The sequence below is a fragment of the Acetobacter estunensis genome, assembly GCF_019083805.1.
GTDB classification, from domain to species: Bacteria; Pseudomonadota; Alphaproteobacteria; order Acetobacterales; family Acetobacteraceae; genus Acetobacter; species Acetobacter estunensis_A.
On sequence record NZ_JAHRDV010000015.1, the window covers coordinates 1 to 57,671 of the forward strand.

The following is a 57,671-nucleotide window of genomic DNA, read 5'->3' on the forward strand; positions in this document are numbered from 1 at the left end:
GGCCTGCAAGCGGATGATATAGGCGCGGGGATCGGACGGCATCGGGATACCCCCACCATCCCCGGTGGACAACCGGACGTTCAGATCGGCCCAGGCGCAGAGGTCTTCCACGGCATAGACGATCCGGCCGCCAAGCTGGCGGTAGAGCGGACCGGTACCGCAACTCCGGTGTTTTTCGAGGGTGCGGATGGACAGGCCAACGAAATTGGCCGCGTCCGGGGTGCGCAGATAGCGCGGTGGCAGTGTCGGCTGGACACGCATGAGGTCTTCCTCCTGGTGGATCGGGCCGCGTGCGGAATATCGCGGCTCATGGGAGGACGCTGCCGGAGAATGAGCTGTGGGGAGGGATGACAAAGTTCAGGCCGCCAGACTGTCACCCCCCTGCTTCAGCCCCTGAAGGAGGGCAATGTGGCCGCCGTTCTGGTAGAACGTGGCACCATCGAGATCGCGGTAGAAAGCCCGGTGCCATGAACTGGCACGCCATTCGTTGCGGGACAGGTGCAGGATGCGCTCGCCGTAGATGCCGGCTGCGATCCGGCGCGTCGCCACTCCCGTGCGCCGGCCGTCCGCGATGCAGAGCATGCGGATCTGGCGCAGTTTCTGCTGCGGACTCAGGCGCAAGATGGAGGGAAGCGGACCGGGCACCTGTCCGGCAAGCAGGCGGCCGAAGCGTGCAACGCAGGCCAGACGGGTCGCGAGGTGCCCATCATCGATGACGAACCAGGTTCCTGCCGCGTCCGGCTTCCGATCGACCACAATGACAATGCGCAGCGGACCCGCTGCGCTGTCCAGCACAAGATGGATGCCATCGGGACCGTCATGTCGTGCCCGCGCGTATGGCGCGAGGCGGGACAGGATGTCACCCCCGTCGCCACGCACGGCGACCTCCGGCGCGATGTCCGGATCCCAGAAAGCGGGGGCAAGCCAAGCGGGGAGATCAGGATCGACAGGGAAAACGCAACCCCCAGCGACGGGCAAAAGCACGCCATGCCTCGGCGTCAACCTTGCCGATCGTCATGGTTGCTGCATGATCGCGCCGGTAGGCTGGATTGTGTCGCAGCCATTCCTGGGCGAGGCCGGCTGGGTCGAGCCCGGCGAAGGCGCGACGAAGGGGCGCGGCATCCCACGGCCGGATTGTCGGCACGTCCCCCTCCCCCGATATGTCATGGATTCGACCCAGTATCCGGTGCGAAACCGGAACGGCTAGTCCCGAAGACTCAGGGAGGTGATCCCAAACATATCCGGCAAGGTCCGGGTAGTTTCGATATTGAGGGGTAATTCACGCCAGATGGGCCGGAAACTTCGGTTTCCGCGACATCCCGTGATGCCCATAGCGCATCACGGGAGAAGGCGTTTGACGTTCCGTGTATTATAATACGTAGCGCGATAATACACAAATCGTTCCTATCCTGCGGATGGACATCCGAGGACTTTTCGGCGCGAACGTGAGGCGCCTGCGACGCGACGCCGGTCTCAGCCAGGAAGCTCTGGCGGAACGGATGGGCGTGGACCGCGCCTATATCAGCTGGATCGAGACCGGGCGCCAGAACGCGACGCTGCTCTCGCTGTGGCATGCGTCGCAGGCGCTGGGCGTGCGGCCGGCGGCGTTACTGGATGAAAGCCACGTTGTCGCGACAGAAGCGGCACCGACCGGCGGGAAGCCATAACTGGCCTGAAGAAGAAAGCCCCTCCGGCGAACCGGAGGGGCCGGGGGTGGTCAGTCCCCGTTGCGCGGACGCTGACGGCTCCAGACCAGGTTGTAGGCGCCGCCTTCCTCTTCGAAGAGGCTGGCGAAGATCGGACCGGGAAGGGTCGGATCGTCCAGCTTCACGCTGAGATATTCGCGCCAGTCCGTGGTGTGTTTGATCCAGGCGGCCCCGGCTTCAAGTTTGCCGATCTGGACCCGGAAGTTGGGAACATTGTCGCTGGCCCGGTTGACTTCGGGCACGAAGCGGATACCCCGGATTTTCTGTGTCAGGGTGACGATTTCGCCTTCGTACCCCTCGCCGACCTTTTTGAATGAACCGATGATCATTGTCCTGTCTCCTGGCTTGTATCGGGCCGCGACCACCGTGGCCTCGATGGCCATCGTCAGCCCGGAGACGACCGGCGGCGCACCTGCTTGCAGGCCGGAGCAACGCGGAGGACGGCGGCACGGAACTTTCTTGCACCGCGAGGAATGACGGCGCAGCCGACAGGGGAAGAAAGTTGCGGGTCACCGTTGCGCCAGAGCCGGGCGAGGCGAAGCCGGTCTTCGGGCAGATCGGCCATATCGAGAGGCCATGGTGTGCGGCGCCGTCAGCTACAGGGGACATGGCAGTCCGTCGTGTTCCGTGACAGGGACGCAGGGTGTCGGGGGGATGTCCATTTCCAGACAGAATCAGGTCGAACCGTATCCGTCGCCGGGAGAACCCGTTGGCCGGCACCACGTTCTCTGCCCTTCCTGCTCGACAGACGGGAGGTTGACGCCGGGCGGCCAGTCACGCCAGCAGAACGGCATGCGCTTTCGCACTGAAGCTGACCGACGCTTCACTCCGGTTGGGTTTGTACCGGGCTTTTCTCGTAGCAGGAAAGGCGCTGCCCTATCTTGCCTCCTGAGCCACCCGTGCCCGCGCAACGGGGACTGACCGCCCCACGCTGACCTTTTGGACCCGGCCGGATCAGGTATTCTGACACCGGGAATTACGCGAGCTGGATGACGCAAAGCCGTGTCCATGCCGCTCCACCGACGCACAGCGCGCCGAACGTCGCGAAAAGGTATGCCGGAATAGTGCCCATATCGCCCATGCCGCAGAAACCCAGCGTCGTGCCGAACCCCGCCAGCGCGGCTGGCAGAGCGAGCAGCGCTGACACCGCAACCCGCAGGGCGGGATCGCGCGAGGAGGCGAGGATCGCCTGACCCAATGCAAGCACCATGATCCCGGCGGCAATGCCAGCGAGAATGGCATGGGCGCCGGACAGCAGGCCATGGTCATAGAGCATGGTGCAGGCCATCGCCGCCACAAACAGGGGTGCGGCATAGACCGCGCATAGAAACAGCAGCCAGCACAGAAAGCCTATACTGGCGAACCCAAGGACAATACCGAGACCAAGCAACATGGACCATGTCCTTTCCACCAGTGGGAAGACCACACACATGCCGCGACGGTTCAGAAATATCCATGAAATAGAAGAGGGTTTTCTGGGTCTGTTTTCACGATCAGGACAGCGCGTGGAGCGCGCCGGACTGTGACCGAGCCGCCCCCTGTTGGCGCCTTCCGCACGCGCCGGGCGATGGCGCGTCTCTGCCGCCGGTCCGTCGGGACCGGCGCGATTTTCTGGCCGTCCGGTGAGGTAAAGAAGGGGACGGCTTACGCCGCCGCCCTCCCCGTCCCGTGCCAGGCCAGGCCAGGCCAGGCCAGTCGGCGGGATGCCGTGGCTGCGTGGTCCGGGTCCAGTTCCATGCCCAGCCAGTTGCGCCCCACATGCTGCGCCGCGACCAGAGACGAACCCGAACCGGCGAATGGGTCCAGAACCAGACCACCCACCGGGCAGAAGGTTTCCACCAGAGGCAGAAGTGCGGCCACCGGCTTTTGCGCCGGGTGCAGTTTGTTGCCCGAATAGGGCATGTCGAGCACGTCCGGGATGGGCTTCGCCGGTGGTGTCACATTCCCTTTGGCCAGCAGGTAGGCGCTTTCGTGTTCATACCGGAGAAACCGGGAAGAGGACGAATAGGACTTGCGAAAGACGATATGCCCGACCATGCGGAACCCCGCCGCCTTCCAGGCTTCCGCGAATAAATCAATCCGGTTCCATCCGTAAAAGCTGACAGCGAACCCGCCCCATTTCAGGATACGGTGCATCTGGTTGAAGGCGGGCCGGAGCCAGCGCGCATTGTCGTCATTGCGAACCTTCCGCCCGTCCCTGCCCTGATAATTCACCAGGTAAGGCGGGTCGGTCAGGATGAAATCCACCGCATTGCGGGGGAGTGCGCGCATAAGCTGCACGCTGTCACCGTTGAGGATGGTATTGCGGCAATCGGTTGCCGTGGTGATATTGCCGGTCATGGTCTTTGCCCTTTGTTCCGCGAGGAACAGCCCCCGCTGTTCCTCTGCCTCGCGGCGAGCAGCGGGGGTGCAAACGGCGTGACGGCTTCGCGGGGAACCGGCTGCACGAAGCGCAGCGAAGGAAGCTGGGCGGAAGGCGTTACGAAGTGCGCTGGGGGCAGCGCCCCAAGTTTTCTTTCTAATATCGCAACAATAAAATTCTTCGAACTCATGCGAATATTAGTAATAATTTACAATTATCAATTTAAATACTAAAGAAATTCTTAAACATCATAGTGTTTGAAATTATTTTTTCGTTATTATTCCAATTTATAAAAAGAATATATTGATGATAACGGATAAGATGCAGAGACGAACGTCAGCGGTCAATCATTGTTTCCACTTTCAAGTGCGCCCTCCTTACCGACAGAGGTAAACTATGACAGTTCGCAACCCTGTTTGTACCGATCGTATCAATAACCCATTGGATGTCGCGGTCTTGAACACGCATACGTGCTATTGTGAGCGCATTATAAACTGCGTCCGAAATATTAGGCCCAAGGTTCGCGAGAACGCTTTCATGTCTAAAAAGGTCTATAGTGGTTATCACTGGGACCGAGGGGAAGCGAGCATTGCAGAATGCTGTTCCCTTTTTCTCGTCAATCACTGCAACTCCACCATGGGCAACTGCCCACGCAATTGTAGCAGCTTCACCGTCATCCAATGTTGAAGCTCCAGATCCCGAAACCATTGTCAGAAAATTTTCTTCGCATTCCGCTGTAAGAGAAACCGACTGCGCTCGTCCAGAGTTGAAAAGGAATGAGATCAAATCCCCATCGGTTCGTCCCTTTACCCTTCCTCCCTCTAACTCACGCGTGACTACGTCTACAATACTGATGGGGTTAGCAATTGCATCGAAAATATACGCCGCCACCCCAGTCGCGTTCAAATTAATTACGACGCTCGCATCAAGAATGAGAGGTAAAGTCGGATCAAACGAGCAGTTTGGGAGCCCCATCGGCCTCGCTCCCTTCATTTCCAAGTCCGTCAAGCAACTCACGCAATTCTACACGATCAAGGCGGAGCAACCGAGCGAGCTGGCCTTCACTCAACAATCCTCGACGCCAAACTTCATCGGCCATCATGCTCATCCGCAGCGATATGGAGCGATTTGCATCGTCTTTGTGTTCATCCTTGGGCAGATCACCTAACACCTGGATTACTTGCTCGTTGGTGATTCCGCCATTTTCTACAAACCAATCCCAACTGCCGCGTTTGATCAAACCAAGTTCTTCGAGGCGCCGAACTAATGCCTCACGTGACACACCAAAATAATTGGCAAGGACGATGACATGCCGACGGCTAAGTGACGACGCACCTGCCGTTATATCTTGAAATTTCTGTTTCACTGCACGAGCAGGCATAAGGAAAGCTCGGCCAAACGCATTCGCGTAACGTTCTTCACGCCCGGTTTCAAGCGTGGCGTCATCCAGTATATCTGCAAAGCGACGCGTAGACATAAAATGGCCGACCTCGTGTCCAGCTGTGTTTGCACGTCGATCACGCGGATGGTTTGCATTCAAAAGTATGCAGGGACCCACTGCATCATCAAACGCAAACAGCCCTGAAATACTTGGTGGCAACCTGCGCACATACACCCGCGCGCCAAGCTGCAACTCCAATATACTGACAATGTCATTGATCGGATTCAGCCCAAGACCGAGCCACTGCCGAAGATCCAGCGCGTCTTGCTCAGCCTGCATGCGGACATTGCCTGGCAAGATAGGAGTTTCCGGCGGATAAACTGTAGATCGTAAAATACCGAGCAGTTGCTCTAACTCCACCTCAGCACGCACGAGATCGTTGAGCAGATCGGCCGCTTGTGCAACACTTACCTCCTCTGAATCAGACACTTTTCTAAACTGGGCCAGGAGGTTAACTTGAACCGGTTCCTGCCGAAGTAATTCATTGATCGTCGTGCGATATATTGCCGTTAAGGTTTGGAGTTCGTCAAATCTTACTGGACGTTGCCCTTTTTCAATCGCCACAAGCGTAGTGCGTGCCATACCAGCGTCACTCGCCGCCACTGCTTGCGTGAATTTGACACTTTCCCGGGCAGCACGAAGCCGTTCGCCTACGGTTTCGGTAGAGAGAGTCTCTAAAATCGAACTCATAGCACGTTAGCCGTCCATTGACGGACGAACGAGACCGGGCCGAGGGACTCTACAAACGCGTGCCATTCGTTACGATGACGGTGAAGGAGAGAGGTAAGTTTCATTTCTGCATCTTCAACCTTGATGCCTAAAGCTCGCGCAACTTGCGCTGCATTGCGCTTTATTGTTGATTGATAGAGAGAGGAATCTGCAAGACCAGCGAGATGATCCATGTGCATAGTGCCGGCAATTGCATATTCCCTTAGCGCGGAGGTAATTTTCTGAAAATTGTGATTTGCTCCTTGCTCGAAGGTTGATGCACTCAAATTTTCCCAAACATAGTGATTGGCAGGCTCTGATAGGCCTGCCGCATGAACGCTCAATCGACGAAGCATGCAGGCTGCACAAACACCACACTGCCGCCTATGGCCATCGACCGAGACATGACGATTCTGCTGCCAGCATGAAATCGTTTTGCTCCATTCATTTCCTTCCGTCGTTTCGGCAACGAATGCTCGGAGCGTCTCACCTTTCGTGAACCAAAGACGTGGAAACGTCCATGAAACACGATAGTCAAGGAGGGCAAGAAAAAATTTCTCCATTCGCTCGGTAAATAATGGATGATTCCGATAGTCAGGATAAATCTGCGCGACGGGAATTAGCGGAGGCCCCAAGGCACCCTGGCCACTCTCGGGAATTATGATCGTATCGACATCAGAAAGATAAGCAGCAATTCCAGAGACCATAGAAAATTTAAAGCCCCGTGACCGATTGCTACTTTCAGCAAACCGCCGCTCATGTGATCTCACCTGATACGGGATATTCGTGAATGGTTGAAGACGTCCATCTTTTCTTGGTTGATCATATTTTTTTCCGCCTAAGCGAACACGTATCACTTCTGAATTCAACTTTTGAGCTGACAGAGCAGCAACGGCCCGTGAGTCCATACCGTCACTAAATGGAACAATAGCCCGCGCTCCGCTAGGCAAGGGCAGGCTAGATTGCGTCCGAGAACCCTCAACCCTCTTGCGATTTACAAACGCAATATTCCAGAAATCCCCCGTCAGGAAGCCAAGAGCTGAAAGTAGCGTCTCTTTGACCTTTTGAGACTCCCAAAGCGCCCTATCGTGAACCGGAACTTCTAAATAGATTTTGCGACGCCAGCCAAAGGTAGGGCGACGGTGCAAACGATCACAAAACTCGACTGCCGCGGCAACGACGAGCATGTCGAATACGACAGGCTTCCATTCAGAAAAACAATAGGAGAGTAATTGATTTTCAGAAAACTGAATATGATTACCAATCACGCACGAAATGCGTCCGTCCTCATGCCTGGCTTCCTCTGAAACGATGACGTCTAAGACTGGAGCGCCTTTATCTATTTCGTTGAACATCATAGACGCACCCCGTCATCAAGCCCCGTATATCGAGTGGGTGCGCGCACAACCGTCGCAGATCCGCCTTGAACGATTCTCCTGGCCAAGCCTTCCATTGACCGAATGTCGTGAATAGCTCCCAAGCGCGATTGAAAATGTGTAGCTCGCTTTGCTCTGCCTTCTCGCTGATAATGCTCAGCCATTCCTCGCAATTGGCGATTCAAAATTTCATTACCAGCTTCGCTGAAAGCAGCTATGAGCGCCCCTTCTCCAGTCTGTCCGGAATTAACGGTCTCTACCAAACAGTCCAGCAACAAATTTCCGACGGGTGTCCCGTTTGCCTGTGGCCGCAAGTATTCAATTTCACCACCTGACGGAGCGATAAGCACTCCTTGGTCAGAGATAGAAAGAACCTCACGTAGGCTCGACATCAATCTATTGGGGATTTCCCGAGAAAATTCGCCAAGAATTGCCGAATCCCGCCTCTCTCGTACTTCCGCAGCCGAGAACGATGCATTGTCCACGCATTCCGCTAACTTCTTCCAGCGCCTGCCCATTGGCAGACTACGATGAGGTCCGTCGCTCATTGAATTCTCCGATTTGACTAATGTGCGACGGAATTCGCGAAATGTCAAGAATTTTAAAAATTATTCCGACAATGTCAAAAGGTTCGCGATGACGTGGGTAGGGGCTGTCTAAATGATTGACTAACGGCGGCTCCTCTTCCAGATCTCGAAGAGATGCAGAGCAATGAAGCCGGTGATACATCGCTGGTTGCATCCGTCCTCTTTTGGCGCCGGACCGCTGGGAGGGACTTAACCGCACTGAGAGGGCGTTAGCTCACCAGGATATAGGGATACTAGATGTGCGACGAAGCTCCATCCGACAGCCCCCGGGAAGAGGCAGACGATGGTCTGGAATAAAGCTGGTTCTGGCTCGCCCTTGTGTTATGCACGAGAAAAAAGAACAAGGCTGGAAGGGTAAATGGTGAGTGCAGGCGCAGACCATAAGCAAGAAGAGGGAAGCGGCGGGTCAGGCGGTCATTCCATTGCGGGTTATGAATATCAGATCGACGTCTCGGTTTGGCTTGCGCTCGATTTAGTTCTGGCAAACAATCTGGCGCAGGAGCTGATCCTGGAGCCAGCCTCCGAAGAAGACATCGAGGCTGATCTCGCCGAGAATGAGCCTGGCCGCCTGACAAGCACGGCAGCCTTGGATGGTTATCGGCTGATCGTGCAAGCCAAGTCACGTAGTGGGGACGCCTGGACTGTCGCCGGCGTGAAAGCGCTGCTCAAGCACGGTGAAACCCGTCCTTCGGCTGCCAAGCGGCTCGAAGACGGCAAAGTTCGATACCTTCTGATTACCTCGGCAGGCCTGAACGGCGGCACGCGCGGACTTCGCGTTCGGCGAGCGGGAAGTTGGCCGAAGTCGGGCGACATGCCGGCGACAATCAAGAGCGCTCTACCTGCGGGCTCGGCGGGGCGGGTCGCGATCATCGGCAACGAGGACGAGGAGCGTCTCGCCACCGATATCAATACGCTGCTGGCGGAGAGCTTCCGCGTTCCCAATGCCAAGCTCGACGAGTGTTGCAAGGCCCTGCGCGAACAGGCGCGGGTCCGCATCGGTGGCGCGGGCGGCGGTCGCTGGACGCGCTCGCAGCTCGAGCAAGTCATTCGCCGTCATGATGGCTACATCGCCAGCTCGCCGGAGCTAGACCACTACGTCCATCCCACGAACTGGGCCGAGCTGCGTGCCGCAATGAGCGAGTGGCACGCAGTGTTGATCATTGGGCAATCCGGGACAGGCAAGACGATGGCGACGCGCAAGCTCTATGACGAGCTGCGCAACGAAATGCCCGGCCTCGCGCGGGTGCCGATCACGCTTGGGCCCGACCAGATTCGCGACGACGTGACGGACCCGCCCGTCCTCTACGACATCGAGGATCCGTGGGGGCGCTACGACTTCGACCCCAAGAGCCGGCCCTGGAACGATCAGCTCGCGCAATTCTTCGCGAAAGCTCGCCCAAACCGGATGATCGTTGCCACCTCGCGGCTGGACGTCGCACAGAGCGCAGGTGCGCTTGAAACCGTCAAACCGTGGCGCATCGAGTTGGAGGCGGAACATTACGGCCAAGCGGAGCGCCGGCGTCTGTACCGGACGCGGATCGATGCGCTGCCGCGCACGCTGCAGCGGCTCGCCAAGGAAAGTGAGGGCACAGTACTTGCCGAGCTGGCGACGCCGCTTGAAATCCAGAAGTTCTTTGATGCCCTGCCAATCCTCGACGACAAAGATCGGCGCAATCCAGCCGGGCTCGTGGCCGAGGCGATCCGGCGGGCGCATCAGGACTCGATCGAGCGCACCGTGGTCGATCAGATCGAGGAACGAGGGGACGTTCGGGCGGCCGCCGTCCTATGGGGATTGCTCAAGGCGAACGACAAGCTCTCGCTCCGCCTGCTCCGTGAGATCGAAGAGCTGCTCGCCGAGAATGGCCCGCAGTTCGAGAAGGGCGTCTCGCCACTGGTGACGTTCTTCGTGGCCGCCAGGAACCTGCGGCAGACCGAGAGCACGGTTACCTACTATCATCCCCGCGTCGAAGCCGGGATCGAGCAGGCGCTGGACCGGGACCGGTTGGTGGCTCGGCGGACTTTGCGGCTGCTCATCGACATTCTCGTGTCACCCGACGGGCCCGGTGAGATCTGGGGCATCGCCGCCTCGGCGCGCCTGCTCCTCGCCGCCGATCGCACGCCGGAGCTGAAGCCGGCGCCGTCAGCGACGGCTCAAGCCAAGATCGACGCCTGGCTTGCGAGCGAACTAGCCAATGGAGGGAAGGAGTTCGAGGACAACCTCAACCTCGCCGAGGCGGCGGGGTCGACGAACAGCAATGTCTCCGAAATCGCACGCTTTCTCCTTCACCGGCCGGATCGCACGTTCGGATGGATGCACATTTGGGGGCCGCCGGAGCATGAGGAAGCGTGGTACGCCCGGATGCGGGCTGATCCGGCCGTCAAGGCGCTCGTTGAGACCTTCATACGAGACGTGCTGCCGCGCGCTCGTGATGACTTCCGGGTGAGCTTCGTCGCCGAGGCCGAGCGGGTCGCGCCGGGACTAACGCCAGCGTTCCTTGCCGCTGCTGCGACGACCGTGCACTACGGGGTCACCAACTCCCACGAGGCAATCGCGGAAGCGGCGCTTAATGACCTTGCCGGGTTTGAGGCGGTGGTTGACACCGCTGTAGCCGTACGCACTCCAAGCGCCGCCGATCTTCAGAGCTGGGCCGAGACAAGACTGGCGATTACCAACGGTGAGTACAGCGACGACTATGCCGAGCACCTCAGCGACAATGACGATGGCTGGACCGCGGGAGAATTCTTGGAAGCCTATGTCCGGCGCGTCCGAGCGACGGTCGGCTGGCGTCATCTGGCCGAGCATCGGCATCGGGACCGGCTGTTCTACTACTGGTTCCGGGAGCTGGCGAAGGACGAGGCGCCGGACCCGACGGAAATCACCGGAGCTTTCACGGTCGGGCGTGGGAGTAAGGACGAGGACGATCTCTGGCACGTCCTGGCTAAGGCTTGGAGCCCTGCCTTCGAAGCCGCTTTAGTGGAGCGCGTCCTTGAAGGCCACGCCGAACCCCAGGTTCGTCTTGCCGCGCTGACGTGCCTCGCTGAGCAGGCGATCGAGCGCCTGCCGGCCATCTGTCAGCAACTCGCCGATGCAGGGCAAGACGGCCGGCTTGTCGAAATCGCAATTGATCTCGGCGAGATACGCCGCAAGCGGTCGGACTTCGACGGCAGCCGCCACGGTGAAGCCGCTGAGCGCGCAGCAGCAGTTCTGCCGCCGCTCCTGAAGGAGATCAGCGACGCCGCGTTCGCGCTGGAGACGAAGGCTGCGCCCATCCTTTCGGATGACGCGAGCGAACTGTTGGCGCGCGCCAGATCACCGAGCGAGAAGGTGCGCCTGTTCCGCGTCACGCTTGATGAGCACCTGCCGATGTTCGTCCCGGACGATGTGCGATGGCTGCTGGCCAATACGGACGAGGCAAGCAGCGCCGTCGAGGCGATCGAGGCCGCGATCCGACACGGCATAACGGCCGAGGTCGAGGCGGGATTATCGCACCGTTTCGCCACTGTGGTCGCACGCGCTCTCAAGGCGATCGCGACCCCTTTGACGGGACCATTGCCTAGCGGGCTGCTCGCGCTTGCCGGCCACAAGGGAAGCCCAGTGCGGAAGGCGCTCGTCGAGCTGCTCGACGCCAAGCCCCATCCAGAGCATCGTCCCGCACTACTCATTCTGGCGAAGGACGATTGGTCGCCTCGATCCTACTACCAGGGCGAGGAGGATGACTACCCCATCGCGCAGGCGGCGATCGGCGCAATGGGGAAGCTCGGGGCCCTGGAGGACGAGGTAGCCGACGAACTCTACAGGGTGGCGATCGACACACGCGACTCTGACGTCCGCTATGAGATCTTTGCTCTGCTCGTGTGTGCTGCCGATGCTCGGTTTCAAGGACAGCTGTTCGATATTGCCGTCAATCCTGGGCGGCGAACAGTGCGCGTGAATGCCGCTGGCGCCCTGTTAGCAGGTCATGGGCACGTCATGCCCGAAACGGTGAATCGGATCACACCGCAATTGCTCGCGACACGGATCGAAGGGGTTGCGTCTCGGCTGTTGCTGCTCGTCGCAGCGCGCGCAGAGATGGATCAGGTGCTCAAAGCTGCCGAGGCGCTGTCGACGATGGAGAAGCGTCGGGTCCTACTGCTTCTCGCGATATGGGTGGTTCGTAAGCGAGATGCAAGCGCGGCAGAGCGGATCGCCCGAATGCTGCCTGCCAACCATGCTGGGGTGAAATGGGCTTTGGCTGGCGCAAAGGGCAAGCTCGGCGACACGGCTTTGGATGATCTTGGCGACCCAATCAGCGTCGACCAGGTCTTATTGTTCATGGCCCCCCAAAAAAAGAAGACGCAGTAAATATGACCGGCGACACGCCGCCGGACGTGGTGACAAGGGCGGTCGCGGAGCTGTGGCGCGTGCCGCCCCCGGGTCCTGACAACCTGTTCTCCTTGCCCGAATTCATGCAGCTCAAGGAGGTTTTGCAAAGTCTTTACCCGAAGGTAGGGACACCGTTGGTCGCGCTAGGCACAGCGCTGCGGAATTTAGGTCTGCCGTGCGGGCTGCCCCAAGATCGGCAGCACTTGAGCCTTCCATCAGATGAGGCGGCATACCGCCTCAACTTTGCCGTCCAAGCAAAGCGGGCGCGTCGCTGGCATCTGGCGCCGCTGGATCTCGCCGACGATCTCCCAAGCCTGCAATTCGGGCCTGCTGCACTGCGCCGCTTCAGCGTTGATGAGCTCCGGGTGCTGGTGGATGCGCGGCGTCTGGCGCGGTTCTTTCCTACCACCTCGTTCGAAGCGGGACGGTTCTCGGAGTTTCAGTGGCTTGTCGTCGAGGAAGAAGTATCGCTCGAGCGGCCGCCGGAGGGGCGTGCGGTGCCTGTGCTATTCGCCGACCTGCAACAGGATTTCGGTCGCATCGAGCCGCACAAGGGGCGCTTTCCAGCGATTGTGGAGGACACGCTGTTCTTTCTCCTGCTCGCGCCTTGGGAGGAATGGTCACAGATGCCCGAGGTCGACTGGCGCGGGTTCCGTGTTCCTTGGGTCTACACGACCGACGAAGATCTCTTTGTTCGACCGCTGGCCGTGCCCTCACCGGCTAGCCTCAGTTGGGAGCCGCAGGCGCTGACCGACTCTTGGGGTGACGTCGTCGAGGTCGAGCGACCAGTCGTGTTGCCACTCGAAGACGAGGCCGCAGCCGCAGTGCCAGCTTGGAACGGTCCCTATTATGAGCGAGTCACGCGGGCGCGAGCGTCCCCCTTGTTCGAAACTCCCGTCGTGCATTTCTTCATACGCGCTTATCTCAGCGACGGCGTTGATGAAGTGCTTGGGCATCTGACAGCGATTGAAGCAGCGCTTGGGCTCCAAGCCGACTATGATCGACGGCTTCGACTGAGATCGGACAAGGGACCTGGAGCGACGAAAAGGGTCGCCGCCCGGATCGCGGCGCTCCTCAATGCGCGAGGCTTTGCCGACCAATACGAGCAGCTCTTTAAGGTCCGCAGCGCCTTCCTTCACGGCCGTGCCATGGGGACGATCTCAACGGCGGAGAGGGTTATGGCGCGCAAACTGTCTCGCCAGATTGTCACCGCACTAGTCGATCGGGCGACTACAGCGCAAGGTGCGAACCGCGAAGCGGAGCTGCAGGGGCTTCTCGATCGAGGCTTACCGTTCCTGTGACCAAAGAAGGGTGGATCTTGCCGCCCGTTGCAGCCGCTGAATGATCTGCTTCCCGTGTCGGGCCCCCATAACCCGTCAGTCGGTAATCGCTCATAATCCGCCCTTCCCCTCCTGTCGTGTCGTCAGGCGCAAGTATTTGTACGACGCGCCGCTATCCGGGCTTACCCATGGCTACGATTCCGTACGCTGGAGCACGCACAAACGCGACTTTCCATATTGCGTATTTCCATTGAAATAACAGTCATCTGTCCGGATCGTGTGTCTGTTTTTCTTGCCTTGCAGTCGGAAGAGAGCAACGATGACAGACAGACCCAGCCAGTCCATTGCCCCGGCGTATCGGCCCCCCCAGCCCGAGTTGCGGCTCGTCCTGCGACCCAATGCCCCCGACCCGCGCCTGGTGGCGCTTGTCCGCCTCATGGCGCGCCGCGCGGCACGGGACTGGTTCCGGTCACAGCAACAGGAGCAGCGCCGCCGCTCCGGACCGTAAGGGATACCTCATCATGAAGGTCGCGCTCTACGCCCGCTATTCCTCCGATAACCAGCGCGACGCCTCGATCGCCGACCAGCTTCGGGTCTGCCGAACCCACGCGGAAAAACAGGGCTGGGCCATCGTCGAGGAGTATACCGACCACGCCATCTCGGGCGCGTCCCTCATGCGGCCCGGCATCCAGGCTCTGATCGCCGACGCACAGCACGGACGGTTCCAGATCGTGCTGGCCGAGGCGATGGACCGCCTGTCCCGCGACCAGGAGGACATCGCCGGAATCTTCAAGCGCATGAACTATGCCGGCGTGCAGATCGTCACTCTCTCCGAGGGCGAGGTGTCCCACCTCCACGTCGGTCTCAAGGGCACGATGAACGCCCTCTTCCTGAAAGACCTGGCCGCCAAGACCCATCGCGGTCTGCGTGGGCGCGTGGAACTGGGCAAGTCCGGCGGCGGCAACGCCTACGGCTACGACGTGGTGCGCAAACTTGACGCCAGCGGCGAGCCGATCCGGGGAGACCGGACCATCAACGTGGTGGAAGCCGAGGTGGTCCGTCGCATCTTCCGCGACTTCGCGGCCGGACTGGGACCGCGCGCCATTGCCTTCCGTCTCAACGACGAAGGCATCCCGGCACCGGGCAGCGGGGCCTGGGGCTTCTCGACCATCACCGGCAACCGGGCACGCGGCACCGGGATCCTCAACAACGAGATGTATGTGGGCAAGCTGGTGTGGAACCGCCAGCGCTTCATCAAGGATCCCGATACCGGCAAGCGCCAGGCACGGATGAACCCTGAATCCGAATGGGTGATTCAGGAGGTGCCAGACCTACGGATCGTCGATCAGGAGTTGTGGGACGCGGTCAAGGCGCGGCAGGCCAGCGTCAGCGCCAGCCGGGACACACGCGACACGTCATCGCCCGACCATTTCCGCGAGAAACGTCGTCCGCGCTATCTCTTCTCCGGCCTGAGCAAATGTGGCTGCTGCGGTGGCGGCTATTCGATGATCTCCGGCACATTGCTCGGCTGCTCGACAGCGCGCAACAAGGGCACCTGCGATAACCGGACCAATATGCGCCGCGAGGAACTGGAAAGGCGCGTTCTCAACGCGCTGCGCCAGCATCTCATGGACCCGGACCTGTTCACGGAGTTCTGCACCGCGTTCACGGACGAGATGAACCGTCTGTGCATGGAGGCGTCGGCCGACATCGGCGCGGCTGAGTCAGAACTGAAGAGGGTCGAGCGCGACATCCAGCGGCTGATGGATCTCTATCTTTCCGAAGCCATCTCGATCGAGACGGTCAAGGAGCGCGGCTCCAAGCTCGAAGCCCGCAAGGCAGAACTCAAGGAGTTCCTTGCGACCGCTGAGGCACCTCCTCCCCTGCTCCATCCCCAGATGGCGGAGTTCTACCACCGGCAACTCGCGCGCCTGCACGACATGCTGCATTCCGAACTGAACGAGAAACGTCAGGAGGCGGCCGAGGTGACCCGCTCGCTGATCGAGGCGATCATCCTCACGCCATCCGACAAGGGACTACAGATCGACGTCCGGGGCGACCTTGCCGGCATCCTGACGGTCGCGTCAGGCGGACAAACGAAAACCCCAGGCCGTTTCCGGACTGGGGTTCATGATGCGTTCGCATCGCAAGTTCAGATGGTTGCGGGGGCAGGATTTGAACCTGTGACCTTCAGGTTATGAGAAAGATTTTTTAGCCTACGCTGGCCAGCGCTCCTGCCGACAGAATAGCGCCGGACCGCGAAAACCCTTTGTTTTTCCTTGAAAAATGACCTCGTCGGGATACGTCATTCGTTCACCGACTACGCTCGGTTGCGCTCTCATCTGTTTCCTATGTGTTTCCTGCGGCGGAGGCGAGAATGGCCCGGCTCAACAAGAAAACCGTCACGGCGGCGACGCCCGAAGCAAAAGATTATTTCCTGTGGGATGACAGCATCCCGGCCTTTGCGGTCCGGGTCTGGCCATCGGGCCGCAAGGTCTACGTCATTCACTACCGCTCTGGCGGAAGGCTGCGGCGTTACACGATTGGCCAGCATGGAAGCCCGTGGACGGCGGATCTCGCCCGTGATGAAGCCATCAGGATCCTCGCGCGGGTTCATACCGGGGAAAACCCGGCGGATAAACGGTCCGATGACCGTAAGGCCATGACCGTCACAAGCTTCTCCAGGCGCTTTCTCGACGAATATGTCGATGTCCACCTGAAACCCAGAACACGGGGGGAATACAGGCGCTCGGTGGAACTGTTCATTGTCCCGAAATTCGGAAGCTGGCGGATGGCCGACCTCTCACGGGCGGAAGTCGTCGAATTCCATGGCAGCTTCCGGCATATCCCCTATCAGGCCAACCGGACACTGGGCGTGTTGTCAAAGATGTTCAGCCTTGCCGATCTATGGGGTATCCGCCAGGACGGTGTGAATCCATGCCGGGGCGTCAAACGCTACCGGGAGGAAAGACGAGAACGTTTCCTCACCCGGGATGAGTATGCACGCCTGGGAAACAGCCTCGACGAGGCCGCCGAAGATATGCCCGAAGCGGCACGGGCCATTCGCCTGCTTGCTCTCACAGGTTGTCGGTTGCGGGAAATCCAGACGCTCCAGTGGGCGCATGTCAGGCTGGATGAAGCCGAACTCCGCCTTCCGGACAGCAAAACCGGAGCGAAAACAGTCCAGTTAGGCACGGCTGCGGTTGATGTCCTGAAGGCCACCCCTCGCCTGCCCGACAATCCCTATGTCATCACCGGACGCAAGGCTGGCGAATACCTCACTGACCTGCAAAAGCCGTGGCGTCGTATCCGCAAGGCGGCAGGACTGGATGGCGTCAGGCTCCACGACCTCCGTCATTCCTTCGCATCGGATGCCCTGGAGATGGGAGCGGACCTGACAATGATCGGCCGGATGCTGGGCCACAGCGACATCAAGACCACCTCCCGGTACGCCCACCTAAAGCGGGAAAATGTCAAACGCTCGACGGATCAGGTCGCCCAGCGCATTTCATCCGCGCTCACCGATGCAAGGATACAGGCCTGAATGCCGATCATACCCGATCAGCGGCCTGTCCGTCAGCATCGACCCGCGTTTTACGTCTCGGGAACAACCAGCACATAGCTGGTGCTTCTTCCTCCTGCCGCCTCCCTGGCCAGAATATCCCGCGATACGAGATCATTGATATCTCGCAGGGCTGTATCCGGTGACGTCTTCGCCAGCTTCGCCCATTTGGATGAGGTCAGCTTGCCCTCGAACCCGTCCAGCAGACGGTTCAGCATAAGGCGTTGCCGGTCATTGATCGATTGCCCGGCTAGATTGTCCCAGAAACGGGCCTTCTGGATGACTTTTCCCAGGACCAGCTCAGCGCGATCAAAGGCGCGATCCAGAGCCCCCAGAAACCAGAGCAGCCAGGCCGTGATGTCCATATCCCCTTTTTGGGTGGCCTCAAGGATTGCATAGTAATCCTTCCGCTCCTGACGGATCTGGGCCGACAGGCTGTAAAAACGCTGGTCTGTCTGTTCCGAACGCGCCAGCATGAGGTCGCCGATGGCCCGCGCCATGCGCCCGTTTCCATCCTCAAACGGATGAATGGTGACAAACCACAAATGTGCGATGGCTGCCTTCAGCACAGGATCCAGCGCTTGCCCGGCATTGCACCAGTTGAGGAAGACCTGCATCTCTGCAGGCACCCTGCTGGCTGTCGGCGCCTCATAATGAACCTTCTCCCGTCCGACAGGGCCTGACACGACCTGCATCGGGCCGGTTCCGTCATCGCGCCACTCTCCGACCAGAATGCGTGACATGCCGTTTCGGCCAGTGGGAAACAAAGCCGCATGCCAGGCGAACAACCTTTCTTCGGTCAACGGATCGGCATAATGCCGGGTCGCATCCAGCATCATCTCCACGACACCTTCGACATCCCTATCCACCGGAGCCAGCGCGCCAATATCCATCCCCAGTCGCCGGGCAATGGAAGAACGCACCTGCTCACGATCGAGGTTTTCGCCCTCGATCTCGCTCGACTTGATGACATCTTCCGTCAGGGTCTGGAGCACGGCTTCCGACCGGAAGCCGAAGCCGAGGCTTTCCATACGGCCCAGGAAGCGTCCCTGCCGATGACGCACTGCAGCCAGTTCTTGGGAAATGGTGTCCTTATCCCACTGGAAGCCGGGCCAGTCTTCATGCTGATAAATGTATCGTGCCATATTCCCTGCACTCCTTGCAGGGAATATGGCACTTAATCACCGCAAGCCTCAAGGTTATATCCGCATAATATGCGGCGAATAAATCTTTTAATCCTGCACACACTGGCCGAGCACCTGTGACAGGAGTTCCCGCTGCCTTTACCGCCCCTCCCGAAAAGCTGTGCCGCCTTTTTATTCCGGCAACAACACCAGATCGTCCTTCACCTTTCTTCTCCACGGGAAAGGAGGACAGGAGGCGTTGATGGGGAGGCCCAATTTCAGCGATGAGTTCAAGCGTGATGCTGTGGCGCATATTACCCATCGCTCACATTCTCAGATGAATCGTCTTCAGCAGGCCAACGCTATCCGTGCTCACTCACGACATAAAACGGAACTATAGTGCTCGGTCTATATAAAGATGCGCGGTCGTTACATGCGGGACTCACCAATAAGCCCCGGAGAGCAGTCAATAGCTAAACGCGGCGGGCGCGGTGCCGCTGTCGAGCGGCACTCGCCATGACCTTGAGTTTTTCATTGTTGAACGCCGTCGTCAGACTGAAGGTAAACATGTCTTCGTGCGGCATGTTTAGAGAATATGCCTCGCGCTCGCGCGCTTCTTCTTCACGGAGATAGGCAATGAATCTCTCGACACGATTGAGCCGTAGCTGAACCCGCTCAAGTCGAATACCTTCCGTGAAATATTTATATTCCTGCCTTGCTGCCTCGACTAGATAATTACTTACTGACTCCTCGTATATGCCGGTATCGGTGCAGATGAGATCAAGATAGGTAAACTGTGATGAGAGCTCGCGCAGCATGTAGAAACCATAGTTGGTAATCTTGAGCGCATCAACTTCGTCGGTATAAAGATCAAGGCGGTTTGACGATTCGATAAAACCGTGCTTAAGTAGGATGTCGAGATTAGCAGTTAGGTCTTCGAGCATGTTAAAGGTCTCGACGAAATAGGCCTTGAGCAATGAGAGCGGCACATAACCGACCGACGAGCCGTCCATTTCCTTTGACAGCTTCCGCAATATTCGCAGCCCCGTGAAATGCGAGGAATGTCGTACGTAACGCAATTGATAAATATTGGGGATATCGCTAATCGACTCATCGTAGAAGAAGCGATTTGGAATCATCACCGGCTTGATGATCTGGTGAATCTGGAAGCTCCAACGGCCCGCGTCTAGCATCTCGTCGACATTGGTGTAGCCCGAAAGCAGAAAGCTGCGGAATAGGTCTAGCGAAAAGCGCGTGTCGCCATGCGCGCAAGCTGACAGAAACTGGTTGAGTGGAGAGCGTTCAGATGAAAATTCGCGGTTTACAATATCAAGATACTTCACACTAGCCACGATATTCGCATGCGTAGCATTGATGACCGTTGGCGCTCGGTCGGGGTTTCCCAAGATGCCGATGGTATAGGACAACCGTTTGCGAAAGACTTCGGCGGGCTTAGGCGAACTGATATGGAAGCCTGCGTTTTGGAAAGCGTCCAGAAGACCGTGGATTTTCGAATTATAAAAGCGCTCCTCGCGCATCGAAATGAGCGTGATGCAGCCCAGTTCGTCGGCAATCTCCTGCGCCGATGTGAAGCAGAAATCCTGGTTCGGACCGGAAAACTGGTCGGTGTTATCGACCACCACGATGATACCCTTTTCGCGGTCCTTCCAGTAATCGACAAGCCGCCTTGCACAATAGCTCTTATCTTCTTTCCACTGGCCGACGAGATCGTTGAGGCGGCTGTTATAGGCCTCCGACGCCTTGGCAAGCCCTGCGAGCTCTTGCCGCGAGGCTACCTCAAAGCGGTCGGCGAACAGCGTCTTGAGCAAGGTATCTCGAGTGTCTGAAAGCAGGTTTTCGGCATCGAGTTGGGCGACGAGGTTCGTCCAGATTGTATTACGGATAACTGCAGTATTCTCCGGCGCCTTCAGAAGATCGATGATCGCAATGATCGAGTGATCACGCAGCCAGCGAGGCGGCGAGTGGTGCAATAGCCGCTTGATGAAAGTCGATTTTCCGGCGCCTTTACCTCCGAACAGGACCAGTACCTCGCCCTTTCGGCCCTTTTTGATATTCTTCGTCAGGCGCCCCCCGAGACGGCCACCCTTGCCTGTGTCTTCAAGCTGCTGGACGCCGAAAGAGCTGAGGTAGGGAGTAAGGGAATCTTGAAGCAGAGCACGCATCCCTTCCAACGCCTGATGATAATCGCGCTGCGACACATAGCATCGGTCCATGAATTCAGGATCGTCATCGCCGATAACCCCGAAATAATGGTTAACCACGGGACGAAGCGCCGCGGCGAGCCTGTTCGCATTAATCGTGTGCGAATAGGACGGAATGCGCGTCTTGCCGAAATAGACGGCGCGATCCTTTGGTGCTGCGCTCGTCAGCAGCGCCGAGAGCGCGCTATTGTCGGTAATCGCAATGTAGGAAAAGCTGTTATAAGCCTTAGTATAGTCGTCGCGAAAAAAGTCGAGTTTACGAATAACGAAGGCACGGAGCGAATCCCATCGTTTGCCGCGCTCGAACGTCTTGAAGAAAATCCACTCATGCCCATTGGTGATCGCGGCAAACTCGCATCCAGTATCGGTGCAATATGTTCGCACCTGCTGCATGGCATTCTTAATATTGGCGTCGGACATGAGGTACTGGATGCCGATATAAGCAAAGCGTTCGTGCTCGTTGTGCGCGATCGGCAGCGTGAAGAAAATACCCGATCGCTTCGCCTCTATAAAAAGAAGGTCGTCGCCATTTGATTTCTTGAGCACGTAGTCCGCGAAGCCGGGCCGGATATGTTCTTCGACGGAGGTTCGGTTTCGCGGCCAGCCAAGAATGTCGTGCAGAACCACGTCAATAACCTTATGTCGCGTTTCAGCTTCATTCTCGGTTCTTCCGTCCAGTTCAGACGCAGATTTGAAGAGCTTCTTCAAGGCTTCGTCGGCATCGCTCAATTCATATACCCCTGATGATTCCGGTTAACTAACTCAGTGCTGTGTAACATCGCGCACCTTGCTACAATTTTCTCCGGATCTTTAAATAACCAATTTTCCATACATCTTCCGGTCTTAGTGGCCAATCCGCTTTATCCGCAAAGTTGCTTTTGTCTACAGATTTTGTCCGTCACAGCGATGCAAGGGCGATCGTAGCAGCGCTGTAAGCGTCCGGTAGGAAGCTCCTTGTAGACCGCCAGGGTCAAATATCTTCTTCTAAGCATGGACGATTTTATCGAGCATGAACACGAGACGGTCGCAGCGAGTGTCGCAGCAACTGCTCAGAAAAACCATGCGGCAATCGAGATAATGGGAGAACGCCGACGTGAACTTCCCCGTTTCTATTGAACTGAGAGGCCACATTACCCAAGTAAGCTAAAGATTCAGCTTAAATTCTCGATTCAAAACGTTAGACACTCTTTGTGCGATTGATTTTCTATAACCTCTCAGGTATCGTTGTCTTATTTATTTTTAGAATTATCTTGGCGCTGTAATTCGGCGAATTTAGCCGACATGGTTGGGTTACCCCGCGTCAGTTTCTTGACCGTGAGGTCATCGGCTTTGTCATTGGCGAGCCGAAGATTGTTGGCAGACTTATGTAGTGCCTCCTTCGTTTTTTCTAAGTCTTTTATTGCCTCATCTATGCGTTTGATCGCCTCCACAAATCCCTCAGAAGCGAGACGCCAGTTACGTCCAAAAGCAGTTTTGAATTCATCAAGTTTGGACTCAAAGTTAGTAATGTCTACGTTCTGCGCCTTAACTAACGCCAGTTCTGATTTGTATTGAAGAGAATTCATAGCGGCATTACGCAACAGAGTGATGATTGGAATAAAGAACTGAGGCCGAACGACATACATCTTTGGATAACGATGAAACATGTCAACGATACCGGAGTTATAGAGTTCGCTTTCCGGCTCAAGAAGCGAGACAAGAACAGCGTATTCACACCCCTTCTCGCGGCGATCTTTGTCAAGCTCTTTTAAAAAATCTTCATTTTTCTTTTTTGTGGCTGTTTCATCTCCTTCATTCTTCATCTCAAACATAATCGACACGATCTCGATATTAGAATCATCAATATCCTTGAAGATATAGTCACCTTTACTGCCGGTACGCACATCATTGTCTTTTTCAAAGTAAGCTCGTGGAAAAGCTGTTGCACGGAGACGATTAAACTCTGTTTCGCAATGTTGTTCCAGACTCTCACCTATCATCTTGGTCGATAATCGTGCCTTCATATCGCGTAATCGTTCGATAGTCTCATCACGATCTTTAATCTGAGTCTCGTACTTATCTTTCAGTGCGTTTTCCGCTAGTTGTTTTTCAAACACAGTTCGATCAAGGTTACTTTTCAGTTCATCACGCTCCTTTTCAACCACACTGACAGCGGTAGTAAGCGCGAGTTTTCCTTCGACCTTGGCCGCCTCCAAGGTGGTTTTTAAACGTAATATTTCCGTGTCCTTCACAGCGGCTTCCTGCTGTAAATCCCTTTGGCGTCTAGCCTCAGCCAACTCGGAGGCGGCTTTTTTCTCCTGCTCTACCCTTTCCAACGCCGCCGCCAAGGCATCGCGGTCCTTTTCTATTTTATTAAGAGCCTCATTTACGGCCAGTTTTTGTGCAATCTCACTAGCATCAAGCGTAGCCTTCAATTCCTGAATTTCGGCATTCTTGGTAGAAGTAACTTTTTGCAATTCACTGGCAATCTTGGCTTGCATGAGTTCGACGGTATTGCGCTTTTCTTGTTCCGCAATTTCCAATCGGTCATGCAACTGTTCCTCAAAATCTTTATCACGAACCTGTTTCAAAATATCTGCGTATCCAGCTTCATCAACTTTAAAGGCTTTCCCACAGTGTGGGCAAATGATTTCGTGCATATCTATTTTCCTTCTACTTTGGCTAAGATCATTTTGAGCATTTCCGGTACGGTTCCACCTGCCTCGAGCGTTGCCTTACGGTACGCGAGTTGATTTTTCGCAAGACTGATACCTGTGGCTGCCTCGATGTCATGGCAAGCATTAACCCATTCTGGCCATTGTTCTGACAAGAACGATTCAAGATGATCCGTAAAAATACTGACCTCGTCCAAGACACAGGCACATGGAAAGTCTTCTTCAGGTATACCAAAATATCGCAGAAGCTTTCGATTCTCCGTCGCATGATTGCGTCGTTCAGTATCGATAGCTTCCGGTTTTTTATTCTTTGCTTGTGCTCGAGCCTCAAACCCCGCATCTGCATCGAAGAGCGCATAAACGGGCACACCAATTGAAGTAAGAATAGCATGCGCGAGCGGTATGGATGTCTTTGACCCTACAGGAACAATAGAGATACCTTCAGACTCAAGTAAACCTTGCGATATTCTATCTCCAATACCGTATAGCACAGATGCTTCTGTTGTTCCTTCTACCAAGAGTGCTCTGTTTGCAAAAAGTGCAATAGAGAGTTGATCTGTCACATTATGATCAAGCCGTCTATCAACCACATCTGGAGCTACGATCCCGTTCAGCTTGGCTTTCACATCTGCAATGCTTGCATAATGAACTGAGACTACTGGATTTTCATCGACTGACCTTGTAAGGCGCCGAACCTGGTTGAAGTGACGTGCCTCAAGAAAGTAGGGGCTATGCGTCGCATAGGTTACTTGGATCCGCTTGTCAGGATCCTCCACGAGCGATCGTAGAACTTTTGCAAATGCCTGCGCTTGAATCGGGTGCTGAAAGAGTTCCGGCTCTTCGATTGCTAAGCAGATAACCCCTTCAGCTGAGGCGGCTCCGGACTGCGCCAAAAGTTGGAGCGCAGAGATTAGAATGGTTCGTTGAAAACCATGTCCCTGCCGCTCTACTGCAGTAGAGGTCGTACCATCGAGTACAGCCACTTCAAATGTGGTCTTCGGAGCCTTAAGCTCTACCTCGGCCGGAGAAACTGTGACAGCGCGACCAGGTGAGTAGGACGAGACGACGGCGTTGAGTTGGAACGTCATTGTCTCAAGCTGCGCATTGAACTTTTCTTCATAAACTTTTTGCTGCTGCGTTCTTGATTCCTCTACGATCTTTGCGATTTCCTCATCAGCTGCTGCACGGTCTACAGAACGTTCAAGGATACGGCCAATGATACTTGATTTTCCATCGACTGACTCTTCGCTTGCACGAAGATCTGCGGTTACTAGGACGTAATCGAAAAGACCGCTCATTTTCCCGCCGCTGTTGAAGCCAAAGAAGTTGGTTTGCAGAGACTCCGGGGCATCAGCGAGATGGCTCGTGTGAGACGATTCCCATGCAGTCATAGCCTCGTCAACGGCAGCTCCGGTTTTCGCTACAGGAAGATGAAGTTCCGGCTTACTACGCTGTAGTTGAGCGTAAAGTTCCTTCTTCGTGCTTGCAGCACTTGCAGCCTTGATCACATTGAAGTCCGGGAAGCCCTTCGCATTGGCAGACAGAACATCGGAGCCGTCAGGTGATCGTCGCCTCCATGCTGTGAACGTGGATGCGTTATCTGGCGCATATTTGCCCAGTGCATCACGATCCTTTTGAGTCAGGTCGGAAAAGGTAACTTGAACTTCGATATCTTCTTCAATTACTCCAAAAGAGCAATCTTGATCTGTTAACGTACCAAGCTTACCATTAAAGAACCAATCAAGCGCCCGGAGCACGGTTGATTTTCCAGCTCCGTTTGGTCCAATGAATGTCGTGACCGAATCAAATGGAATCGTTACGTCTTTCAGTGCTCGGAAATTTCTAATACGAACGGTTTGAATTTGCATGTCAATTTGGGCCTTACAAAATTGTTCGGTCAGTAAAATTTTAATTTAATTATATTGTCATTGTATTACATACAATATTACTCCTTCAATAAAAGATATATTTTTTTATTTTAAGTAAATAGATCGGATCGAACGGAGATACATCTTCCTCGATGACCGTTTTACACTTGGAGTGTAGGTAACGTTGCAAGATATATGTATTTCAGATATGGGAGACGGAAATCGTAGGCTTTGCTTCACGATAGACACCTTCTGACTGCGGCAGAATTACAGAAATATAAACATCACATTAGTCTAATTCGAATATTGGTAAGTTCCCATAGCTATTACGGAAAGTCCGCTCTGTGAGAAATGCATCGTCGACCTATATGTCCGCCTTAAAGACAGATGCTGCCAGTCCGCTTCATTCGCCGGCAACCATGGCCCCATAAATGATCCCATCCAGACGCGGCCTGCTATCTGGAATTGGAATATCGTGCCTCAGCCCCAATTTTATTGACAAAGATTGGCAATGTTTGTCATCCTTGAGACCGGAGGCGCCGATGGCAACAATGAACGTATCCCTGCCGGACCCCATGAAGGAATGGGTGGAGGCTCAGGCCAGAACGGGACGCTACAGCAATGCGAGCGACTATGTCCGCGACCTGATCCGGCGTGATCAGGAGGCCCGTGCGGCGCATGATGAGATTCAGGCCCACATTACGGCCGGTCTGCGCAGCGGCGTCGGGACCAGAAGCATGAAGCAGTTGCTGCAGGATGCTCGCGCGGCTACCGGGACTACGGATGCCGAGCTGTAGAAAGACACGGCTTGCCGAAGACGATATCGTCAACATCTATAAGCAGGGCGTGAGGGATTTTGGGCCATGGCAGGCCGAAATCTACCATGCATGACTGGCGGACGCGTTCGACCTTATTGCCTCACATCCGCAGCTTGCGCCGGAACGTCGCGAGTTCGACCCACCGATACGGCTCCACCGTCATCGGGCTCACCATATCCTCTATCTCATTGACGACGGGATTCCGATCGTCCGCGTGCTGCCCCGACTACGGCGCTGGGAGCGGCTTATGGAAACAGACTGACGCTGCTTGTGCTCGCCAAACCTGCTTTACCCTTCGCTGGAGACGCCTGTCGCTCCTGCCGTTGACGCAGGCTTTCTGCCCCGCCGCTGTTTCTGAAAGACCCGATCGGTCTCCATGAAACGCCTGACCATGAGCGGCACCAGCCTGGCCGCATCGGGGATGGCATCTGTCGCCTCACCTTCGTTTCCCGAGACCAGTTCAGCATACAGCAGTAGATCACGATGTATCTCCGCTGGCAGTTCGATCGTCAGCTTGACCGGCCGGCTGTCTGGAATGGCGCTGATACGAAGTTTTTTCATGGGATTACTCCTTCATGCGGATGCCAGGGTTTCAGGACCAGATCGCGATTGACGATCAGCGTGAACGGCAGGCCGGGCCGGTCGGTCAACGTGGGCTGGATATCCATGCTGCGGTCGATCAGACGGTTTCCCACCATGGAAAACCCGTTGCTGGCGCCGCTGCGGATCGCCTGAAGCAGGTTGTTCTCACCCCATGATGTCCCGGCTTCAGACCCGACGCTCAGCATGGTCGTCACCAGTGCAGCCCTGAAAAGCTGGCCCCAATGCTGGTCCACCATATCCTTGAGCCCGGCCTGGCCGATCGCATCGGCGCCCGGGATCCTGTCGAGCACAATGCTCTCACCATCGGGACGGATGAGACGGGTCCAGATCACCTGCGTGCGCTGCTGCCCGAAAGAGACGCTGCTGTTATAGGTGCCGAAAAGTGTACTGCCCTGCGGGACAAGCAGGTAGCGCCCGGTCGGGCTGTCATAGACGTTCTGCGTCACATGCCCGATCAGTTGCCCCGGCAGGTCCGAACTGACTTTCGAGTTGAGCGCGCCTGCGATGACTGTTCCCGCCTGAATAACGTATGGGGAAACAGGCTGCGTCAGGCGATCCGGGCTGATCGTGACGCGATCCGGCTGTCCTGCCAGAAAGGCACGGTTAGCGGCCTGCCGATCATTTGTGCCCGCAGACGCAGCCGGAGTGCTATTCCCAGCAGTGGGCGACGCAGGAGCAGACACGCTGTCCTGCCGCCCTGCATCCTGCGTCTGCACGAACAGCTTGCTGGCGATGGCTGCCTCGACTTCCTGTTCGGCGCGCCGGTCACCCATGCCGGAAACCGGTCCGGCCCTGCCTTCCTGCTGTGCCTTCAGAATCGGTTTGCCCAGATCACCGGGCAAAGGCGATCCCAGCCGGGGCACGCCAGTATAATCCTTTGGCAGGGCATCCAGCCCATCGACAGAAGGTCGCGCATCAGAATCCTGCACGGCGGACGTGGATCCCTGCCGGGCGGAATTCTGCAGCGCGTAGCCCAACGCCAGACCAATCCCGATCATACCCGTGCCCGCCAGCCCCCAGACAACATAGCGCGACAGACGCACGACACGCGGTCGTTCCGCTCGCAGACGCAGATCGGGCGGCGATGGCGGGACCGCAGGGGATGCGTTTTCTGTGCCGCCTTCCCCTTTTTCGTCCCGGTGTTCTTCCTGCCCGTCCGTCATGTCCGCCGTCCATCGGTGCGTACGATGCGCACCCGCTGCTCGGAGTGCTTATCGCCCAGCCGCAGTTCGGCGGCCCCGAACAGGCGATCCACGATCATCCAGTTCTGCCGCACCCGGTAATTGACCAGTTCCGGCCCACCATCGGCTCCCAGCACGAACAGAGGCGGCAGTTCCCCCTGCCCTATGCCGGCCGGAAAGGCGATGTAGACCTTGTGGCCGTCATCGAACGCCCGGCCGGGCAGCCAGGGCGGCGTGCCGCCTTTCACCGGCTGGATGACATAGCGGAAATTCAGCGCATTCAAATCCAGCCCTGCATCCACAGGGCTAGCATCATCGGCCGCACTGTCCTGCCGATGCAGGGCAATGAGATCATCCTCGGGATAATCCCACGATACCGACGCCATATAGGTCGCGGGCGTGGAGCGCAATTCCGCCAGATAGGTGCGCCGATCCGTGTTGACGATCAGATTGGTGATGAGGTCCGGCCGCGTCGGTTTGACCAGAATATGGATGCGTTTTGTCGCCCCTGCCCCGCTTTCGGTATCGCCAATGATCCAACGCACCGTATCGCCGGCGGCAACCGGTCCGGTGCCGACCAGCTTCTCGCCCTGCTGGAGCATGATGTCGGTGATCTCGCCCGGCGAGGTATAGACCTGATAAAGGGCACCCGGAGAATAAGGATAAACCTGCACCGCGTTGATGAACCCGGCCCGCGTGGGCTGAATGCGTGCCGCCAGATTGGCCTGCGTCACACGCGCTGTGGGGTCAGCGACTTCTGGGGGCGGATGGACCGCACGCCGTGAGGATAACGGCTTGAGCTGTCCCGGTAAGGGAAGCGGTTTCGGGACTTCCACCACCTGCACCGGTTTCGGCGGGTCCGGCAGACGCGTGGCCTGAACAGCGTCATCGTAGTGGATGACCGGCGGATGGTAATGCTGCCCGCATCCGGCCAGGGGCAGGATCAGCAGCGGCAGGATACGAAGAGCGCGACGGATCATTGGCCCAGCTCCTTCGACCAGTTGATGGCGGAGACAAAAATACCCAAGGGATTTTTCCGCAGGTGATCGGCATCACGCAGCGGGCTGAGCCTGACCGAGACAATCGCGGTCCAGCGCTCGGTGCCGACAAAAGCCCCGTCGCGGTAATGCCGCTCGACCCAGGCAATCCGGAAACTCGCGGGCGAGGCCCGGATGACGGACGACACGTCCAATTCGACCTGCTCATGCCCGATGCGGGCAAAGGGATCGTTCTGACGGGCATAATCGTTGAGCGCCTGGGCACCGGACGTGGTGGTGAAAGCGTAGGCGCGCAGCCAGTCCTGCCGCACCACCACGGGATCGGAGGACAGGCTGCGGACATCCTCGATGAACCGGGCCAGATACCAGGCAATCTGCGGGTCAGTCGGCACATAGGCGGCTGTCGCAGGCGCCACAACCTGCGCCTCGCCCAGACGGTCCACCTGCACGACCCATGGCGTGATGGTGCCGCGTGCGGACTGCCAGACCAGCCCGGCCCCGAGGCCTGCAGACAGGAACAGCGAACCAAACGCCATCAGCCGCCAGTTGCGGGCCTGCACGCGGGCAGAACCGATGCGTTCATCCCAGATCTGGGCGGCTTTCTGATAGGGAGTAACCGGCTCCGGCGTCGTGCCGTAGCGCACCGTGGAGCGACGGAACATCGTTCTCATTCCTTTTCCGACAGATCGATTGAGGAAGATCCGCCCCCGCCATCGGCGGAGCGGATGACATGGGCGGCCTCGGCGGCATGGGTCGCCGCCTGCCGGCGCTTCATGCGGCTTGCCCAGCGCGGAGGCTCGCTGGCGGATGATGCTGACGAGGATGACCCCGTTCCGCCTGCCGATGCCCCCGTCTCAGCGGCGCCACCACTTGAACCGGTTGTCCGGCCACCGGTAGCGGTAAAGGCCGCCTTGCCGCCCGATGAGAAACTATCTTTCATGGCGCTGGCGGCACTAGCGGCCTTATTTTTCACAGCGCCTGCAGCCGCAGACCCGGCCGCCCGGCCAATGCCGCCTACGCCAGCAGCCATCCGGGCACCGGCACTCCCGCCAGCCGCTGTCGCGGACCCGAGCGTGTAGGCTGTTGATGCAGCGCCTGCGACGGCCGCCCCTCCCCGCGCAGCTGCCGCCGTGGCGGCCAGAGCTGCCCCACCTCCAGAAACAGCCGCGCCGACGCCAGCCACGGCAGCAGCCCCCATACCAGCGACGGCCATGCCCGTGCCGACAGCGGCTCCCGCACCAAGCTGGGGCGCGCCAGCGATCAGCCCGTTGGCCAGACTGCCCCCGAAAATTGCAAGGCCCACAATGGCCAGTGAGGCAATAACCACGGACAGGGCCTGCCCGACCGTAGGCTGCACATCGCCATAGGAGGTGGTGAACTGGCCGAACAGCGTGGCGGCAATGCCGCTGATCACGGCCAGCACCATGATCTTTACGCCCGAGGAGACGACATTGCCCATGACCTTTTCGGCAAGGAAAGCCGTGCGGTTAAACAGGGCAAACGGGATCAGCACAAACCCGGCCAGTGTGGTCAGCTTGAATTCGATCAGGGCGACAAAGAGTTGCACGGCGAGAATGAAGAATGCCGCCAGCACGATCAGCCAGGACAGGCAGAGCACGAAAATCTGCGCGAAATTGGTAAAGAAAGCGACAGGGCCGAGCAGTTTATGGACTGAGTCCAGAAGAGGCTGTGCCGCATCGAACCCGGTCTGGGCCAGCCGACCGGGCCGCAGGAACTGGTCCAACGACAGCGTGCCCCCGCCCGCTTTCAGGCCAAGGGCGGCGAAACTGTCAAAGACGGTCTTCGACAGGCTAGAAAAATTGCTGATCAGGAAGGAAAAGAACCCGATATAGAGCGTCTTTTTCACCAGCCGCTGGATGACATCCTCGTCCGCCGCCCAGGCCCAGAACAAGCCCGCCAGCGCCATATCCAGCACGGATAGCGATCCAGCGAGCGAAATCATGCTCCCCTTCACCAGACCGAAGCCGGTATCGATGGTGGTGGTGAAAGTGTTCAGAAAGGTGTCGATGACGCCCACATCGTTCATGGCCATGGCGGTCAGTTCCCGCTGCTGCCGAACATGGACACCGTGCCGGGAGTGTAGGCGTCATGCTGCGCGAAATGCTGGTACTGCGCCTCGCTCTCCGCTTCCGTCGCCGCATTCCGCGCCCGCTCCAGCGCCGCAGCCCGACCGTTGGCGGCAAGCTCGGCCTGGATGTCGGACAACTGCCGGGACTGGAGGGCCATAAGCTGGTTGCCAGCCTGCGCGGCCTGCAGGGCACCTGTGGAATCCTGGCTGGCCGAGACAAGCTGGGTCATGGCGCTATTGTCGGAAGGAATGTTCCCCACCACCCGCGCCTGCAGTTTCAGGGCGTCCTCGAAGCCGCCTACGGAATTCTGCCACCTTGTCTGCGCTTGGCTGAACAGGACGCTATCGGACATGCCCGACGAGACGGATGTGTAGGCCTGCTGGTATTGCTGCTCGACGGACTGGACGCTGTAGGCGATGTTCTGCGCCTGCGCGAGCAACGCCGTGGTCTGGGAAATCGTCGATTGCAGCGATGACAATGTCGATAGCGGCAGGCTTGCCAGATTGCGCCCCTGGTTGACCAGCATCTGGGCCTGATTGGCCAATGACGTGATCTGGTTGTCGATCTGCTGGAGGGTCCGGGCCGCGATAAGAACATTCTGGACATGGTTGGCTCCGTCATAGACCGCCCACTGCGCATGGGCAGGCACGACCGGCACGACCGGCACGAGAAAAACCAGAGCGGCGCCCACAGCCGCGGCATACCCGGGACGGAAATGTTTTGCCCGGATACGGAAAGATTTTTCCGTCATGGCACGGCTCCTTCCCGCAGGAGGTCCGCCGCCCACATGACACCCCGCGCCTCGAACCAGGCCGGGAGAAAACCGACCCGCCCGTGCTCGGCCAGCACCTGATCGATCAGACGGTGATCATCCTTCCCGGATGCCGCGCACAGGGTGAGTGCGACCGGCCCGAGCCCCAGTTCGAACAGGCGATTGCCGCGCCGGGTCTGGCAGTAATATTCCCGCTTCGACGCGGCACGGGCGATGATGGCGATCTGCCGCTCGTTCAGCCCGAAATCGCGGTAAATGGCCGCGATCTGTGGTTCGATCGCCCGCTCGTTGGGCAGGAAGATCCGTGTGGGACAGCTCTCCACCACCGCAGGGGCAATGGATGAGTTGGCGATATCGGACAGGCTCTGGGTGGCAAACACCACCGAGGCGTTCTTCTTGCGCAGGGTTTTCAGCCACTCCCGGAGTTGCCCTGCGAAATCGCCGTCATCCAGCACCAGCCAGCCCTCATCGATGACCAGCAGCGTCGAACGCCCGTCCAGACGGCCTTCGATGCGATGGAAGAGATAGGACAGCACGGGAGAAGCGGCGCCGGAGCCGATCAGACCTTCGGTCTCGAACACCACGACGTCGGCATCGCCCAGCCGCTCGGTATCCGCATCCAGCAGGCGGCCATAGGGGCCACCAAGGCAATAGGGAGCCAGCGCCTGCTTGAGAGCGTTGGATTGAAGCAGCGCCACCACGCCTGACAGGGTCCGTTCATGAGCGGGCGACGACGCCAGGGAATTCAGGGCTGACCAGAGATAGGATTTTACCTCCGGTGTCTGGATGACGCCTTCCCGGACAAGGATCTGCCCCAGCCATTCCGCCGCCCAGGCCCGCTCGGTCGGATCGTCGATACGGGCCAGCGGCTGAAGCGAGACGCCGCTACCCTGTTCGTCTGCCCTATGATCTGCGGCCGCCTGTTCCGTCAGGCCTCCACCGAGATCATGCCAGTCCCCGGCCATCGCCAGTGTCGCGGCCCGCAGCGAGCCACCAAAATCGAAGGCAAACACCTGCGCGCCCGCATAGCGCCGGAACTGCAGCACCATGAGCGCCAGCAGCACGGATTTCCCCGCCCCTGTCGGTCCGGCGATCAAGGTGTGGCCGACATCGCCAACATGCAGGGAAAACCGGAAGGGCGTGGCCCCGGCTGTCTTGCCGTAAAACAATGGGGGTGCGTTGAAATGCCCGTCCTGTTCAGGCCCGGCCCAGACAGCAGAGAGCGGAATCATGTGCGCGAGGTTCAGGGTCGAAACCGGGGGCTGGCGCACATTGGCATAGACATGACCAGGTAATGATCCCAGCCACGCCTCCACCGCGTTGAGGCTTTCCGCCATGCAGGTGAAGTCACGCCCCTGGATGATCTTCTCCACCAGACGCAGCTTCTCTGCCGCGATCGAGGCAGAGCCGTCCCACACCGTGACGGTCGCAGTAATATAGGCCTGTCCGACATCGTCGGCACCCAGCGACTGCAAGGCCAGATCGGCATCAGCCGCCTTGTTGGCAGCGTCATTGTCCACCAATACCGAGGCCTCATTGGTCATGACCTCGCGTATGATGGCGACGATGGATTTCCGCTTGGCAAACCACTGGCGACGGATCTTCGTCAGCACCTTCGTCGCATCGGTCTTGTCGAGCAGGATCGCCCGGGTAGACCAGCGATAGGGAATGGCAAGACGGTTCAGGTCATCCAGAATGCCGGGAAAGGTCCGGCTGGGAAAACCCGTGATCGTCAGGGTTTTGAGGAAGGCAGTTCCCAGTTTGGGCTCCAGACCGCCTGCCAAGGGCTGATCCACCAGCAGGGCATCAAGGTGCATCGGGATTTCGGGCACCCGGACCCGCTGGGTCCGCGTCGAAATGGTGGAATGCAGGTAGGTGAGCGTCTCGCCGTCCTTCAGCCAGACGGCTTTGGGCATGAAACCATCCAGCAGCGCCAGCAGACGATCTGTCCGGTCGATAAAGCTCCTGACCAGCCCCTGCGGATCACGCCCGTCGCGCTCGATGCCTTCATAGAGCAGGCGCTCAGCACGGCCCGAGGTTTCCACGGGCGGTAGCCAGACCAGGGTCAGGAAATACAGGCTCTCGAAATGCGCGCCCTCATCCTCGAACTGCTCCCGGCGTTCCAGATCGACCATCTGGCTGGCAGCATCAGGAAAATCGCTCTCGGGATACACTGTCGCCGGGACGCGCTGCGCTTCCACGAACACGGCCCAGCCGGAGCCAAGGCGACGCAGGGCATTGTTCAGCCTTCCGGTCACGCCGACCAGTTCCGCAGGTGTGGCGCTATCCAGATCGGGACCGCGCATCTCTGCCGTGCGCTGGAAGGAACCATCCTTGTTCAGGACAACGCCTTTTCCAACCAATGCCGCCCAGGGCAGGAAGTCGGACAGGACAGCGGCACGACCGCGATATTCACCAAGGGACATCATGGCCCTGCCCTCCCCTATGCGCGAAGCCAGGCGGGGTAGCGGAGATGCCGCCGCCCCACCTCGATGAACAGCGGATCGCGCTTCGCTCCCCAGACCGCGAGGGTGTGCCCAACGATCCAGAACACCGCCCCGACCAGCCAGAGCCGCAGGCCGAGGGCTATGGCGGAGGCCAGCGTACCGTTGGCAATGGCCACGGCCCGTGGCGCACCACCCAGCAAAATCGGTTCGGTCAGGGAGCGATGCACGGGCACGAAATAACCGGGCACGGCCTCGGCTTCAGGATCGAAGAGAACCGCCATCAGATCAGCGCTCCGCCCGAGAAGGAAAAGAAGGACAGGAAGAAGCTGGACGCCGCAAAAGCGATGCTGAGTCCAAAGACGATCTGGATCAGGCGACGGAACCCGCCTGAGGTTTCGCCAAAGGCCAGGGTCAGACCGGTCACGGTGATGATGATCACCGAGATGATCTTCGCCACCGGTCCCTGCACAGATTCCAGTATCTCGTTGAGTGGTGTCTCCCACGGCATCCCCGTGCCGGACGCCCATGCCGATGATGCGAAAACAAGCGACAGCAGCATGGATGTTCCGAACACACGAAGGTCGGGCATACGACGATCAGGACGTGCACCAGCGCACACGATAGCGCGCTTGCATGAAGGCCGCATCATGATGATTCTCCATTGGCAGAGAATGATGTTTCGGAAGAAGAGAGGCTGACCGGACGGATGCGATAGGCTCCGGTCGTGGGATTGAGACCGTCAATTTCGGCCAATTCAGACAGGCACCGCGCCGTGCCGCGCCCCGATAGCACGGCGATCACGTCGATGGTTTCTGCGATCATGGCGCGCGGCACGGTAACCACCGCCTCCTGGATCAGCTGTTCCAGACGATACAGGGCAGCGAGCACCGATCCGGCATGTAGTGTACCGATGCCGCCCGGATGGCCGGTGCCCCACGCCTTGACCAGATCGAGTGCTTCGGCCCCACGCACCTCACCGATGGGAATACGGTCAGGACGCAGACGGAGACCGGACCGGACAAGGTCGGAAAGGGTAATCACACCTTCGCGGGTCCGCAGGGCTATGAGATTGGGCGCTGTGCATTGCAGTTCGCGCGTGTCCTCAATCAGCACGACACGATCGCCGGTTTTCGCCACCTCGGCCAAGAGGGCGTTGACCAGCGTGGTCTTGCCCGTCGACGTGCCGCCCGCGACCAGGATGTTCCTCCGCTCGGCGACAGCGCGGTGCAGAAACACCGCCTGCCCCTCTCTCATGATTCCGGCAGCGACATAATCATCGAGAGTAAAGACCGCGATGGCGGGCTTGCGGATGGCGAAACTCGGGGCCGTCACTACTGGTGGCAACAGCCCTTCAAACCGCTCACCGGTAGGCAGTTCCGCTGATACCCGCGGTGCCCCCGCATGCACCTCCGCACCCACATGATGCGCAACCAGACGCACGATCCGCTCGGCATCCTCTGGCGAGATCGTCTCACCCGTGTCGGCCATGCCGTCAGTCAGACGGTCGATCCATAACCGCCCGTCAGGATTGAGCATGACTTCAATAATGGACGGATCCGAAAGGTGACCGGCGATGGCTGGCCCCATCGCCGTGCGCAGCATAGCAACGCTACGAGGTCTGCCCGCCTGAGAAGAAACCTGAGACATGTTTTTGCCCCCGCACTGCTCTGCTAATGGATAAATCTCCATCAACCGCGGGACGTATTAGGAAAGGCATACTCAAGCTGATCTCAATAGTTTTTTCGACCCTGCGCGAATGAGCGTAAAAGGGCGCAAAATTATCGACCGCAACGGTCGTTTTGATCCCGATTATGATGACACCAGTTGGACATGCAGATCAGCTACGTTTGCAGAGTTGCAGTTCGAAGCTGACAAAAGCGAGCGGTAAGGTATTCTTCGACTATCAGCGATAGGAGAGCGGATATTGACCTCCCCAAGTCCCAGTTCAGCGCCGCGTTCGCCTAAGCGCCAATCACGTCTGGTCTTCTGTTTTGACGGAACATGGGATCGATTAGATTCTCAACATCCGACAAACGTGGTCCTGACGGCAGAAAGTGTTTTGCCGTTGGCCAACGATGGCGTTGCACAAGTAGTATTCTATTCTCAAGGCGTCGGAACAGGTAAATTAGACCACCTATCCGGTGGGATATTCGGCACAGGGCTATTGCAAAATATGGCTGATGCCTATCGTCAGCTCATTTTCAATTACACTCCTGGCGATGAAATTTATGTTTTTGGTTTTTCCCGAGGAGCTTATACAGCAAGATCTTTCGTTGGGCTGCTGCGCCATATAGGCATTGTCTCCCGGAGCAACGCGGCACAGGTCAATGACGCGATAAAAATCTACAGCAATCGCAAACAAAATGATCTTATGGATGGGCCAGATGTCTGCAAGGAGAGACTGAAACTCTCACCAGATATTTGTGTTAGCACCGAAGAAGACGACTGGCGGTGCAAAAATTTTCCAGGATACACATCTGGCAATGCGCCGTTACTTAAGATTAAATATCTTGGAGTGTGGGACACTGTAGGCGCACTTGGCGTTCCCAAGCGTTACCTGTTCGCGCAAAAGTTCGATCGTAAACTCGCATTCCACGATACAACGCTCACATCGATGGTCGAGTCCGCTCGGCACGCAGTTGCAATTGATGAAACACGTGAAGACTTCTTTCCGACCTTGTGGAACAACATCGACGACCTGAATCGTCAGGCAGGAAAAGAGCCTGATGCTCCCAATGCACCATATCTCCAGCAATGGTTTCCGGGAGTACACTGCGCTGTCGGTGGTGGTGGCGACCTCCGGGGGCTTTCTGACGAAACGTTAGAGTGGATATGGGACGGGGCACGCCAAGCAGGTCTAGGACTAGATACGTCTCCCTCATCCAAAATATACACCTTAAAACCAGACTGTACTGATCCACTGAACCCATTTTCAGAACAAGGAATGGGGTGGTTAGCCAGATGCAAGACATCCATAACGGATTCCATATGGAAACGAGCCCATCGTAAAGGACCGTCTCTTTTGCGAGATGTCAGTATCTTTGCACGTCGCCGCTGGAAAGCGGCGCCAGACAGCTTGCCCGAGCACCAGAATTATCGTCCGTCCACCCTTTCCGCCGTGGCCGATGCGTTGGGTTCGGCTACCGACCTTCCTCCAACGGTTCCTGAAAATTTCCATATTATTGTCGTGAAACAAGGAGATCAGCTCGACAAAATCTCGCTATCTTTGTTCGGAAATATCCAGATGGCCAAAACGATATTTCAGATGAATTTGGATAAGCTTGACGACCCGAACCATATTTACGCTGGCATGACGCTGCGCGTTCCTATTCCACCAAGCGAGCCGAAAGCAGACACAACAAAGGCGTAAGAATATTTATTACGCTATTATTTCTTTTACATAAATTCAACTTCGTTCAATCAAGATTCATCTTCCTCATTAGGCGGTAGATCCTGATGGAGACGGCGCCCGGCACTCAAATGCCGGGCCAACGTCTCGATAAACTGTTCATAACGCGCAGTCGCCTGGGCGCGGGCAGTGGCCGCAGCCGGCTCGGGCAACGGTGGCGTTGTGAGCAGCCAGAAGCGAATGAAAAGCGCCAGTGTCTCGACGTTGATCCCAAGGTCGCGCTCCATGTGACCGATCCGACGATCAAGCCGTTCCAGCCGCCGGTTTAGCGCGCCCTCACCTTTCCCGTCCTCAGGGGAAAGAAAGGCGGCAAGCGCCGTTTCGACCAGCATGGACTGGGACTGGCGACGACGGGTGGCAAGATCCCCCAAGGTCTCCGCCAGCACGGGGTCCAGATAGACCGTAATCTGCTGCTTCCTGCGCGCTCGTTTCATGGACCTTCCATCTCCATGCCGTCATCCCGATCCAATGCAGCCAGCCGTGTCATTCGCTGGAGATCCTCGAATTCCCGCCTGGCGCGCATGGCGGCATGATCGGGATCAAGGTCCGGGTTTTTCCGTTCATGCTCGTCCCGCCCCCGCTCTGCTTTCGGTGTGTGGGCTGCATCAAACTCGCGCGTCTGCTTCTGTCCTGCACCCATCGGTTCGTCAGAAGACGTTCCAGCCAATGTGTCTTCATCTTCAGGAGGCATCTGGTCTGGCGTGGGTCTGCCACTCCAGTCATCTGCGCCCGCAGCGTCCGCCGACAACCGAGGCGCAGGCGGCGGCAGAATGCGTTCCTGCAGGCGCGGATCGGCATAATAACGCGCCTTGCGGGCGCGCACTGGCGGTGTGCCGGCCGCCATGACAACCTCTTCGTTGGATGGAAGCTGCATGATTTCGCCGGGCGTCAGCAGAGGCCGGGCACTTTCCTGCCGGGAGACCATCAGATGCCCCAGCCAGGGCGACAGGCGATGCCCCGCATAATTTTTCTGTGCCCTAACCTCGGTGGCCGTGCCAAGGGCGTCAGACACACGTCGAGCTGTCCGCTCATCATTGGTCGCGAAACAGACACGGACATGGCAGTTGTCGAGAATTGAATTGTTGTGCCCGTAGGCTTTCTCGATCTGGTTGAGACTCTGGGCAATCAGAAAGGCTTTGATGCCATACCCCGCCATGAAGGCGAGCGCGCTTTCAAAGAAGTCGAGACGCCCGAGCGCCGGAAACTCATCCAGCATGAGCAGAAGGCGATGATTTTTCTTCTGGTGTTGCAGGTCTTCCGTCAGGCGACGACCGATCTGGTTGAGCACCAGGCGGATCAGCGGCTTGGTCCGGCTGATATCCGATGGCGGCACGCTGAGATAGAGTGTCGTGGGGCGGCCGCCACGCACGATGTCGGTGATCCGCCACGTGCAGCGGGATGTCACCTTGGCCACGACCGGATCACGATACAGGCCCAGAAATGACATGGCGGTAGACAACACACCGGACCGTTCGTTGGGAGACTTGTTGAGCAGTTCCCGAGCGGCCGACGCCACCACAGGGTGCGGCCCCGCCTCTCCCAGATGCTTCGTGCGCATCATGGCGCGTAATGTCGTCTCGATCGGGCGTTTTGGATCGGACAGCAGATTTGCCACGCCGCTGAGGGTCTTGTCCTTCTCCGCATACAGGACATGCAGGATGGCCCCGACCAGAAGGGAATGGCTCGTCTTTTCCCAGTGGCTGCGGCGTTCCAGCGAGCCCTCGGGATCGACCAGCACGTCAGCCACGTTCTGGGCATCCCGTACTTCCCACTCACCCTGACGGATTTCCAGCAGGGGGTTGTAGGCATCCGAGCGTGGATTGGTGGGGTCAAACAGAAGGACACGGCTGAATGTTCCCCGAAAACCTGCGGTCTCCTGCCAGTTCTCTCCCTTGATATCATGTACGATGGCCGAGCCCGGCCAGGTCAGGAGTGTCGGGATGACGAGACCCACGCCCTTGCCCGAGCGTGTGGGCGCGAAGCACAGAACGTGCTCCGGGCCATTATGCCGAAGATAGGTCTTGCGGTGACAGCCCAGCACAACGCCGTCGGGATCGAGCAATCCGGATTTCTGCAGGTCTTCGGCGCTCGCCCATCGCGCGCTGCCATAGGTAGCGGCCCGTCTGGCCTCGCGCGCACGACGCACCGACATGGCGACAGCCACGAGAAATGCCAGCACACCACCCGAACCAGCAATCCAGCCGCCCTGCGAGAAGATGTGCGGCGCGTAGGCGTCGAATTCATACCACCACCAGAAAACAAGCGGTGGCGCATAGACCGGCCAGTGATGGAACAAGGTGAACCATGGCTGGCCGAGTTCGGGCTGAAAGGCCAATTGCCAGGCCACCCATTCTGTCGCCCCCCACCAGGACAGAACAACCAGCACCAGCACGACGCATAGCTGTCCCCATAGGACACGTGCTCCTGACATCGCCGTTTCCTCCTTTTCATCAATCGAGAAAAGGCGAGAGAGACTTACAAATACCAGCGCCGGAGCCCTGTCTACGTGGCCTGGTGCATCCGGGCGTAAAATTATCGCCGCGCGCGTGGGCTCTACGTCACAATGGCGCTTGCACAGGTTTTCACGGGGACGGCCTTCCCCTGAAACGACGGCACCAGATCCACGCCGTTAACATCCGTAACGACGTTGTGAATCCTGCTGGATCGCCTGCCCTCATTTTCTGCTTAAAATTCAGGCGTTAGGCGCATCTAGGTTGTTATGACGATCGAAATCCGCCATCTGCGGTCCGCGCTCGCGGCCGCCGAACATCGCAGCCTCCGCAAGGCGGCAACTGCATCGGGCATACGTGCCGCCCTTCTTTCCAAGGACATCCGCCTGCTGGAAGACGTGATTGGCTGCACGCTCTTTATCCGCACCCCGGCGGGCGTACGGCCAACATCCCATGGCGTCGACTTCCTGCATGTGGCGCAGCAAATCGTCCATGATGTGGATATGCTGGCAAACAGTCCCGGTTCCGGTGCCCGGCAGACAGCCCGCCGCCTTACGATTGGTTATTATACATCCGTCTCGACCGGAAACCTCCGGGCAACGCTGGGGGAATTCCAGCGTAGACACCCGACCATTCCGTGGAAGTTTGTGGGCGGTAGCCGTGCATCACTGTTGCAGAAGGTCGAAACTGGACAGGTCGATATTGCAATTGTCACAGCGGGCGGACTGGAATGGCAGGATGCGCTGCTCCGGCTCTGGTCGGAACGCTGTGTGGTCGCACTGCGGTCCGATCATAAGCTCGCAGCACTGCCCGTTCTGGAATGGAGCCTTCTGCGCCATGAGCGGTTTCTCATCAGCACACAGGATCCCGGCCCGGAGATCGCGGACATCATCCGCCACTACATCTCGGTCGATGTGCGCGCGCCCAATCTCGTGACACACGATACGGAGACGCAGTTTCTCAAACCCTTCGTGGCGGAGAATGGCAGCGTCATGATCGATTATGAAAGCGCAACGGGAGACGGCCTGAGCAACATTGTCTACCGGCAGGTGCTCAACGGTCGCCAGCCTGTCGAACTGCGTTTTGTGGCCTGTTGGCGGGCCGATAATCCCAACCCATCTCTGGCTCGTTTTCTCCAGTTACTCCGGGAACGCTATCCGGATATATCCTGACAAAGACGCAAGACCTCTGCGGTTTCAAAATTAATTTGGAACTATCATTATCCAATATACGCCAACGTAGGTCACGCATGTTGCATACATCACTCTCGAATCTTGCACAGTGCGATATCACGAATTTTGCATAGGTCACCCGACGGACGTTGCAAGTGCAACCCACGTTTCTTGCAGCCGTCACCTATCGAAATTTGCAGCAGCGTTGCCCCACGACTTTGGCATCGAGACGAGGAGCAATACATTGATTTTAAATCAGGAAAATCGGTGCAGTTTCGGGCGGTAAAATTTCACCAGCTATACGAAAGATTGCCATATATGCGCTGGCCCTGCCCATAGTAGCAGGCACCGCCACCGCCCGAGCATGATGTAACATAACGCTTGTTTGTGAGGTTTGAGATCGCCAACTGCGCTTTCAAACCTTTGAGTGTTGGTGTCAGGGCAGAAAAGTCATAATGGGCTCCGACATCAAACAGAGTATAGGCAGGCGCTTTAAAAGAGTTAGCATTATCAGCATACGTATATCCGATGTAACGAACTCCAAAGTTGAGGCCAAATCCATGAAGAACTCTGACTGGCGGGGTATAGTCAATAAACATATTCACCATATTGCGCGGAAGACCTGAAATATATTTCCCTTTTTCAGAGACCTCACCCAGGACGTTGCCATAGATATCTGTGCGGTCTTCAACCGTATCGCTTTTTGCAACGCGTGTATCATTAAAACTATATGACGCAGTTAGATGTAGATCTTTCGTAATGTTCGCATGCGCAGATAGTTCAACCCCTTTCGACACAACAGTTCCCGCATCAACCTGATAGCCTGGATTGACTGTATCGGTGATGGCGTAGTGATTTTCTTTTATATGATAGGCTGCAGCCGTCAGAAAAATATCGGAATGTGGAATTAAGTATTTCAGCCCGGCTTCAAACTGATCCCCCTGGTTAGGCTTGAACAGCTTTCCATCTGCGGAAAAATATCCGACCTGCGGCATGAATGATGTTGCGTAGCTGAAATAAGGCGTCAGCCCAAAATCGAAGTTATACGTAAAGCCTGCACGCCATGTAAATGCAGAGGCAGGTTCCTTATGTTCAGTGCTTATGTGTCGTGCCACATTTGTCGCACCAATATGGCGCTGGGCATAAACGATTGAATCATAACCATACCAGTCCTGTCGTCCTCCTAAGGTCACAGTAAGCTTATGGAACTTCATCTGATCCTGAAAATATATGCCTTTCTGGTTTAATGTCTGGAACAGATCTTGATTTGTAATATGATCAGAACCTGACCAACTATAATTGGGACTCCATCCATATTGAGGCGCCCAAATGTTTATTGGCTCACCGCTTAAATCATAATAAAGGTTCTGTTCAACTTTCACTTGTCTGAAGTCCATACCTGCCACCAGCGTATGGCTTACAGGTCCAGTAGAGACATGGCTGATTAACTTGCTGTCAAGGCCGATAGTGCGGCTGGGTTGCCACGCCATGTTAGCTGTCCTCGAATAAGTAGAACCATCAGTCGATAAACTCCCGCCCGTTATAGTATTGTAATACGCTTTGGAATCTTCATACATAAACGTTTGCTGAAATTCTAAGTATTTATTAAACTTGTGCGCAAACTGATATTCAAAGCGGGCTTCTTTTGATGTCATTATTTGATTTGAGGGCTCCCCCAGAAAGCGACTTCGCGGCAAATATCCACCGGTTCCCCGTATTAATGTACCTACAAGTGGATACCCAGTCGCATACATCCCATTATCAGGTGTGTACATATAACTACCTAATAACGTAAGACTTGTCTTATTATCGATATCCCATTTTATAGAAGGAAGAACGCCAACTCTCTTATAGTTTATATAGTCAGTTTGCGTTCCCTGTGTGACACCAATCCCGGCAATACGATATTTCACGTTACCTGATTTTGTTACCTTGTCACTCACATCAAAAGTTGCCTCATATCGCCCCCAGTTACCGAACCCTACGGAAACATTCCGAATTGGCGTGTCTGTTGGCTGCTTCAAGCGCGTTGCAATGATACCACCGGGACTTGTCTGTCCGTACATGACGGACGCTGGCCCGTTCAGGGCCTCGACACGTTCCACGAAGGCTGTCTCCCCTGCAGAACGGGAATTGGACTGTATTCCATCAATATATTGGGTAGAGTTAAACCCGCGCTGCATAAAGCTACCCTTGATACCAGCATTTCCGTTGTTTCCTGTCCCTGTCTGCTCAGAAACAACGCCAGGCATATAACGCAGTGCCTCTTGTATATTTTGTGCTTGTTGGTCTTGGATTTCCTGCTTGGTAATTACGTAAACAGAGCTGGGAATTTCCCACAAGGGCGTATCGGTCTTCGTGCCTGCGTCGGTATAGGTTGCAACGTAGCCGTTCCCAGGCCCGATAGCTGCTGCATGTGCGTTAAAACTACCGCCGACGCGAACCGGACCAAGCGTGATATTCGCCGCTTTTGGTGTAGCCATAATCTGGAAAGCACTTTCTCCCAGCGTCTGATATGACAACCCACTTCCCTGCAGAAGACGTGCCAACGCTTCGCTGGATGTAAACTGCCCATGCAGCCCAGTAGTCGTATGACCGGCCAGTGTCGGTGCCTGCGACGTCACCTGAATACGGGATTGAGCACTGAACGACACAAGCGCGCTCGACAACGATCCGGCAGGAATATTGAAGCTGAATTTTGGCTGAGTCTGTGCAGTCTCTGCCCGCGCTCTGGTCGGGACAAAGGACGTCAGCGCAGTGGTGGTGGCGAGCATCAGGACCGATGCGGCTATCGGTCTCCTCAGAAATCCTGACGAATGCATGGGCGCGGCTCTTCCTGTCATCTCAGTTTTTAATGCAATTCATTTGCATCCAATGGGCATGGTAAGTGAGATGCACGGGAAGGCCGTTTTTTCGGAAAAAATTTCAGATTTTTTTATTTTTTTTGCGCGATGATCATTATCACTCTGTTTGATAAGGGTTTTTTCTTTTCCATGAGGTTGCGCATTTTTCTGACTTGAGCCCCCGCACCTCGACACATGGTCCCAGGCAGACCTGTTCTCTCGCAGAGGACATTTCCTTCGATCTGAAGCATGTCACGTCCGCTGCCGTGTATACGGGGCTGAATCGATGTCTGTGAGAACGCCTTACGAGCAACGAGAAACCAGCCCGCGAGACCGTTTCAACGCCCCGTCACGAGTGCAAACCAGGGCGTTACGGACATGACCTTCCCCCCATAGGGATGCACGATCAGTTGCAGCGACGTTTGCGGGTGATGCAGATCGTAGGAACCGCTGACCTTGCGTGCTGCCAGCGTATCATGCGTGACGATAATCCGGGTGCTTGTCCAGGGCTGGAGTGCTGCCACCATGTCAGCAATGGTATTGCCCTGTGCCACCAGCATTCCGTCACGCCAAAGCCCGATGGTCTCGGGTGCCTGGGTGTCGGATATGATCTGGGTGCCTCGGACATCAACGCGATCCCCCGCATGCAGGTCGCGCTCCAGGCCGATGCTTCCCTCTGCGGACACATGCACGGCCCCTTCCCGCACCGCCACGGACGTCTCATCACCGTCTGTCCGGGCATCGAACATAGTGCCGATATCCGTCGTCGTCACCGGTCCGGCAATTACGGTAAACGGCCGACTGGCATCATGATGCACCACGAAATAGGCTTCGCCGCGCAGCAGTTCGATCCGTCGCTCATGAGCCGTCATATGCATGGCGACTGCGGAACGCGGTGCCAGAATGACCTCACTGCCGTCGGCCAGATGGATGTCCTCCGTAACACCTGCCTGCGTGTAATGGTCCGCCCGCAGGCGCAGGGGCAGGTCGGGCACGAACACAAAGGCGGCTATACAGGCAGCCATGGCAAAGCTGGCAAATGCGGCGACATTTACCTTCCTTCTGCCAGTGCGATCGTTCGCCGGAATGCCCCAGAACCTTCTACGGGCGCCGCCCCGCCTCTTGCGCTCCGGTGGGGCCAGATCGAGTACGCCCAGCGTCTCATTGATTTCCGCCCAGGCCTGCCGGTGCAACGGGCTTTCCTGCAGCCATGCCTCGAACTGGCGGCGCAATTCGGGATCGTCCGGCTCTTCACGGAGATAGATATGCCAGCCTGCTGCTGCCTCATCGGGGCTGCGGGACTCAGTCATGCCACGCCTCCCCTGTCCTGGGACGGAAGAGACAAGCCAGGTGGAACGCAGCAGGCAGGATCGCAAGGTCATACCGATAAGATGCGCGGCATCCCCGGTTTTTCAGAAAATAATTCAAATCCACCGAGGCCTACTGCCCTTCCTTGCGTATCCGGTTGCAGGCTGCCAACCCTTCGGTGATCAGACCATGCACCATCGGAATGGATACACCCAGCACGGCGGCGACTTCCCGCAATTTCATCCCTTCAAAATGATACATACGAATGGCCTCCGCCTGTCGCTCGGGCATGGCATCAAGCGCATCCATCACACGCATCATCGTTTCACGGGCCGCTACGGTTTCTTCGGGTGATGCTGCATCATCGGGGACAGTGGCTGTAACGACATCAAAATCCGCCTCGCTTATCCGCTCGATTTTTGTCCGGCGGGCACGCGTCATCAGAAGGTTGCGAACGATGGTCCGCAGGTAGCTTCCGGGCGAGGCAATCGTGCTTACGGACTGCCGTGCGAAGAGCACCCACGCATCCTGCACGATGTCTTCCGCCAGCACGCTGTCGCCCGACAACTGTCGCGCATAGGACAGAAGGCCGGGACGGTGAGCCTCGTAAAGCTCAAGGGACGAATGTTTGGACTTCAAGACAGGTGGTTCCCGATGCCATCACAACGCCAGCATTCAGAAATTAAGAAGGATTCGCAATTGTGATGGCACAGGGTCCGACTTTCCGCAAGATTTAGCAGCAGACCGCCGGTTTCGCCGGTGTTCAGCGAGGACCTATGAACAGGACGTCTACGCTGGAAGAAAGGCCGTTTTCTGCGGGTAAGATGCAAGTCCTTCGAAAATCGCATATCACGTGTCTGTCATTTATCGCTCTTTTTTCTGAAAAAACGGCATCGCCAAGCATCCATACTCCCAGCAGGGGTTCGCCCCGTTTTCATTCCGGACGCCGTCGCCGACTGCGTGTTCCGGGCACGCAGGGAGAGTTCATATGCAGCACGGTTGCCCGCCTTTCCGCCATTCAGTTGCGATTCAGTGTTATTCTTATTCTTTCAAGGTTAACAGGCCGGCAGTATCCGTCGGCACGTTCGTGCCATGACCACCCGCACCCTACGTCGCTGGTTCGTGGTCCATAAGTGGACGAGCCTGGTCTGCACACTGTTCCTGCTGATCGTCTGCGTGACCGGCCTGCCGCTGCTGTTCTCCGAGCAGATCTGGGACACGTTCGTAGGCGACGATGACCCGCCCTATGAGGTTCTGCCCCCTGGCACGCCCAATGCCAGTCTGGATATCATCGTGGACAAGGCGCGTGCGCTCTATCCCGGCCAGATCATCACCAGCGTCAATCCGGATGACGATGAACCAGCGGTGCTGGTCTCCATGGCCCCAAGCTGGCAGGCGCTCAAGGACGACGAGAATTACCCGGACCGCCATTCCGGTCACTGGATCAAATTCGATGCCCGCACGGCGAAGGTGCTGGAACAGTCGCGCCCGGCGGATGCGCCCATGGAACCGCGCACCTGGACCGGCATCATCATGGGGATCTGCAACCGGCTGCATGTCAGTCTGTTTGCTGGACTACCCGGTCGGCTGTTTCTTGGCCTTATGGGCGGCGTGTTCGTGGCCTCGCTGGTGTCCGGCACTGTGCTGTACGGCCGGTTCATGAAGCGGCTGCCGTTCGGCTCGGTCAGACGTGACCGGGCCTCACGCCTGACCTGGCTGGACCTGCACAACCTGCTGGGGGCCGCCACACTGGTCTGGGCGATGGTCGTGGGCTTTACCGGACTGGTCAACGAACTCCAGACCCCACTCTTCGGGCTGTGGCGCGTAACCGATGTTCGCCAGATTTTGCGTCCCTATGCCAACCTGGCCGTGCCGTCGCAGGACCATCTGTCCTCCGTGCAGGCCGCGTTCGATACGGCGGCGAAAGCCGCTCCCGGCAATGAGGTGACCGGCCTGTCCTTCCCCGGCGCCTCCTTCGGCAGCCCGGTGCATTACGTGCTCTGGACGCGTGGTGCGACACCTTTACGCGCCCGACTATTTACCCCGGTGCTGGTCGATGCCCGCACGGGTGAGCTGACTGGGGCGTATCCCATGCCGTGGTACCTGCGTTTCCTCGAAGTCTCCCGCCCCCTGCATTTCGGCGATTACGGCGGCATGCCTCTGAAAATCCTGTGGGCGCTGCTCGATGTGGTGGTGATTGGCGTGCTGGTCAGCGGCCTGGTGCTATGGGCGGGCAAACGGAAGATCGCGACCGATGCCCGATTGCGGGCGCTGGGGTATGATCTGGATGACGGCGACGGCACCGCGCCTGCGGATTTCGCGCTTACCCCTGTGGAGGGCGCGCGATGAACGCCGTCTCTCCCGAAATCCCCGTGCCATCCCAACCAGTTTCGGCATCACGTCACGCCGTCGCCGTCTGGCCGTGGCCGATCGCGCTGGGTCTGCTCACCGCCTTCGGCCTGCTGTCCGCCCTGCTGGGCCAGCATGGCGTCTGGCTGGCCCTGTCATGGGCCGCCCTGTCTATTCCCCTCATCGTGACGGTCGCCTGTCTGTTCAAAGCATGGTGCCGCACACCGTCTGTCAAAGGAGGTCAGTCATGACCCCGATCTCGTTTTCCCCGTGGGATATGTTCCTCAACGCCGGTCCCGTCGTCCGCTGCGTCATGATCCTGCTGGCCGCAGCTTCGCTGCTGACCTGGACCATCTTCATCGCCAAGTCGGTCGAACTGCTGCGCGTGCGCCTTAAACTCCAGAAGGCCGAAAAAGCGCTGGAAGAGGCCAATACGCTGGACCTTGGCGAGGAATGGACACGAGGGAATTCGTCCATTGCCCACACGCTGGTCATGGCGGCCGAGACCGAACGTAAGCGCTCTGCCGACATCCCCGATGATAGCGAGGGGCTGAAGGAACGCATCGTCCTGCATCTCGAACGGCTGGAGGCGGCCGAGGGGCGCAGGCTCCTGCGTGGCACTGGCGTGCTGGCCACCATTGGCGCGACCTCACCCTTCATCGGCCTGTTCGGTACGGTCTGGGGCATCATGACCTCGTTCACCGGCATTGCCGCCAGCAAGGCGACCAGCCTCGCTGTGGTGGCTCCCGGCATTGCCGAGGCCCTGCTGGCAACCGCTCTCGGTCTGGTGGCCGCCATTCCGGCGGTGGTGATCTACAACCATCTCGCTCGTCAGACGGCCTCTTGCCGCGCCCAAGTGGCCGACCTGACGTCCCTTGTGATGCGCCTTGTCTCGCGTGATCTCGGACGCATGCAGGCCCTGACCGCCAGCGGGCAGGTGGTGCGGCTTGGCGCATCGCGCGACAGCCGCTCGGTCGCCGGGGAGTAAGCGGCATGATCCGTATCCGTCACACAGATGAGAACCCGCATGAGGCGAGCGAGATCAATGTCACGCCGTTTATCGACGTGATGCTGGTGCTGCTGGTGATCTTCATGGTCACCGCCCCGCTGACCACGGTGAACGTGCCGGTTGACCTGCCATCCTCGACCGAGAAGCCAACACCGCGCCCGGACGACCCGGTGTTCCTCACCGTCAAGGCCGATCACGGCCTGGCGCTGGGAGAGGACGATATTTCTGCCGATGCGCTTCCCGGCGCGCTGGAGAGTGCGACCAAGGGCAACAAGGACGAGCGCATCTTCCTGCGCGCCGACAAGACGGTCGATTACGGCACGCTGATGGGTGTCATGGATAAGCTGAGGTCTGCCGGCTATCTCAAGGTCGCCCTGGTCAACCTGCAGGGGCAGGAGGAAGGCAGTGAAGCAGGCTCAACGCCTGTGCCGTCTGGCAACGCCGCCCCGGCGTCAGGTGCAACCCCATGAGCGGTGCCGCCGACATGACGCAGGCAGAGGAGAGTGTTGAGGCCAACACGGTCCCGTCCTCCTTCACCGACTGGCAGCGCGGACAGTTGCGGCTGGCCCGGCGGGACGACGCCATTCGCTGGGGCCTCTCCTTTCTCGCCGTGCTGGCGGTCGGTGGCGGAGCGATCTGGTGGATCATGCGTCTGCCGCCGCCCGTGATGGCCGTGCCAGAACCACCGCCAGCCGCGATCGCCATCGACATGGCGCCAGAACCGGTCTCAACACCCACCCCGCCCACGGATCTGCCGCCGGGACCGCAGCAGACGCAGTCCATTCCTGATCCGGCCCCGGTTGAACCGCCAAAGATCACCGCACCACCTTCGCCCGCGCCCAATCCGCCAATCCCGGTACCCAAGCCGGAGAAGCCAAAGAAACTGGTGAAGAAGCACAAGCCTGTGCCGATGCTCAAAAAGCCAATCCCGGACAAGACGCCACCGGCCGAGGCCACGACCGCACCGCCGTCAGCGGAAGCGCCTCCTGCTCCAACCCAGGCAGCCCCGGCTCCCGGCGCCTCGTCGTCAAAGGCGTCGCATGATCCTGTCACATGGCAGGGCGCGCTGCTGGCGCAGCTGGAGAAGTTCAAGCGCTACCCGTCCGACGCCATGGCCGACCATCAGGAAGGTGTGCCGACCGTAACCTTTTCCATGGACCGCAAGGGTCATGTGCTGTCGGTCACACTTGCCGGTAGTTCCGGCCATCCACTCCTGGATCAGGAGGCGGTCGCCCTGCCAAAGCGCGCCCAGCCACTACCCATCCCGCCGGACAGTGTCGCGGGGGATCCCATCACCCTGACGGTCCCCGTCGAGTTTTACATCCATGCCGGCGGAAACTGAGGTTTTCGCCGTTCTCGCTCCCATTCTCTTATTCTGATCGTGACAGGATCAAACCCATGCTCGCTTTTTCCGAATACCGCCGTTCCTCGCCATCCCTGAGTGAAATCCGTCCTGGCATGGGCGCCAGCCGCAGCGCCGTGCGCGGGCTGGAAGACCGCTGCGAAGAGGTCGGCATCAAGATGACCGATCTGCGGCGCATCCTGCTGCACGGCATCCTCGAAGCCGGACCGCGGGCAACGGCGGTGGAAATCTGGAAAACGCTGGGAAAGATGATGGAGGATGGGCACGCGCCCTCGCAGGGGTCAATCCAGCGCAATCTCAATCTCTTTGTGGAGCGTGCGATCCTGCGTCGGGATGTCACGCCCGACCGGCAGTGGCTCTACAGCGTCGCGCCGGAACGCAAGGCCGCTCTCGCAATCACCTTCGTGGAAGCCGGCACGGGTCGGAAGATCGCCTGCAACGCGCCGGAAGTTGCCACAGTGCTGCGGCGGGTCGCAGCCGAGCACGGTCTGGCGGTGCAGGCCGCCGCCATCACGGTCACACCGTCAGCCGGGCATGATCTGGAGGCCCGCTGACAAGACCCGAATATTTTTTCGTCTTTCTCTGAAAAAATGCCCGCATCGATCGTCTTATAGAGTGAGCCCTCCCGCAGGGACGGGACATCTTCCTTGAAATTCATTGCCTGGTTTGTCCGTCGCCCGGTAGCGACGCTCCTGCTGCTGCTCTCCGCGGTGCTGTCGGGACTGATGGCGCTGCCCCTCCTGCCGGTCTCTGACCTGCCCGATGTCGACCTGCCGGTGATCTCGGTCTCGGCGTCGAATGCCGGCGGCTCGCCCGAGGTGATGGCCCGCACGGTGGCAGCACCCCTGGAGCGGCATCTGGGCAATATCGCCGGCGTCACGCAGATGATGTCTTCCTCCACACGGGGGGAGACCTCGATCTCTCTAGGGTTTGAACTGGGCCGTGACCTCAATGGCGCGGCCCGTGACGTGGAAGCAGCGATCCGGGCGGCCCGGCGTGACCTGCCGACCACGCCGGGATCGGACCCGCAATATCACCGGGCCAATCCCAACGCGACGCCGGTGCTGATCCTGGCGGTGACACCGGGCATGCAGTCCATGGCGAAGCTGTATGATCTGGTGAACACCACCCTGCGGCCGATGCTGCTGCAGGTGCAGGGCGTAGGCGATGTGACGCTCATGGGCAGTTCCGCGCCCGCCGTGAGGGTGGAAATGAACCCGCTGCTGTTCTTCAAATACGGCATGGGGTTCGAGAACCTGCGCGCGGCGCTGGCCTCGGCCAATGCGCATACCCCTAAAGGGGTGATCGACATGGGCGACCGACGCTACCAACTTGCCGTCAACGATCAGGCCGAACATGCTGATGCTTACCGGGATCTGGTGATTGCTTACAAAAGCGGTCGTCCCATCCGGCTGCGGGATGTGGCGATTGTCACCGACAGCATGCAGGACGTGAATGCGGCCGCGTTCTTTGATGGCAGACCGGCCCTGACCCTGATGGTCCGCGCCCAGCCGGGGGCCAATCTGGTCGGCATTGTCGATGCGGTGAAGGCCCGTCTACCACAACTGCGCACGCTCATGCCGTCGGGGGCGGATATCGCCGTGGCGCGGGATGGCTCGGCTGTGATCCGTTCCTCGCTGCATCATACGCTGGTGACGCTTCTGGCCTCCTGCGTTCTGGCACTGGCCGTGGTGTGGGTGTTCCTGCGCTCGTGGACCGCCTCGGTGGCCGCCGCGATCATCGTGCCGTGCTGCCTGATCGCCAGCCTCGGACCGATGCATCTGGCGGGCTTCGGGCTGGACAATCTCTCGCTCATGGCGCTGACGGTGGTGACGGGTCTGGTGGTGGATGATGCCATCGTGGTGATCGAGAACATCATCCGCATGCACGAGCGGGGGCTTTCCATCGACGAGGCCGCCATTGCCGGGGCGAGCGAGGTGACCTTTACGCTGCTGTCGATTACGGTCTCCGTGCTGGCGGTGTTTCTGCCGATCGGGCTGGCTGCTGGTCTGACAGGACGGCTGTTCCGGGAATTTGCCGGCACCGTCGGCATTGCCGTAACCGTGTCGCTGGTTCTGTCCTGCGTGGTGACGCCGTGCCTGACGGCACTGTGCATGCGATTTGCCGAAAACAGAATGACCATTCAGCCAGAAGTGGATGCGGCAGATTTTCTGGATCATGAAAAACACAGCGGCAGCCTGTATCGCCGCACTCTGGAAGTCTGCCTGACCCATCCCGGCAAGACCGCGCTGCTTTTGCCATTGACCCTGCTGGTCGGGGCATTCCTGTTCACCCGCATGCCCAAGATTGTGTTTCCGCGTCAGGATATCGGCATTGTCTCGGGCGGGTCTCGGGGTAGCGGCAGCTCGCTGGCACAGACCAAAGCCCGGCTGAAACACTTCAGCAGGGTGCTGCTGGAAGACCCAGCCGTCAGCCATGTCATCGCCTACCTCGACACCGGCGAGGGGGCCAGCCATGGCATGGTGTTCGCCACGCTGCGCGACCTGTCCACCGGGCGGGCATCGGGAAGGGAAGTGGCTGCACGTGCGGTGGCCCGGATGGGAAAAGATATCCACGCCGAATACCATGCCCAGGCGCCGGGCAACATCATGATGCGGGTCGGCTCGAACAGTAGCGGGGTCAGCTATATCCTGCGCAGCGAGGATGACCGGCTGCTGGGACCGGCGACACGCAGGCTGGCGAAAGCCCTGCGTCGGCACCCGGAGTTCGCGGATGTGGATCCGGACGTCGATCCACCGGGACAGGGGATCACGCTGTCGATCGACCGCGACACCGCCGCCCGTGTTGGCGTCACGCCGCAGGTCATTGGCAACACCCTGTCCGATGCGCTGGGCCAGACCACGGCCTCGGTCGTCTACACCACCCATGGACAATACAATGTGGTGCTGACCGTGGAAAACCGCTTCCAGCGCGATCCCGAGATCCTGAAACAGTTCTGGGTCAGTCCGTCCGGGGGATCAGCGTCGGGCAGTTCGGCGTCCAATACCATCCGGGTGGTCACGTCGCCTACGGCCAGCACCACAGCCTTGACGAGTGCGACGGCATTCAGGAACCAGGTCGCCAATTCTCTGGCAGGCGGGGCGAATGCGTCCACAGGCTCGGCAGTCGCCACGGGGGCAGAGACGCTGGTGCCGCTGTCGGTGGTGGCGCGAATGACCCCCAGTCTCGACCCGGTAGCCGTGACCCATATCGGTTATGCCAGTTCCGCCTCTCTGGCGCTGGAACTGGCGCCCGGTATCAGTCTGTCGCAGGCACAATCTGTTATCGATCAGGAGTGGCGGAGCCTGCATCTGCCCGAGACCATCACCGGGGAATTGCAGAGCGATGAGGGGGATGTTGGCAAAAGCACGCATGACAGCGAGATCCTGATCATCGCGGCCATCCTGGCTGTCTGGATCACGCTGGGCATGCTCTATGAAAGCGTGTGGCACCCGCTGACCATTCTCTCCACCATTCCCTCGGCCGGGATTGGGGCCATCATGGCGCTGGACCTGTTCGGGCTGCCGTTCTCGGGCATGGCGGTGATCGCCATGCTGCTGCTGACCGGCATCTCGCTCAAGAACGCGATCCTGCTGGTGGATTTTGCCATCCATGCCGAACGCGAACGCGGCCTGACGGCGCGCGAGGCCATTCGTGAGGCCTGCCTGCTGCGCCTGCGGCCCATCGTCATGACCACCTTTGCCGCTGCCCTTGGGGCGTTGCCGCTGGTGCTGATGGGTGGCTACGGGATGGAGCTACGCCAGCCGCTCGGGATCGCGCTGATCGGTGGCCTGCTGGTCAGTCAGGCCCAGACCATGTTCACCACGCCAGCACTCTATCTGCTGGTGGGGCGGTGTGCCGATTACCTGCAGCGCCTGAAACTACGATGGGTTCGGACACGTCGAACCTGAGCGTCCGCTCCCGCAGACAGATGGCGTCAGATTTCCAGCCCCTGATCCCGCCGTCTCCCGAACGACCAGTCGACACCGCCATCATCACGGGCGATCCCCGAGACCTCCCTGCCCCGCTGCTTTTCCAGCGAAGGCGTCCACGGCACCAACTGAAAGCCAAGCCCGTTATCGATCATTGCCATCCGACCGGATGCCAGCACGAAGCGCTGGCGATAAGTCCCTGACACATACTCGCCTGTACCGGATGGCTGATGAGCAAGCCCCTGCTCCGCCGCCAGCCGTCGGGCCAGTTCACCGACCTCCCTTTCCCGGAGCGTGGCAATCATCCCGCGCGGATAGATGGTCTTCTCACCGTCACGTCGCGCCAGTCCCTGCTCGACCAGATGGGTACTGCGCTGGCGCAGGGCATCGCGGACCTCCGACCCGAAGGCCGCCTCACCCAGCGCCACTGGATCACGGGCAACAAGCTGGCGGTCCAGCCATGTTGCGCCACGTGCCTGCACCTGTTCGCTGATCGACAGGTCCGAACGCATAGCGAGCGTGGTCCGTCGATGACCCTTGCCATCCTCATAGTTCCGCAATTCGACTAAACCGCCGGGCGGGACATCCCCGGCAGCCTCCAGAGAAGGCAAATGGACATGATGTGTCCGCCCATCCACGCCATCGATTACGGCATAGGCGTTCCCTTTCATCTCATCATCCAGACCGCGTGCGACCAGACGCCCAATCACGGGCTCGGCCAGTTCTTCCCCGGCCAGCACCCAGGACGCCGAAGCGCGTTCGATCCCCTGCTCGCTCAGACCGCGATGGATACGCTTGATGATGTCATTGCGCTGGCCCATCTCGCGCAAGGTGACCTCCGCCGTTTCATCAAGACGCCATTGCCCGGCACGCACCTCATGGGCAAGACCCATGCGCTCCAGACGCCGCAACCGTCCGACTTTCATAACCGCGAAGGCGTCAGGCTGCTGGTCTGGCGATGGCGCCAGATCGATAATGCCGCGTTGATCCGCGTCCTGCTGCAACTGCCGGTCCAACTGGGTCCAGCGCTCCGCCTCGACCTGGCGCTCCACGTTCCGGCGGATTTCATTTTCAGTGCGCGGCCCGAGTTCGAGGGTAACAAGATTCTGGGCACGGGCACGCAGGCCCTCGCGGATATAATCCTTCGAGATGACCAGATCCTCGCCAGCCTGATCCTTGCCCCGCACGATGACATGGACATGCGGGTTGTCGGTATTCCAGTGACTGACCGCCACCCAGTCCAGACGCGTGCCGAGATCCTGCTCGGCCTGCGTCATAAGCTCCCGCGTGAAAGTTTTCAGATCCGCCATGCCCACCGCATCCTTAGGTCCAACGATGAAGCGGAAATGATGCCGGTCATCCTGACACCGCTCGGCAAATTCACGCGCGGGCACATGGTCGCGCTCGGCCCCGAACAGCCGGGCCTTCTCCCCGTCCTTCGTGACACCTTCACGCTGGAGATAGGACAGATGGGCACGCAATGTAGCCCGTGCGCCATGTCGAACCACCCTCGCCTTGACGATGGCAAGCCGGGTGCGCCGCGACAGGAGACGGTTGGCACGCGCTGCCGCTCCCCTGCCCCGCCCGAAGGTCGATGGTCCCTTGCGTCCGTTTGCCGGTCCCGGACGCCCCATGCCCCCGGCCCGGTTGGTCGCGGCCAGCACGCGCCCGATGAAAGACCGGCCTTGGCGGGCACGGGTCGAGCGGATGCGACCGGGCCTGACCCGGAAATCGTCATCGCGGGCCATGACAGGCCGCACCTTGCGCTAACATATTGAAAACAGGGCAATCAGACCGCCAGAAACCTTGGGACGATAAAATGACCTTGCGAAAAACCCTGAAAAACCGCCCTCCCCAACCATGCCGCACCTTGCGGCTTTTATCTTGCGCTAAGCCCCAGAGACCCGATCCCCAAGACAATCGCCGTTTCCCTGCCTTCTTGCCCCCCTGCTGCGAGGGCTTCCGCGCATGCCTGGTCATGGTGCCAGCCCCATCGAGACAGGCACGAACAACGCCTGGGACGTGTCAGCCGGTGCTTTCGGGGCATGCGGAAAAGGCCCGGACGAACGCCATATGACGTGCCCGGCAAACAGCGTGTCCTCCGGCTGATTCCGCGCCACAGTTGCGTCGATGTCGTGCAGGACTTCCGCAGATACTGTGCGTCCGTCCAGCAGTTGCGCGACGGACGCCACGTAATCCCGCGTCTCCTGCGGCAAAGGCCGCCCCGTCGCGAGATGGGCTTCATAGCGCCCCGGACCGGCATTGTAGGCGGCCAGAAAACCTACGTCCCCGTAGCGGTCGTGCAGCATTCGGAGATAACTGGCACCGGCAAGGATGTTGTCGTAGGGATCGAAAGGATCAGCTCCGAGGCCAAGATCATGCCGCAGCCCCTGCCATGTCGCGGGCATGATCTGCATGAGACCCATCGCGCCCTTTGCGGAGATCGCATGGGCATCCCGACCGCTTTCCACCTGCATCACCGCACGGATCCATTCCGGCGGCAGAGCGACACGCAGGGCGGCCTGCCGGATCAGCCCGTCGATATCCTGCGCACAGACGGGGCGCGCCAGAAACACCAGCGACGCCCCCAGTCCCGTGCGGCACAGCCGGAGCAGCATGGAACGAAATCGCCCACTGGAGTGGCCGAGCCTTCGCCCTGTTCCTACAGTCAGGCGCATCATTCGCGTGCTCCCTGACGTTTCTGCGGGCGGCTCCAGACGAGTTGCCAGACCCGTCCGCCACGGCCCGACTGGAACAGGGTCGCGCGTACGCCCTGTGCCAATGACGGGTCATCAAGCACCACGACGATGTATTCGCCGGCCCGTTCGCCGGTGCGTGTCCAACCCGCGCCGACTTCGGGGCCGTCGCTGCCATCACCAAGATGGATGCGATAATCGGGCGCGTTGCCACCTTCCGGCGTCTCGATGCGCACCAGTGTCAGTTCGGCATCCAGTGAGAGTGTGCGCAGGCGTCCGGAAAAACCTTCGACCGTGCGCGTGAAGAGTCCGATCTGGGCCATGTCAGTGATCCTGCAAAAAGCGTGGCGAAGAAAGGCCGACGGCAGGCACGGAATCTACGGCAACCCATAGCGGGGTCGCGCGCCCGATCACGCTGCTGAGCAGAAGAGGACCGAAATACCGGCCGTCGAGACTGCGGGGTTCGCGCGTGTTCATGACAAAGATCTCGCGCGCATCGAGACGGTGACAGCCTTGCCAGACAGGCAATGGACGCCCGCGATGATCAGTGGTCAGCGCCTCACCGACACTCAGTCCATCGACCGTGATATGGCTTCCCGTGCGACAGACCGTCTGACCACCAATCGCTGCCACGGGTTTGAGTAGCGGCACGCCGCGCGGCAGATAGTCACCATGCGCCAGCCTGTCCGCATCGCCTTCCGGCAGACGGAGCGCCACCAGATCCCCGACATGCGGCAAGCGCTCAGGATGCAGGCGATACAGACCCGTTGGCACACTGGCCGTAGCGTTCCAGATCAGGCGTGGCACCGGATGCAGGGCCATCGACAGGCTCATGCCCAGCGCTGCAAAATAGGTGGTGAAGAACCAGCCCCGCCGCGTCATGGCACGGTCCTCCCACACAGCCAGGCCTCATGCCGGGCAGTCGTGTAGGACGGCACGATGCCGCCTTCCTGCAGAACGTTGGCAAGCTGCTGCCAG

At 58.6% G+C, this 57,671-nt stretch carries 53 protein-coding genes (1 of these 53 running past the window's edge); 18 read left to right on the plus strand and 35 right to left on the minus strand.

The genetic code is table 11. The features are described from left to right. The 3 genes from KUA11_RS14285 to KUA11_RS14295 form a co-directional block, all read right to left on the minus strand. On the minus strand, positions 1-261 hold a 261-nt coding region (locus KUA11_RS14285; RefSeq protein ID WP_217411440.1), incomplete at its 3' end, for a helix-turn-helix transcriptional regulator. Positions 262-357: 96 nt separating this feature from the next. Continuing rightward, positions 358-879, minus strand: coding sequence for a DNA -binding domain-containing protein (locus tag KUA11_RS14290; protein ID WP_368041033.1), 522 nt, complete (start codon positions 877-879; stop codon positions 358-360). A gap of 58 nt (positions 880-937) precedes the next feature. Next, positions 938-1,144, minus strand: a complete 207-nt coding sequence (locus KUA11_RS14295; protein WP_217411443.1) for a transcriptional regulator domain-containing protein — start codon at positions 1,142-1,144, stop codon at positions 938-940. A 271-nt stretch (positions 1,145-1,415) separates the two neighbouring features. Between KUA11_RS14295 and KUA11_RS14300 the strand changes: the two genes are divergently transcribed. Further along, positions 1,416-1,667, plus strand: a complete 252-nt coding sequence (locus KUA11_RS14300) for a helix-turn-helix domain-containing protein (protein ID WP_217411445.1) — start codon at positions 1,416-1,418, stop codon at positions 1,665-1,667. Between the two features lie 50 nt (positions 1,668-1,717). Here KUA11_RS14300 and KUA11_RS14305 read toward each other — a convergent pair whose 3' ends face one another. The 8 genes from KUA11_RS14305 to KUA11_RS14340 all read right to left on the minus strand — a co-directional run bounded on the left by KUA11_RS14305 (position 1,718) and on the right by KUA11_RS14340 (position 8,141). Beyond that, positions 1,718-2,035 carry a DUF736 domain-containing protein gene (locus KUA11_RS14305; protein WP_217411550.1) on the minus strand — a complete coding sequence of 106 codons (318 nt, stop codon included), beginning with the start codon at positions 2,033-2,035 and terminating at the stop codon, positions 1,718-1,720. A 56-nt stretch (positions 2,036-2,091) separates the two neighbouring features. Next, positions 2,092-2,271 (minus strand): hypothetical protein, encoded by a 180-nt coding sequence (locus tag KUA11_RS14310; protein WP_254454956.1) that lies wholly within the window; start codon positions 2,269-2,271, stop codon positions 2,092-2,094. 411 nt (positions 2,272-2,682) lie between these two features. Then, positions 2,683-3,099 (minus strand): hypothetical protein, encoded by a 417-nt coding sequence (locus tag KUA11_RS14315; protein WP_217411447.1) that lies wholly within the window; start codon positions 3,097-3,099, stop codon positions 2,683-2,685. A 251-nt stretch (positions 3,100-3,350) separates the two neighbouring features. Beyond that, on the minus strand, positions 3,351-4,046 hold the full coding sequence (locus KUA11_RS14320; RefSeq protein ID WP_217411449.1) for a DNA methyltransferase: 696 nt from the start codon (positions 4,044-4,046) through the stop codon (positions 3,351-3,353). 358 nt (positions 4,047-4,404) lie between these two features. Then, a complete protein-coding gene (locus KUA11_RS14325) occupies positions 4,405-5,043 on the minus strand; it encodes a PIN domain-containing protein (protein ID WP_217411451.1) in 639 nt (212 codons plus the stop codon). After that, complete coding sequence (locus KUA11_RS14330) at positions 5,018-6,199, minus strand: helix-turn-helix domain-containing protein (RefSeq protein ID WP_217411453.1); 1,182 nt, start codon at positions 6,197-6,199, stop codon at positions 5,018-5,020. The genes KUA11_RS14325 and KUA11_RS14330 overlap by 26 nt, the downstream gene beginning before the upstream one ends. Then, the gene (locus KUA11_RS14335) at positions 6,196-7,575 is read right to left on the minus strand and encodes a 7-cyano-7-deazaguanine synthase (RefSeq protein WP_217411455.1); all 1,380 of its coding nucleotides are present in this window, start codon (positions 7,573-7,575) and stop codon (positions 6,196-6,198) included. Before KUA11_RS14335 ends, KUA11_RS14330 begins: the two co-directional genes overlap by 4 nt. Further along, a complete protein-coding gene (locus tag KUA11_RS14340; protein ID WP_217411457.1) occupies positions 7,572-8,141 on the minus strand; it encodes a hypothetical protein in 570 nt (189 codons plus the stop codon). The genes KUA11_RS14335 and KUA11_RS14340 overlap by 4 nt, the downstream gene beginning before the upstream one ends. 397 nt (positions 8,142-8,538) lie before the next feature. On the opposite strand from KUA11_RS14340, the gene KUA11_RS14345 reads away from it, so the two are divergent. From KUA11_RS14345 to KUA11_RS14365, 5 genes are all read left to right on the plus strand, one after another. Continuing rightward, positions 8,539-12,522, plus strand: coding sequence for an nSTAND3 domain-containing NTPase (locus KUA11_RS14345; RefSeq protein ID WP_217411459.1), 3,984 nt, complete (start codon positions 8,539-8,541; stop codon positions 12,520-12,522). Between the two features lie 224 nt (positions 12,523-12,746). Then, positions 12,747-13,844 carry a hypothetical protein gene (locus tag KUA11_RS14350; protein ID WP_254454957.1) on the plus strand — a complete coding sequence of 366 codons (1,098 nt, stop codon included), beginning with the start codon at positions 12,747-12,749 and terminating at the stop codon, positions 13,842-13,844. A 298-nt stretch (positions 13,845-14,142) separates the two neighbouring features. Then, on the plus strand, positions 14,143-14,331 hold the full coding sequence (locus KUA11_RS14355; RefSeq protein ID WP_217411463.1) for a hypothetical protein: 189 nt from the start codon (positions 14,143-14,145) through the stop codon (positions 14,329-14,331). A gap of 13 nt (positions 14,332-14,344) precedes the next feature. Continuing rightward, positions 14,345-16,024 carry a recombinase family protein gene (locus tag KUA11_RS14360; RefSeq protein ID WP_217411465.1) on the plus strand — a complete coding sequence of 560 codons (1,680 nt, stop codon included), beginning with the start codon at positions 14,345-14,347 and terminating at the stop codon, positions 16,022-16,024. A 176-nt stretch (positions 16,025-16,200) separates the two neighbouring features. Continuing rightward, positions 16,201-17,367, plus strand: a complete 1,167-nt coding sequence (locus KUA11_RS14365; RefSeq protein ID WP_166316666.1) for a site-specific integrase — start codon at positions 16,201-16,203, stop codon at positions 17,365-17,367. Between the two features lie 50 nt (positions 17,368-17,417). Here KUA11_RS14365 and KUA11_RS14370 read toward each other — a convergent pair whose 3' ends face one another. From KUA11_RS14370 to KUA11_RS14385, 4 genes are all read right to left on the minus strand, one after another. Then, positions 17,418-18,530 (minus strand): Fic family protein, encoded by a 1,113-nt coding sequence (locus KUA11_RS14370; RefSeq protein ID WP_217411467.1) that lies wholly within the window; start codon positions 18,528-18,530, stop codon positions 17,418-17,420. A gap of 452 nt (positions 18,531-18,982) precedes the next feature. After that, positions 18,983-21,460, minus strand: a complete 2,478-nt coding sequence (locus KUA11_RS14375) for a hypothetical protein (RefSeq protein ID WP_217411469.1) — start codon at positions 21,458-21,460, stop codon at positions 18,983-18,985. Between the two features lie 500 nt (positions 21,461-21,960). Beyond that, on the minus strand, positions 21,961-23,370 hold the full coding sequence (locus tag KUA11_RS14380; RefSeq protein WP_217411471.1) for a DUF2130 domain-containing protein: 1,410 nt from the start codon (positions 23,368-23,370) through the stop codon (positions 21,961-21,963). 2 nt (positions 23,371-23,372) lie between these two features. Continuing rightward, positions 23,373-25,253: an ATP-dependent nuclease gene (locus KUA11_RS14385; RefSeq protein WP_217411473.1), complete on the minus strand. Its 1,881-nt coding sequence runs from the start codon at positions 25,251-25,253 to the stop codon at positions 23,373-23,375. Positions 25,254-25,795: 542 nt separating this feature from the next. Between KUA11_RS14385 and KUA11_RS14390 the strand changes: the two genes are divergently transcribed. Next, positions 25,796-26,050 (plus strand): type II toxin-antitoxin system ParD family antitoxin, encoded by a 255-nt coding sequence (locus KUA11_RS14390; RefSeq protein WP_217411475.1) that lies wholly within the window; start codon positions 25,796-25,798, stop codon positions 26,048-26,050. A 115-nt stretch (positions 26,051-26,165) separates the two neighbouring features. Then, positions 26,166-26,333: a hypothetical protein gene (locus KUA11_RS17560; RefSeq protein ID WP_408744221.1), complete on the plus strand. Its 168-nt coding sequence runs from the start codon at positions 26,166-26,168 to the stop codon at positions 26,331-26,333. 26 nt (positions 26,334-26,359) lie between these two features. Here KUA11_RS17560 and KUA11_RS14400 read toward each other — a convergent pair whose 3' ends face one another. The 10 genes from KUA11_RS14400 to trbB are packed head-to-tail and all read right to left on the minus strand — an operon-like array spanning position 26,360 to position 35,764. Then, positions 26,360-26,632, minus strand: coding sequence for a DUF2274 domain-containing protein (locus tag KUA11_RS14400; RefSeq protein WP_217411477.1), 273 nt, complete (start codon positions 26,630-26,632; stop codon positions 26,360-26,362). Continuing rightward, positions 26,629-27,837, minus strand: a complete 1,209-nt coding sequence (locus KUA11_RS14405; protein WP_217411479.1) for a TraB/TrbI/VirB10 family type IV secretion system protein — start codon at positions 27,835-27,837, stop codon at positions 26,629-26,631. The genes KUA11_RS14400 and KUA11_RS14405 overlap by 4 nt, the downstream gene beginning before the upstream one ends. Continuing rightward, positions 27,834-28,835, minus strand: a complete 1,002-nt coding sequence (gene trbG / locus KUA11_RS14410) for a P-type conjugative transfer protein TrbG (protein WP_217411480.1) — start codon at positions 28,833-28,835, stop codon at positions 27,834-27,836. The genes KUA11_RS14405 and trbG overlap by 4 nt, the downstream gene beginning before the upstream one ends. After that, positions 28,832-29,515, minus strand: coding sequence for a conjugal transfer protein TrbF (gene trbF, locus KUA11_RS14415; RefSeq protein WP_217411482.1), 684 nt, complete (start codon positions 29,513-29,515; stop codon positions 28,832-28,834). Before trbF ends, trbG begins: the two co-directional genes overlap by 4 nt. 5 nt (positions 29,516-29,520) lie before the next feature. Further along, positions 29,521-30,906, minus strand: coding sequence for a P-type conjugative transfer protein TrbL (trbL, locus tag KUA11_RS14420; protein WP_217411484.1), 1,386 nt, complete (start codon positions 30,904-30,906; stop codon positions 29,521-29,523). A 5-nt stretch (positions 30,907-30,911) separates the two neighbouring features. Next, entirely contained in the window at positions 30,912-31,694 is a 783-nt protein-coding gene (gene trbJ / locus KUA11_RS14425) for a P-type conjugative transfer protein TrbJ (RefSeq protein ID WP_217411486.1), read from the minus strand. Beyond that, a complete protein-coding gene (gene trbE, locus KUA11_RS14430; RefSeq protein ID WP_217411488.1) occupies positions 31,691-34,144 on the minus strand; it encodes a conjugal transfer protein TrbE in 2,454 nt (817 codons plus the stop codon). The genes trbJ and trbE overlap by 4 nt, the downstream gene beginning before the upstream one ends. A 14-nt stretch (positions 34,145-34,158) precedes the next feature. Beyond that, the gene (locus KUA11_RS14435) at positions 34,159-34,443 is read right to left on the minus strand and encodes a VirB3 family type IV secretion system protein (protein ID WP_010511125.1); all 285 of its coding nucleotides are present in this window, start codon (positions 34,441-34,443) and stop codon (positions 34,159-34,161) included. Then, complete coding sequence (locus KUA11_RS14440; RefSeq protein WP_217411490.1) at positions 34,443-34,811, minus strand: TrbC/VirB2 family type IV secretion system protein; 369 nt, start codon at positions 34,809-34,811, stop codon at positions 34,443-34,445. The genes KUA11_RS14435 and KUA11_RS14440 overlap by 1 nt, the downstream gene beginning before the upstream one ends. Then, positions 34,808-35,764: a P-type conjugative transfer ATPase TrbB gene (trbB, locus tag KUA11_RS14445; RefSeq protein ID WP_217411551.1), complete on the minus strand. Its 957-nt coding sequence runs from the start codon at positions 35,762-35,764 to the stop codon at positions 34,808-34,810. The genes KUA11_RS14440 and trbB overlap by 4 nt, the downstream gene beginning before the upstream one ends. A gap of 322 nt (positions 35,765-36,086) precedes the next feature. On the opposite strand from trbB, the gene KUA11_RS14450 reads away from it, so the two are divergent. Then, positions 36,087-37,532: a phospholipase effector Tle1 domain-containing protein gene (locus KUA11_RS14450; RefSeq protein ID WP_217411492.1), complete on the plus strand. Its 1,446-nt coding sequence runs from the start codon at positions 36,087-36,089 to the stop codon at positions 37,530-37,532. A 50-nt stretch (positions 37,533-37,582) separates the two neighbouring features. Here the strand turns inward: KUA11_RS14450 and KUA11_RS14455 are convergent, their stop codons facing one another. Both KUA11_RS14455 and KUA11_RS14460 read right to left on the minus strand, forming a co-directional pair. Further along, positions 37,583-38,005 carry a CopG family transcriptional regulator gene (locus tag KUA11_RS14455; RefSeq protein WP_217411494.1) on the minus strand — a complete coding sequence of 141 codons (423 nt, stop codon included), beginning with the start codon at positions 38,003-38,005 and terminating at the stop codon, positions 37,583-37,585. Next, positions 38,002-40,002, minus strand: coding sequence for a conjugal transfer protein TraG (locus KUA11_RS14460; RefSeq protein WP_217411496.1), 2,001 nt, complete (start codon positions 40,000-40,002; stop codon positions 38,002-38,004). Before KUA11_RS14460 ends, KUA11_RS14455 begins: the two co-directional genes overlap by 4 nt. Before the next feature lie 288 nt (positions 40,003-40,290). On the opposite strand from KUA11_RS14460, the gene KUA11_RS14465 reads away from it, so the two are divergent. After that, the gene (locus KUA11_RS14465; RefSeq protein ID WP_217411498.1) at positions 40,291-41,193 is read left to right on the plus strand and encodes a LysR family transcriptional regulator; all 903 of its coding nucleotides are present in this window, start codon (positions 40,291-40,293) and stop codon (positions 41,191-41,193) included. A gap of 290 nt (positions 41,194-41,483) precedes the next feature. Here KUA11_RS14465 and KUA11_RS14470 read toward each other — a convergent pair whose 3' ends face one another. Then, a complete protein-coding gene (locus tag KUA11_RS14470) occupies positions 41,484-43,967 on the minus strand; it encodes a TonB-dependent siderophore receptor (protein WP_254454958.1) in 2,484 nt (827 codons plus the stop codon). Between KUA11_RS14470 and KUA11_RS14475 the strand changes: the two genes are divergently transcribed. Beyond that, positions 43,951-44,148, plus strand: coding sequence for a hypothetical protein (locus tag KUA11_RS14475; protein ID WP_217411555.1), 198 nt, complete (start codon positions 43,951-43,953; stop codon positions 44,146-44,148). The two genes, KUA11_RS14470 and KUA11_RS14475, sit on opposite strands and share 17 nt — an antisense overlap. A 226-nt stretch (positions 44,149-44,374) precedes the next feature. On the opposite strand, the gene KUA11_RS14480 is transcribed toward KUA11_RS14475, so the two are convergent. Both KUA11_RS14480 and KUA11_RS14485 read right to left on the minus strand, forming a co-directional pair. Continuing rightward, on the minus strand, positions 44,375-45,346 hold the full coding sequence (locus KUA11_RS14480; protein WP_217411502.1) for a FecR family protein: 972 nt from the start codon (positions 45,344-45,346) through the stop codon (positions 44,375-44,377). Between the two features lie 130 nt (positions 45,347-45,476). Next, positions 45,477-45,983 carry an RNA polymerase sigma factor gene (locus KUA11_RS14485; protein WP_217411504.1) on the minus strand — a complete coding sequence of 169 codons (507 nt, stop codon included), beginning with the start codon at positions 45,981-45,983 and terminating at the stop codon, positions 45,477-45,479. A 453-nt stretch (positions 45,984-46,436) separates the two neighbouring features. Between KUA11_RS14485 and KUA11_RS14490 the strand changes: the two genes are divergently transcribed. The 7 genes from KUA11_RS14490 (at position 46,437) to KUA11_RS14520 (ending at position 53,976) form a co-directional block, all read left to right on the plus strand. Next, positions 46,437-47,693 carry a PepSY-associated TM helix domain-containing protein gene (locus KUA11_RS14490; RefSeq protein WP_217411506.1) on the plus strand — a complete coding sequence of 419 codons (1,257 nt, stop codon included), beginning with the start codon at positions 46,437-46,439 and terminating at the stop codon, positions 47,691-47,693. Beyond that, on the plus strand, positions 47,690-47,944 hold the full coding sequence (locus KUA11_RS14495) for a hypothetical protein (RefSeq protein WP_193732636.1): 255 nt from the start codon (positions 47,690-47,692) through the stop codon (positions 47,942-47,944). The genes KUA11_RS14490 and KUA11_RS14495 overlap by 4 nt, the downstream gene beginning before the upstream one ends. Then, positions 47,941-48,681 carry a tonB-system energizer ExbB gene (exbB, locus tag KUA11_RS14500; protein ID WP_217411508.1) on the plus strand — a complete coding sequence of 247 codons (741 nt, stop codon included), beginning with the start codon at positions 47,941-47,943 and terminating at the stop codon, positions 48,679-48,681. The genes KUA11_RS14495 and exbB overlap by 4 nt, the downstream gene beginning before the upstream one ends. A 5-nt stretch (positions 48,682-48,686) precedes the next feature. After that, entirely contained in the window at positions 48,687-49,172 is a 486-nt protein-coding gene (gene exbD / locus KUA11_RS14505; protein WP_217411510.1) for a TonB system transport protein ExbD, read from the plus strand. Next, positions 49,169-50,044: an energy transducer TonB family protein gene (locus KUA11_RS14510; protein WP_408744219.1), complete on the plus strand. Its 876-nt coding sequence runs from the start codon at positions 49,169-49,171 to the stop codon at positions 50,042-50,044. Before exbD ends, KUA11_RS14510 begins: the two co-directional genes overlap by 4 nt. Positions 50,045-50,100: 56 nt before the next feature. Continuing rightward, positions 50,101-50,619, plus strand: coding sequence for a Fur family transcriptional regulator (locus tag KUA11_RS14515; protein WP_217411512.1), 519 nt, complete (start codon positions 50,101-50,103; stop codon positions 50,617-50,619). A gap of 93 nt (positions 50,620-50,712) precedes the next feature. After that, on the plus strand, positions 50,713-53,976 hold the full coding sequence (locus KUA11_RS14520; protein WP_217411514.1) for an efflux RND transporter permease subunit: 3,264 nt from the start codon (positions 50,713-50,715) through the stop codon (positions 53,974-53,976). A 26-nt stretch (positions 53,977-54,002) separates the two neighbouring features. Here the strand turns inward: KUA11_RS14520 and KUA11_RS14525 are convergent, their stop codons facing one another. From KUA11_RS14525 to KUA11_RS14545, 5 genes are all read right to left on the minus strand, one after another. Further along, on the minus strand, positions 54,003-55,745 hold the full coding sequence (locus KUA11_RS14525) for a relaxase/mobilization nuclease domain-containing protein (protein ID WP_217411516.1): 1,743 nt from the start codon (positions 55,743-55,745) through the stop codon (positions 54,003-54,005). A gap of 228 nt (positions 55,746-55,973) precedes the next feature. Then, complete coding sequence (locus KUA11_RS14530) at positions 55,974-56,678, minus strand: lytic transglycosylase domain-containing protein (protein ID WP_217411518.1); 705 nt, start codon at positions 56,676-56,678, stop codon at positions 55,974-55,976. Further along, a complete protein-coding gene (locus KUA11_RS14535) occupies positions 56,675-57,016 on the minus strand; it encodes a DUF736 domain-containing protein (protein WP_217411520.1) in 342 nt (113 codons plus the stop codon). Before KUA11_RS14535 ends, KUA11_RS14530 begins: the two co-directional genes overlap by 4 nt. Before the next feature lies 1 nt (position 57,017). Further along, the gene (locus KUA11_RS14540; protein WP_217411522.1) at positions 57,018-57,575 is read right to left on the minus strand and encodes a S26 family signal peptidase; all 558 of its coding nucleotides are present in this window, start codon (positions 57,573-57,575) and stop codon (positions 57,018-57,020) included. Then, positions 57,572-57,671, minus strand: partial view of a DUF2840 domain-containing protein gene (locus tag KUA11_RS14545; RefSeq protein WP_217411524.1) — the end only. 377 nt of this gene lie beyond the right edge of the window; the window shows 100 of its 477 coding nt (coding positions 378-477); the start codon falls outside the window, past its right edge; the stop codon is at positions 57,572-57,574. Before KUA11_RS14545 ends, KUA11_RS14540 begins: the two co-directional genes overlap by 4 nt.

Coding starts and splice junctions, on each gene's coding strand:
- KUA11_RS14335 (WP_217411455.1), bottom strand. CDS start 7,575: ATGATGTTCAACGAAATAGATAAAGGCGCTCCAGTCTTAGACGTCATC.
- exbB (WP_217411508.1), top strand. CDS start 47,941: ATGACCCCGATCTCGTTTTCCCCGTGGGATATGTTCCTCAACGCCGGT.
- KUA11_RS14345 (WP_217411459.1), top strand. CDS start 8,539: ATGGTGAGTGCAGGCGCAGACCATAAGCAAGAAGAGGGAAGCGGCGGG.
- KUA11_RS14515 (WP_217411512.1), top strand. CDS start 50,101: ATGCTCGCTTTTTCCGAATACCGCCGTTCCTCGCCATCCCTGAGTGAA.
- KUA11_RS14405 (WP_217411479.1), bottom strand. CDS start 27,837: ATGACGGACGGGCAGGAAGAACACCGGGACGAAAAAGGGGAAGGCGGC.
- trbL (WP_217411484.1), bottom strand. CDS start 30,906: ATGGCCATGAACGATGTGGGCGTCATCGACACCTTTCTGAACACTTTC.
- KUA11_RS14480 (WP_217411502.1), bottom strand. CDS start 45,346: ATGACTGAGTCCCGCAGCCCCGATGAGGCAGCAGCAGGCTGGCATATC.
- KUA11_RS14530 (WP_217411518.1), bottom strand. CDS start 56,678: ATGATGCGCCTGACTGTAGGAACAGGGCGAAGGCTCGGCCACTCCAGT.
- KUA11_RS14390 (WP_217411475.1), top strand. CDS start 25,796: ATGGCAACAATGAACGTATCCCTGCCGGACCCCATGAAGGAATGGGTG.
- KUA11_RS14525 (WP_217411516.1), bottom strand. CDS start 55,745: ATGGCCCGCGATGACGATTTCCGGGTCAGGCCCGGTCGCATCCGCTCG.
- trbF (WP_217411482.1), bottom strand. CDS start 29,515: ATGTTCCGTCGCTCCACGGTGCGCTACGGCACGACGCCGGAGCCGGTT.
- KUA11_RS14470 (WP_254454958.1), bottom strand. CDS start 43,967: ATGCTCGCCACCACCACTGCGCTGACGTCCTTTGTCCCGACCAGAGCG.
- KUA11_RS14540 (WP_217411522.1), bottom strand. CDS start 57,575: ATGACGCGGCGGGGCTGGTTCTTCACCACCTATTTTGCAGCGCTGGGC.
- KUA11_RS14465 (WP_217411498.1), top strand. CDS start 40,291: ATGACGATCGAAATCCGCCATCTGCGGTCCGCGCTCGCGGCCGCCGAA.
- KUA11_RS14340 (WP_217411457.1), bottom strand. CDS start 8,141: ATGAGCGACGGACCTCATCGTAGTCTGCCAATGGGCAGGCGCTGGAAG.
- trbJ (WP_217411486.1), bottom strand. CDS start 31,694: ATGACGGAAAAATCTTTCCGTATCCGGGCAAAACATTTCCGTCCCGGG.
- KUA11_RS14320 (WP_217411449.1), bottom strand. CDS start 4,046: ATGACCGGCAATATCACCACGGCAACCGATTGCCGCAATACCATCCTC.
- KUA11_RS14300 (WP_217411445.1), top strand. CDS start 1,416: ATGGACATCCGAGGACTTTTCGGCGCGAACGTGAGGCGCCTGCGACGC.
- KUA11_RS14455 (WP_217411494.1), bottom strand. CDS start 38,005: ATGAAACGAGCGCGCAGGAAGCAGCAGATTACGGTCTATCTGGACCCC.
- KUA11_RS14400 (WP_217411477.1), bottom strand. CDS start 26,632: ATGAAAAAACTTCGTATCAGCGCCATTCCAGACAGCCGGCCGGTCAAG.
- KUA11_RS14385 (WP_217411473.1), bottom strand. CDS start 25,253: ATGCAAATTCAAACCGTTCGTATTAGAAATTTCCGAGCACTGAAAGAC.
- KUA11_RS14435 (WP_010511125.1), bottom strand. CDS start 34,443: ATGGCGGTTCTCTTCGATCCTGAAGCCGAGGCCGTGCCCGGTTATTTC.
- KUA11_RS14330 (WP_217411453.1), bottom strand. CDS start 6,199: ATGAGTTCGATTTTAGAGACTCTCTCTACCGAAACCGTAGGCGAACGG.
- exbD (WP_217411510.1), top strand. CDS start 48,687: ATGATCCGTATCCGTCACACAGATGAGAACCCGCATGAGGCGAGCGAG.
- KUA11_RS14365 (WP_166316666.1), top strand. CDS start 16,201: ATGGCCCGGCTCAACAAGAAAACCGTCACGGCGGCGACGCCCGAAGCA.
- KUA11_RS14325 (WP_217411451.1), bottom strand. CDS start 5,043: ATGGGGCTCCCAAACTGCTCGTTTGATCCGACTTTACCTCTCATTCTT.
- KUA11_RS14370 (WP_217411467.1), bottom strand. CDS start 18,530: ATGGCACGATACATTTATCAGCATGAAGACTGGCCCGGCTTCCAGTGG.
- trbE (WP_217411488.1), bottom strand. CDS start 34,144: ATGATGTCCCTTGGTGAATATCGCGGTCGTGCCGCTGTCCTGTCCGAC.
- KUA11_RS14360 (WP_217411465.1), top strand. CDS start 14,345: ATGAAGGTCGCGCTCTACGCCCGCTATTCCTCCGATAACCAGCGCGAC.
- KUA11_RS14490 (WP_217411506.1), top strand. CDS start 46,437: ATGACCACCCGCACCCTACGTCGCTGGTTCGTGGTCCATAAGTGGACG.
- trbG (WP_217411480.1), bottom strand. CDS start 28,835: ATGATCCGTCGCGCTCTTCGTATCCTGCCGCTGCTGATCCTGCCCCTG.
- KUA11_RS14315 (WP_217411447.1), bottom strand. CDS start 3,099: ATGTTGCTTGGTCTCGGTATTGTCCTTGGGTTCGCCAGTATAGGCTTT.
- KUA11_RS14305 (WP_217411550.1), bottom strand. CDS start 2,035: ATGATCATCGGTTCATTCAAAAAGGTCGGCGAGGGGTACGAAGGCGAA.
- KUA11_RS14355 (WP_217411463.1), top strand. CDS start 14,143: ATGACAGACAGACCCAGCCAGTCCATTGCCCCGGCGTATCGGCCCCCC.
- KUA11_RS14535 (WP_217411520.1), bottom strand. CDS start 57,016: ATGGCCCAGATCGGACTCTTCACGCGCACGGTCGAAGGTTTTTCCGGA.
- KUA11_RS14460 (WP_217411496.1), bottom strand. CDS start 40,002: ATGTCAGGAGCACGTGTCCTATGGGGACAGCTATGCGTCGTGCTGGTG.
- KUA11_RS14495 (WP_193732636.1), top strand. CDS start 47,690: ATGAACGCCGTCTCTCCCGAAATCCCCGTGCCATCCCAACCAGTTTCG.
- KUA11_RS14310 (WP_254454956.1), bottom strand. CDS start 2,271: ATGGCCGATCTGCCCGAAGACCGGCTTCGCCTCGCCCGGCTCTGGCGC.
- KUA11_RS14440 (WP_217411490.1), bottom strand. CDS start 34,811: ATGATGCGGCCTTCATGCAAGCGCGCTATCGTGTGCGCTGGTGCACGT.
- KUA11_RS14510 (WP_408744219.1), top strand. CDS start 49,169: ATGAGCGGTGCCGCCGACATGACGCAGGCAGAGGAGAGTGTTGAGGCC.
- KUA11_RS14380 (WP_217411471.1), bottom strand. CDS start 23,370: ATGCACGAAATCATTTGCCCACACTGTGGGAAAGCCTTTAAAGTTGAT.
- trbB (WP_217411551.1), bottom strand. CDS start 35,764: ATGCTGCGCACGGCGATGGGGCCAGCCATCGCCGGTCACCTTTCGGAT.